This window comes from Hymenobacter antarcticus, assembly GCF_039539545.1.
Taxonomy (GTDB): Bacteria; Bacteroidota; Bacteroidia; order Cytophagales; family Hymenobacteraceae; genus Hymenobacter; species Hymenobacter antarcticus.
The window spans coordinates 1-57,553 of sequence record NZ_BAABDI010000029.1 but is presented as its reverse complement, the minus strand read 5'-3'; the positions used below and the strand labels follow the sequence as shown (position 1 = coordinate 57,553).

Here is a 57,553-nt window from a genome sequence, read left to right as displayed (position 1 = left end):
TTACATGAAAAAAATGTACACTTCAGCACTGACTGTCCTCGGTTGTGCCGCACCTTTTTTCGTTCAGGCCCAGGCCAGCCGTGCTCTGCCAAACCAATCGGAGGCGGCAACCATTACGCGCCGCGCCTGCGGTACCATGGAGGCCCTGCAGGCTCAGCTCAACGCCGACCCTATGCAGGCCAAGCGCATGGCGGCCATTGAAACCCAAACCCAACAGCTGCTGGCCAACCCCGCCCTGCAGCGGACTACGGCCGGCACGATTATCATTCCGGTAGTGGTGCACGTGCTCTACAACACGGCGGCCCAGAACATTTCCGACGCCCAGGTGCAGTCGCAGATTGACGTGCTGAACGAGGACTTCCGCAAGCTGAATGCTGATGCCGGGAACACGCCCGCCATCTACGCCGGCCTGGCAGCCGATGCGAATGTGCAGTTTGTGCTGGCCAAGCGCGACCCCAACGGGGCAGCCACCAACGGCATTATCCACAAGCTGACCAAAGTCACGTCGTGGAGCACCAACGATGCGATGAAAAACTCCAAGCGCGGCGGCGACAACCCCTGGGATGCCACCAAATACCTCAACATGTGGGCCTGCAACCTGGGCCAGGGCCTGCTGGGCTACGCCCAATTTCCGGGCGGCGCGGCTAGCACCGACGGCGTGGTGATGCTGTACTCGGCCTTTGGGAGCCGGGCCAAGTACGCCGCCGGCACCTACACCACCACCTACGACCTGGGCCGCACCGCCACCCACGAAGTAGGCCACTGGCTGAACCTGCGCCATATCTGGGGCGACGATAACGGGGCCTGCACCGGCTCGGACCAGGTAGCCGATACCCCCAACCAGGGGGCTGAAAACTACGGCTGCCCGGTATTTCCGAAAGTATCGTGCGCCAACTCCGGCGACATGAGCATGAATTACATGGACTACACCGACGACAAGTGCATGTACATGTTCTCGACCGGCCAGAGCACCCGCATGAACGCCCTGTTTGCCCCCGGCGGGGCCCGCGTGGGCATCACTACCTCGCTCGGCGGTACCGCCCTGCGCACGGCCCTGAGCTCGACCATGACGCTCTACCCCAACCCCGCCACCAGCACGGTGACCCTCACGCTACCCGCTGGCACCGATGCGGCCGCCTACGTGGTGCGTGTATATGACCTGCGTGGCCATGAAATGACCCAGGCCCGCTACGACGGCCGCGGCCAGCTTGACGTCAGCGAATTGCCGAAAGGCCTGTACTACATCGCCGCCGGCAATGGTGGCGAAACGTCGCGTCAGCGCTTCGAAAAAGAATAGCCTGCCCATTCCCAGGCAAATTGTAAGTTGACTCCACGCCCTGCCCTCACCGGCAGGGCGTTCTGGTTTCCTAGTAAGCTGGAAGCCCACTAGTTGGCAACAGTAGCGGCTGGAGAAAAAGATGACCTGCCTGGTTTTATGAAGATATGATGAACGGTATGACAATAATGCCAGATTTAGGGGTATATATTGCTGATATTGGAAGGTATCAGGGCATATGCCGAAATTTTATTGCCATTATGGCAAAATAAAGCAATAGATTGCACCTCTTTAACCATTCTCAGTCACAACAGTAGTTTACATGAAGAAAAATGTTTACTCCGTAGCGTTGGGCCTTGCTGGCCTGTTGCTTACATCTTTTTCGGGAAGCGCCCAAGAAGCCCAGGTACCTGGGGAGCGCAATTGCGCCAGCATGGAAGCGTTGGCCGCCCAAATGGCTGCCGACCCGACCTTGGCCCAGCGCATGCAGGCCATCGAAAATCAGGCCGCTAAGTTCGCTGCCCAGCCCGCTGGCTCCGCCCAGCGTAGTACCGCTGTCAATCTCACCATTCCGGTAGTGGTGCACGTGCTTTACAACACCTCCGCCCAGAACGTCTCCGACGCGCAGATTGCCTCCCAGATTGCGGTTCTCAATGAAGACTTCCAGAAGCTGAACGCCGACGTGAACCAAACCCCGGCGGCGTTTGCGCCCCTGGCTGCCAATGTCAACATTGCCTTCACCCTGGCCAAGCGCGACCCCAACGGGGCAGCCACCACGGGCATCATCCGCAAGCAGGTTACCCAAACCTCGTGGGGCACCGATGACAAGATGAAAAGCACCACCACCGGCGGCACTAACTCCTGGAATACTGGCCAGTACCTCAATATCTGGGTGTGCAATATGTCGGGTGGTATTCTGGGCTACGCCCAATTTCCGGGCGGTGCCGCCGCCACCGACGGCGTAGTGATTCTAACCACCGGCTTCGGCCGTAATGGGTCTGCCGCTGCGCCCTTCAACCTGGGCCGGACGGCCACCCACGAAGTGGGTCACTGGCTGAACCTGCGCCACATCTGGGGCGATGCCAGCTGTGGCAACGACCTGGTGAGCGACACCCCCACCCAGCAAACCAGCAACGGCGGCTGCCCTACTTTTCCGAAGCGCACCTGCGGCAACACCACCAACGGCGACATGTTCATGAACTACATGGACTACACCAACGATGCCTGCATGTACATGTTCAGCACCGGCCAGAGCACCCGTATGAACGCCCTGTTTGCCGCCGGCGGTGCCCGCGCCAGCCTGGTTACCTCGCAAGGCGGTGTGGCCCCCGGCAGCACGCCTCCCCCCACCGTTACGTATTGCGCCAGCAAGGGCACCAGCGTAGCCTATGAGTTCATCGACTACGTGAAGCTGGGCACCATCGCCCGCACTTCGGGGGCTGATGCCGGCTACTACAACGGCACGGCGCTGAGCACCAGCGTAGCCGCCGGCTCGGCCCAGACGGTGAGCTTCTCGACGGGTTTCGCGGGCACGGCCTACACCGAGTACGTGAAAGTATACATTGACTACAACCAGAACGGCGTATTCACCGATGCCGGCGAATTGGTGGTGAATGCCGCCGGCAGCACCAGCACGGCTATCCGCACGGGCAGCTTCACGGTGCCCGCCTCGGCCAAGACCGGTGCCACCCGCCTGCGCGTGGTGCTGAGCGACAACAGCGCCACCACCAGCTGCGGCAGCTACAGCTACGGCGAAACCGAAGACTACACCGTCAACATCACCGGCGGCACGGCCCTCACCAGCGGCGCTACCGCCCGCCTGGCCACGCCCGGCGGCTCGGCTGATAAGTACACCCTCTACCCCAACCCAGCCGCCAACGTGCTGAGCATTGCCCGCCCAATGAATGCCGACCTGGAGCAGGCATTCTCGGTGCGCGTATACGACCTGCGCGGCGCCGAAGTGCGCGGCCTGAGCTTCACCGACGGCCAGCTGGACGTATCGACGCTGCGCGCCGGCATTTACCTGCTGAGCGTGAGCGATGCCGCCGGCACTACCCACCAGCGCTTCGTGAAAGAGTAGCAGCAAGGCCGCGCTTTCCGCGCTGCCCTCCTCTATCAAAAGGTCCCGGCTCAGCAGCTGGGACCTTTTTTCGTTCGTGCCCGGCCTTGGCCCCCTCCCCACAACTGCCCCTCGCGCATCCAAAGGCAGGGGCGGAAGGGAGAGGCTACCGGAGAGGTTTAGCACTCCATAACTTTTTCCTAATACTCGAGGTAAGCAAAACCCCGTTAGCTTCGCCCCCATGAAAACCCTTTATCTCCTTCGTCACGCCAAATCCAGCTGGAGCTTCGATGAGCTCAGCGACCAGGAACGTCCCCTCAACGACCGTGGCCGCGACGACGCGCCCCTGATGGGCCAGGCCCTGGCCAAGCGCCGCATCTGCCCCGACGTCATTGTGAGCTCGCCCGCCGTGCGGGCCATGAGCACCGCCATGCTGGTGGCCCGCGAAATGAAGTTTCCGCACGAAAAAATCACGGTGGAGCCCGGTATCTACGGGGCCGAGGCTGATGACCTGCTGACCATCATTAAGAACCTGCCCGATGCGGCGGGCTCGGTGTTGCTGGTAGGCCACAACCCCACCATCACGGAAGTGGCCAATGCGCTGTCGCCCTCCTCGCTGAACGAGATGCCCACCGCCGCCGTAGTGTGCCTGCGCTTTTCCTGCGACCGTTGGGAGGAGGTAAGCAAGGTGAACGCCGAATTTTATTTTTACGACTACCCGCGGAATGTGGAGTAGAGCGCCCCGCATGTCATTGCGAGCAGCGCGAAGCAATCCGTCCTGTTCTCAGCGACTAGCCTTTCTGACGTGTCCATCTATTTTATTGGTTGAACCGTAAAGGGGGCGAATCATAAAATAAGCTGGTCGCTAAAGGAAGCCTCTGGCTTTGACAGGACGGATTGCTTCGCTTTGCTCGCAATGACAAAAATTTCCCCATGAAAACCCTCTCCCGCGACCTGAGCTGGCTGCGTTTCAACGCCCGCGTGCTGCAAGAAGCCCAGAGCCCCAGCGTGCCGCTGCTGGAGCGGCTGAAGTTTCTGGCCATTTTCAGCAGCAACCTCGATGAGTTTTTTAAGGTGCGGGTGGCCACGCTGCGGCGGCTCAGCAAGCTGAAGAAGAAAACCCGCGCCAAGCTGGGCGAAAGCCCTAAGCGGCAGCTGCGCGAGGTGCTGGCCGAGGTGTTTCGGCAGCAGCAGGAGTTCGGGGCCACGTTCCGGGAGCAGCTATTGCCCGCGCTCAATGACCAGCATATTCACCTGCTGAGCGCGGCCGAGCTGAGCGGAACTCAGTACGAATGGACGGCCCGCTACTTCGAGGATAACGTGCGCGACCTGCTCTCGCCCGTGGTGCTCGATGACACCCTGCATCACCTGTTCCTCAAGGACCAGACCGTGTACCTTACCTTTTTCCTGAGCCAGCCCCGGAGTAAAAGCAAGAAGGCCGAGGCCGAGCGCGTGCTGGTGATGGAGCTGCCCACCAAGCGCCACGGCGGCCGCTTCGTGCGCCTGCCCGACGAGGGCGAGGAGCGGTACGTGCTGTTTCTCGATGACGTGATTCGGGTGGGGGCGGCGGCTATGTTCCCGGCCTACGCGCGGGTAGAGGTCAATGCCATCAAGCTCTCGCGCGATGCCGAGCTGGATATTGAAGAAGAGGTGTCGGGCGATTTGATGGAGAAAATCCGCAGCAGCCTGGGCAAGCGCGAAACCGGTTTTCCGGCCCGTCTGCTCTTCGACCCCGCCATGCCCAAGGAAACCCTGCGGGCCATCAAGCAGAAAACCGGTATCGGCGACGAGGAGCTGGTGGAGGGCAGCCGCTACCACAATTTCCGCGACTTTTTCGGCTTCCCTACCTTCGATGAGGCCCGGTTTCAGTACCCGCCCCGGCCGGCACTGCCGCACCCCTCGCTGCCCCGCACGGGCAGCCTGCTCGATGCCATTGGCCAGCGCGACCACCTGCTGCACCCACCCTACCAGTCGTTCGACTACGTGACGCGGGTGCTGAGCGAGGCCGCCGCCGACCCGCGCGTATCGGCCATCAGCATCACGCTCTACCGCGTGGCCAGCAAAAGCGCCGTGGTGAAGGCCCTGCTCAAAGCCGCCAAGCACGGCAAGCAGGTGACGGTGGTGGTGGAGCTGAAAGCACGCTTCGATGAGGAGTCGAACCTGTTCTGGGCCGAGAAGCTGCAACGGGCGGGCGCGCAGGTCATCTTCACGCCGCCCGAGCTGAAGGTGCACAGCAAGCTGCTGCTCATCGCGCGCCGCGAATCCGACGAAACCACCCGCCGCTATGCCTACTTCAGCACCGGCAATTTCAACGAAAGCACCAGTGAGGTGTACACCGACCACGGCCTGTTTACGGCCGATGAGCGGCTGACCCGCGAGGCCGCCGGCGTATTCGACTACCTGATTGACCAAAGCGTGGTACCCGCGCTGGAGCATCTGCTGGTGGCTCCTTTCGGCCTGCGCCCCGGCCTCAACGCCCTGATTGACTACGAAATCAAGCAGGCTAAAAAAGGCCACGAAGCCTACATTCTGCTCAAGCTGAACGCCGTGCAGGACGAGGGCATGATTGCCAAGCTTTATGCTGCCAGCCAGGCCGGTGTGCGCGTCGAGCTCATTGTGCGGGGCATTGGCTGCCTGGTGCCGGGGCAGGCGGGCTTCAGCGAAAACATTCAGCAGCGCGGCCTCGTGGACCGCTACCTGGAGCACAGCCGGGTGTACGTATTTGCCCACGGCGGCACGGAAAAAGTCTACGTGGCCTCAGCCGACTGGATGACCCGCAACCTTGACCGGCGCGTAGAGGTGGCCTTCCCCATCTTCGACGAAGCCCTGCGGGCCGAAGTGCGGCATTTGCTCGATTTTCAGCGGAATGATAACGTGAAAGCTCGGGACTTCGAGAATAACTTCATTCAGCCCGAAGCCGAAGGCAAGCCCGTGCGGGCCCAGGAGGCCACGTATGCGTGGCTGAAAAGCCTCAAGAAGCGCCGGTAAGAACGTGTACCCCGAATTTTCAATTCGGCCGCGTGAACGGTTTGTTTGACCATCGTTCCGGCGGCCGAATTGGAAATTCGGGGTACACGTTCCGGCGGCCGAATTGGAAATTCGGGGTACACGTTCCAGCGGCCGAATTGGAAATTCGGGGTACACGTTCTAATTTGCCCTGTGGACCTGACTTATTATGAGCGTTATCTGCCGCACCGGCTACCTGCCGGGTACGTCTTCTTTATTACCTTCCGGCTAGCTGGCTCGTTGCCCAGGGAAGTTATTGAACACTTGCGGGAAGAGAAGCTACTGCTGGAACACGAGGCCGCTGTTTGCCGCGCCGCCGGCCACCCCGACGCGCAGTATACGCGGCAAAAACGATGGTTTGGTCGCTTCGACCAATGCCTGGACGAGGCCAGGTACGGGCCCGCCTTTCTGTGCCAGCCCGAAAGCGCCGCCATACTACAGCCGGCGCTGAAGTTTTACCACGACCGCAGCGAGTACGACCTGCTGGCGTATTGCCTGATGCCTAACCATGTGCATATAGTGGTAGCACTGCCAGAAAGCGGGCGGCCCCTGGCCCGCATCCTGCAAGGATTGAAGCGCTATACGGCGCTGGAAATTAATCGGCAGCGTAGCGAAACCGGGCAAGTATGGCAGCGTGAAAGCTACGACCATCGGGTGCGTAACGACCAGGAACTACGTAACATCATCGCCTACACGCTGAATAATCCCGTGAAAGCCGGCCTGGTAGCCGAATGGCAGCACTGGCCTTATTCTTATTGGAAAGAGGTATAAGCACGTGTAACCCGAATTTCCAATTCGGCCGCGGGAACGTGTACCCCGAATTTTCAATTCGGCCGTCAGAACGATGGTCCAACAATACGTTCCGGCGGCCGAATTGGAAATTCGGGGTACACGTTCTTACCGCCGCACGCCGGCCTTCTCCAGCAGCTTGCGGGGCGGCGTGATGAACAGCTCCAGGCTGGCATAAGGCGCGCCGTTGAGTTGCGAGTCGATGATTTTCTCGCGGTCGGCGTTGGTGCGGTCGAAGGCATCGAACGCGTAGTTGTAGCGGTAGCCGGCTTCGGCCCCCATCCAGAGGAAGCTGAAGATTTCGTGCTCCCAGCGCAGGCGGAATTTTACTTCGGTTTCGCGCAGCTCCAGGGTGCGGAGCGGGATAGTGTTGGCGTCGGGCGTGCCGTCCGGGTTTTTGCGCCCCAGCGGGCTGCGCAAATGCACGATGTAATTGTAGCCGTCGACGGTGTAGCCGGCGTAGAAAATCGAGTTGGGGTTGGCGTTGTAGCGCAGCGTGACGCGGGCCGGGGCCAGCGCCTCCACGCCCCAGCGGGGGTTGAAGGTGCGGTTGTAAATCAAGGCCGGGTAAAGGCTGAGCCGCCCGAACGTGTAGCCGTACTGAAAGCCTACGCCCCAGGAGAAATTCGGGCTGCGCTTCCAGCCGTAAATGGCCTCGGCTGAGAAGCGGGTGTAATCGGACTTGGTGAGTTCGCTGGACGTGTAGTCGCCGGCCAGCTCGCCCTTCACGCGGGCCAGGTACCAGTGCACATCATCCACGGGCCGGATAACGGCGATTTGGGCCGCCGTGCTTTTCAGGCCTTTGTTTTCGATGTTGTCGTAGAGCTCGTAGGTGGTGGGCAGCTTTTCGAACTGGAATTCTTCCCGCTCGTAGCTCAGCCCCACGATGACCTTGAGGTGCGGGTGGTTCCAGGCCGGAATGTAGCCTTTGATGGACAGCCGGGCATTTTTGGTGGCCTCGGTGGAGAAGTCGTTCAGTCCCGCCACCTGCGCCGACGATGCCACCCCGAACCGGGGCATGCGCTCGTAGCGCACAATCAGGCCCTTGCTCGGGCCCATGCCTAGCACCGAAGGGTTGGCAAACTGCTGCTTGTTGGCGGTCGTGTCGGCGGGGGTGAGGGGCGCGGCCGGCGGATAGGTGCGGGGCACATCCTGAGCCCGCGCTCCACCGGCCACACCAGTCACCACGGCTCCCAGCAGCCCAACCCGAATAATTGACGAATAACGCATAGTAAAAACGGCCCTGAATGGTCCAGTTTGCTCCCTTACGCGAAAAAGCCAGCGGCGGCTGGCTTTTTTTCAATGAGAGAATGGGCGAATGAGTGAATGAGTAAATGAGGCGATGTGGCAATGTGGAAATGGGAGGAACCACCGCGCTGGCGCGCTTCTGTGACGCGCGCCAGCCCCGCTGCGTAACAGCAGTTGCTTATTACTCCTCATCACCACATTCACTCATTCGCCCATTCTCTCATTGAAACCTGCGGCCTGATGTGGGTAGCGCTGCTGGTGCAGGGCTACCACGCGCTTGCTCAGCAGCTCGCGCAGCTCTTCCATATTGGTGCGGTCCTGGGCCGAGATGAAGACCACCGGGTCATGCATCTTGGCCATGTAGGTAGCTTGCAGCTGCGCCAGCGGCGGGCGCGGGGCGGTGCCATTGTCCTCAGCATCCAGCACTTCGCCAAAGGGGTCCAGCTCCGCGTCGTCCTGCTTGTACTGGTCTATTTTGTTGAACACCAGTAGCGTGGGCTTGTCGGCCGCGCCAATATCCACCAGCGTGTCGTTCACCACCTGAATCTGCTCCTCGAAGCCGGGGTGCGAGATGTCCACGACGTGCAGCAGCAGGTCGGCTTCGCGAATCTCATCGAGCGTGCTCTTGAAGCTCTCGATGAGCTTGGTGGGCAGCTTGCGGATAAACCCAACCGTATCGGAGAGCAAAAAGGGCGTGTTTTCGAGCACGATTTTGCGCGTGGTGGCATCTACGGTGGCGAAGAGCTTGTTTTCGGCAAACACGTCGGCCTTGCCCAGCACGTTCATCAGGGTGCTTTTGCCCACGTTGGTATAGCCCACCAGCGCCACCCGAATGCTGCCGCCGCGGGCCTTGCGCTGGGTGTGGCTCTGCTTGTCGAGGTCTTCGAGCTTCTCCTTGAGAAAGGCGATGCGGTCGCGCACGATGCGGCGGTCGGTTTCAATTTCGGTTTCGCCGGGGCCCTTCATGCCCACGCCGCCGCGCTGCTTGTCGAGGTGAGTCCAGAGGCCGGTGAGGCGGGGCAGCAGGTACTGGTACTGGGCCAGCTCCACCTGCGTGCGCGAAGTGGCCGACTTGGCCCGCAGGGCAAAAATATCGAGAATCAGCAGCGAGCGGTCCACGATTTTCACCAGCAGCTCAGCCTCCAGGTTGCGCAGCTGGGAAGGGGAGAGGTCGTCATCAAAAACCACCATGCTGCTGCCCTCATGCTCCACGTAAGCCTTGATTTCGGCCAGCTTGCCCTCGCCCACGTAGGTCCGGATGTCGGGCTTTTCGAGGCGCTGCACGAAGCGCTTGGTGGCCTTGGCCCCGGCCGTTTCGATGAGAAAGGCCAGCTCATCAAGGTATTCCGAGGTCTGGACTTCGGACTGCCGGCGCGGGGGCACCGATACCAGCACGGCGGTTTCCTGCTCCAGCGAGGTTTCGTAGGTGCCGCCTTTGCCGGTTTTGGCCAGCAGGCGGCCGGCCCGGCCCTTCACGTGGTCGGTGGTGCCGAAGTGGCGGGTGCTGTTGCCGGGCTTGCGGCCGCCGGATTGGGTGTTTGCCATGATTTGGTGCTTGGTGCTTAGTTGTTGGTGCTTGGTTGTCGGTGCTTGGTTGTTGGTGTTTGGGGGGCTCAAATCTCCGAAACCCGTCAAAGGACTACATCAAATACGAAAGACCAAGCACCAACAACCAACAATCAGGCACCAACAACCAAGCACCAGCTGTTTATTTCAAAGTGAGCGAATACGCCACCACCTGCTGCACCTGGGCCGCCGAGAGCTTCTTGCCGAAAGCCGGCATCTTGCCCATGCCGTTCATAACCAGATACGTGCGGCCAAAGCCGTTGAGGTTACTCTTGGTGAGGTCGTGGGCCCCGTTAGCGCCTTTGCGGCCGTTGGCTCCGTGGCAGCGCACGCAGTTTTGTTGAAAGAGCAGCTGGCCGGGCAGCGGCGGCGGCGCGGCCACAACGGGCGGCGGCAGCAGGGGCAAAAACAGCAAAAGCGCAGGTATTCGAAGGTTCATGGTAACGGTAACACACAATCGGGCCATAAAGTACCGAGACAATGAGTGAATGTGCGAATGAGCAACGAAGCCAGCAAATCGCCGTAGGCCCGACCTTTGCCCCTGCATTCACCCATTCACTCATTCACTACAAGTGCGCGTCGCCCTCGTCATCAACACCAGCTGGAATATCTGGAATTTCCGCGCCAGCCTCGTGCGCGCCCTGCAAAACGCTGGCCACGAGGTGCTGGCCATTGCCCCGCCCGATGATTACTCGGCGCGCCTCGAAACCGAGCTGGGCTGCCGCTTCGTGCCCATTCTGATGGAGAATAAGGGCACCAACCCCGTGAAGGATGCCGCCCTCACGCGGCGCTTCTACCAGATTTACAAGCGCGAGCGGCCCGACGTGGTGCTCCATTACACCATCAAACCCAACATCTACGGCAGCATCGCGGCCAGGCTGGCGGGCATCCCCAGCATCAACAACGTAAGCGGGCTGGGCACGGTGTTCATCATCAAAAACTTCGTGAGTAAGGTGGCGCTGGGCCTCTACCGCTTCGCGTTCCGCTTCCCGGCCAAGGTCTTTTTTCAAAATGGCGACGACCGGCAGCTCTTCCTCGATAATGGGCTGGTGCGCAAGGAAATAACCGGCCTGCTGCCCGGTTCCGGCGTGGACACCGACAAGTTCCGGCCCGCCGCGCAGTTCGTCCGCCAAACCCCGTTCGTGTTTCTGATGGTGGCGCGGGTGCTGTATGAAAAAGGCGTGTTGGAATATTTTGAAGCCGCCAAAATCATCCGTGCCGCCGTGCCGGGCACGCGTATTCAGCTGCTGGGCGGGCTGGATGAGGCCGGCGGCGTGGGCGTGCCCCGCGCCACGTTCGAAGAGTGGCTGCTGAGCGGCGACATTGAATACCTGGGCCGCTCCGACGACGTGGCCGCCCACCTGCACCGCGCCGACTGCGTGGTGCTGCCCAGCTACCGCGAAGGCACCCCCAAAACCCTGCTCGAAGCCGCCGCCGTGGGCAAACCCCTGGTAACAACCGACGTGCCCGGCTGCCGCGAAACCGTGGTCGACGGCCGCAACGGCTACCTCTGCCAGGTGCGCAGCGGGGCCGATTTGGCCGCCAAAATGCTCCAGGTACTGCGCCTGAGCGACGCCGACCTGCAGGGCATGGGCCAGAACAGCCGCTACCTCGCCGAAACCAAATTCGACGAAAAGCTGGTGCTGGACCAGTACCTGGCGGCCGTGGCCGCCGTGCAGCCGCAATAACCGGGAAAGCCCGTCATGCTGAGCGCAGCCGAAGCATCTCTACCGCGTAAGTGAATAGTTACTGCTGCGGTAGAGATGCTTCGACAAGCTCAGCATGACGGGCTTTTTTTAGCGTACCTACTTCACAAACCCACGAAACAGTCCTTTCCACCTTTCTACCTTTGCCCCAATGGAAGTAAAGCAGCACCCCCTGGCCGGCCTGGTCGAGTTCACCCCCCGCGTATTTGCCGACGACCGGGGCGTATTCTTTGAAACGTTCAGCGCCAAGCTCATGGCTCAGGCCGGGGCCGATGCCCAGTGGGTGCAGGACAACCAGTCGAGCTCCAAAAAAGGCGTATTGCGCGGCCTGCACTTCCAGCGCCCGCCCCACGCTCAGGCCAAATTGGTGCGCGTAGGTCAGGGCCGCGCCCTCGACGTGGCCGTGGATTTGCGCAAGGACTCGCCCACCTACGGCCAGCACCAGCTCGTGGAATTAAGCGCCGAGCGCGGCAACCTGCTCTACATCCCGGCCGGTTTCGCCCACGGCTTCATGGCGCTGGCAGACGATACCATCTTCCTCTACAAATGCTCGGACTACTACGCGCCCACCGCCGAAGGTGGCCTGCGCTGGGACGATGCCGATTTGAATATCAACTGGGGCACGGAGGTCCACCCGCTCGTGTCGGAAAAGGACAATGAGCTGCCGGCTTTTCGGGATTTCGTGAGCCCGTTTTAGTCATTTAACATTTATCATTTAACATTTAACAGCCGTTCGATGAGCTCCGAGAAGCCCAGTCGAACGGCTGTTAAATGTTAATTGATAGATGTTAAATGAAATCATAGCAGCTCCACCAGCGTCTCCAGGGCCATGCCGCGGCTGCCTTTCACCAGCACCTGCTGGCCGCGCACGGAGTGGGTTCGCAGCCACTCCGCCGCTTCGGCTTTGGTGGCGAAATGCTGGGCTGAAGGTGCCTCCGCTGCCGCCAAAGCCATTTCCGGGCCGATGAGCAGCACCTGGGGCAGCCGCAGTTCGGCGAGCAGCTGGCCCAGCTGGCGGTGTTCGGCGGCGCTCTCATCGCCCAGCTCAAACATGTCGCCGAGCAGCGCCAGCTTGGTTTGGCCGGCCGCTACCGGGCGGGCCGCGAAACTGCGCAGGGCCGCGGCCATGCTGCTGGGATTGGCGTTGTAGGCATCGAGCACCAGCTCGTTGCCGGCGGCGGTGCGCACCAGCTGCGAGCGGTTGTTCTGCGGGTTGTAGCGGGCCAGGGCAGTAGCGACTTTGTCGGTTGAAATACCAAAGTGCTGGCCCACGGCGGCGGCGGCGGCCAGATTCGGGAAATTGTAGTCGCCGGTGAGCTGGGCGGCTACGTCGGTACCATCGGCCAGGCGCAGGGCCACGGCGGGGTCGGCCGAGAGGAGGGTGGCCGGATAGTTGTCGGTAGGGCCGGGGTAGGTGAGGCGCGTGGGCACGGCGGCGGCCAGGCCCGGCAGGCGGGCATCCAGGGTATTCACGAAGGCCGTGAAACCGGCGCGAGCCAGGTAGTCGAACAGCTCGCCCTTGCCCAGGGCCACGCCCTCGGCCCCGCCAAAGCCTTCGAGGTGGGCCTTGCCAATGTTGGTGATGAGGCCGTGCGTAGGCGCGGCCCATTCGCAGTAGGCCGCGATTTCGCCCCGGTGGTTGGCGCCCATCTCAATCACGGCAAAGTCGTGCTCGCCGGGGCGCAGGCGCAGCAGCGTGAGCGGCACCCCAATGTGGTTGTTCAGGTTGCCGATGGTGGCCAGCACCCGAAATCGCTGGGCCAGCACGGCGGTGAGCAGCTCTTTGGTGGTGGTTTTGCCATTCGAGCCGGTGATGGCCAGCACCGGAATGTCGAACTGCTGGCGATGGTGCCGGGCCAGCTCCTGCAAGGCCAGCAGCGGGTCGGGGGCGTAGGTGTAGCGGGCCGGGTCGGTGGCGGCCAGGGCGGCATCGTCCACCACGGCGTGGCGCGCGCCGGCGGCCAGGGCCTGCGGGGCAAAGTCAGCCCCCCGGAAGCTGGGCCCATTGAGGGCGAAAAACAGGGTGCCGGGCTGGGGCTGACGCGAATCGGTGCTGACCTGGCCACCGGCGGCCAGGTACTGGGAATAGAGCGGCGTGGGCATGAACAAAAGTGACGAAGGGAATGTAACTTACTACAAAGGTGGGCGTGATTTTTGTAGCGAACGCGGCGCTCCTTTCCTCTTCCTTTCAAACCATCCGCTTTCCATGTTTCGTCTTTATCCCCTGCTGCTGGCCCTGCTGACTTTTGCTCTGACGGCCCGCGCCCAATCGGGCAGCCGGTTTGGCTTTGAGTACCAGCCGGTGGCCAAAGTGGTGCATGGCACCGATACGCTGCGCAACGCCTGGGCCGGCGGCCTCAACACGCCCCAGTTCAGCACCATCGACCTGAACAATGACGGCCAGCCCGACCTCTTTGCCTTCGACCACGAGAGCAGCCGCTGCCACACCTTTCTGAGCGTGGCCGCGCCGGGCACTCCGGCCGGCCGCCGCTGGCAGTACGCCCCGCAGTACGAAAGCCTGTTTCCGGCCGACCTGGAGGGCTGGGCCCTGCTGCGCGACTACGACTGCGACAACCGCCCCGACCTGTTCACCTACGCCGGCAACGGCGGCATCCGCATCTTCCGCAACGTGCTGGCGGGCGGCCAGCCCAGCTTCCAGCTCACGGCCAACGAAATCCGGTTTTCCGGCAACTTCGCCGGCACGGCCAACCTCACGGTGGGCGGCTACAACCTGCCCGCCATTCAGGACGTGAACGGCGACGGCAAGCTCGACATCATGACCTATGATTTCGCGGGCTCGTCGTTTATCGAGCAGTATATCAACACCAGCCCCGGCACCTGCGGCAGCGCCCTCACCTTCACTTTGGCTACCGATAACTGGGGCGGTATTCAGGCCTGCGGCGGCTGCTCCGAGTACATGTTCAACAGTCAGGCGTGCTTCACGGCCCGCCGGCCCAACCACACCGGCGGCCACAGCCTGCTGCTGGTCGACCTCGACGGCGACGGCGACCAGGACCTGCTCGACGGCCGCGACAACTGCCCCGAGCTCACCCGCCTGCTGAACACCGGCACCACCACGGCCCCCGTGGTCACGCAGGCCGGCATCAGCTCGCAGTTTCCCTCGGCGGCTACACCGGTGCGCGTGCCCGTATTCCCGGCCGGCTATTCGTTCGATGCCAACTTCGATGGCCGCCCCGACCTCGTGGTGGCTCCCAACATGGTCAGCAACCTCGCCGACCTCGTGAGCATGAAGAACTCCGTGCAGCTCTTCGAAAACGGCCCGAGCGGCCCGCCCACGTTCACCTACCGCCCCGCCGGCTTCCTGCAAAGTGACATGATTGACGTGAGCGAGGGAGCCGCGCCCACCTTCGGCGATATCGACGGCGACGGCCTGCCGGATATGCTCATCGGCAACCACGCCGACCGCGTGAGCAACGTGTACCGCGCCAGCCTGAGCTACTACCGCAACGTGGGTACTCGCACCCGGCCCGTGTTCCAGCTCGTGAGCAGCGACTACTTGGGCCTGGCCGCCCTGGGCATGCAGGGCCTCAAGCCCGCGCTGGTCGATTTGAACCGCGACGGGGCTCTGGACCTGGCCTACGCGTCGTTTTCCCAGGGAGTGAATCTGATTTATTTCGTGCTGAATACCGCCGCCGCCGGTCAGCCCGTGGCTTTCAATGTTAGCAACCGGGTGAGCTTTAAGCCCCAGGGCCCGGCTACTACGGGCGTGCTGCCCTACGCCAAAGGCGACATGCCCTGCTTCACCGATGTGGACGGCGATGGCTACGTCGACCTGCTCATTGGTACCAACGAGGTGCGCGAGCCGGGCATGGCGCTACGCTACTTCCGCAACCGGGGCCGCGGGCGCCTCGACAGCGCGTTTGTGCTGGTTAATAATGACTTTGGGCGCATTCGCGAAGCCACCGGGGCCCGGCCCATCAACCTGAGCGCCACCGTGGCCGACTTCGACGGCGACGGCCTGGCCGACCTCGTGACCGCCGATGCCACCGGCCTGCTGCGCCTGTTTTCGAACTACCGCGCCCAGAGCGGCATCTTCTCGGAGCGCACCGATGTGGTGTATAACCCCGCCAATGGCCAGTTCGAGCTGGCCCGCCTCGGCAAGGGCACGTACGCGCACTACGGCCTGGCCGCCGCCGACCTGAACGGCGACGGGGCCCCCGAGCTGCTGGTGGGTACCCAGGCCGGCGGCATCATCAGCTACGGCACCCGCAACCGGGTGGTCACGGCCACGCGCGCCGAAGCGGCCCGCGCCCTGGCCCTGAGCATTTTCCCCAACCCGGCCACCGCTACGGCCACCGTCGAAACCGCCACGCCCACGCGCTTCACCGTCCTCGACCTGGCCGGCCGCGTGGTGCAAACCGGTCGCGCCACCCAGCGCCGCCACGCCCTGAATCTGGCCGGCCTCGCCGCCGGTGTGTATCTGGTGCGGGTAGTGGGTGCCGATGGGGCCACCGCCGTGCAGCGCCTGGCCGTGCAGTAGCAGTAGCAGTAGCAGTAGCAGTAGCAGTAGCGCGAAGCGGTGCTTCGCGTCCCCGCGCCAGTGCAACGATTGGGAGCGGCGCGGGGACGCGAAGCACCGCTTCGCGCTACTGCTTAGTCGCGCAGCTCAAACGCGTCGCCGTCGTTCAGGGCCCCGAAACTGGCCCGGAAATTATCCAAATCTGCCCGTCTTAGCGTGTGGGTGAATGTTCCGGCCTGGTCTCCAGCCTCCAACAAATAGCTCCCTTTGGCATCGAGCAAAGCCGAGTCGCCGGCGTAGTCGTGGCCATTCGCATCTTGCCCGATGCGGTTCACGCCGAGGGCGCAGGCCACGTTTTCGATGGCGCGGGCGCGGAGCAGGGTCATCCAGGCGGCGCGGCGCACGGCGGGCCAGTTGGCCACGTACAGCAGCAGGTCGTAGGGCGCGGCGGGCTGGTTGCGGCTCCAAACGGGGAAGCGCAGGTCGTAGCACACCAGCGGGCAGATGCGCCAGCCGCGCCATTCTTCCACCAGCCGGGTAGTGCCGGGGGCGTAGGTGTGCTGCTCGCCGGCCAGCGTGAACAGGTGGCGCTTGTCGTAGGTGCTCAGGCTGCCATCGGGCCGCACCCAGAGCAGGCGGTTGAAGTACGCGCCGTTTTCTTCGATGATGACGCTGCCCGTGAGCACGGCGTTGTGGGCGCCGGCGTGGGTGCGTAGCCAGGCCACGGTGGGGCCGTCCATGGGCTCAGCCAGGGTTTCGGCTTCCATGCTGAAGCCGGTGGTGAACATCTCGGGCAGCACAATGAGGTCGGTGGGGGTGCTGAGGCTAGCCAGGGCCACATCGAGGGTGGCGCGGTTGGCGGCGGCATCCTGCCAGTGCAGCCTGGTCTGGACGAAGGAAACGGTGAGGTCGGCCATTATTTTAGTGGTTAATGATTAGTGGTTAATGATTAATTACTGAGGTCCTTTCCATTTATCGTCAACCGTTGAATATTAACCACTAATCATTAACCGCTAACCATTAATAAATCAGGCGTTTTGCCGCCGCTTGCAGCGTAGCTTCTTCCTTCGCGAAGCAAAACCGAATCAGCCCATCATCAAACCCATCGTGGTAGAAGGCCGATACCGGCACCACGGCCACGCCCTTCTCGCGGGCCAGGAACCCGGCAAAAGCCAGGTCGCCGGTCGAGGCGAACGCGCCGTAGCGGGCCAGCTGGAAGTAGCCGCCGGGCACGGGCAGCAGCTCCCAGCCGGCACCCGCCAGCAGGCTGCGGAACTGGTCGCGCTTGGCCTGGTAAAACGGGGCCAAGCCGCGGGCGTGGGCATCGGTCGTGTCGGCTTCCAGCACGTCGGCCAGGGCGTGCTGGGTGGGCGTGCTCACGGCAAAGGTGAGGAACTGGTGCACGCGCCGTACCTCAGCGGTGAGGGCGGGCGGGGCAATGCAGTAGCCCACTTTCCAGCCGGTGGCGTGGTAGGTTTTGCCGAAGGACGAAAGCACGAAGCTGCGCTCGCGCAGCTCGGGGTGCTGGCGGGCGCTCATGCGCGGGGCGCCGTCGAACACCAGGTGCTCGTACACCTCATCGCTGAGCACGAGGGCATCGGTGCCGGCCAGCAGGCGGGCCAGCTCGTGCCAGTCGTCGGCCGTGAAAATGGCCCCGCTGGGGTTGTGGGGCGTGTTTATCAGCACCAGCCGGGTGCGGGGCGATACCACCCGGCGCACGGCGTCCCAGTCGGGCCGGAAGTGCGGGGCGGGCAGGCGCACGTAGCGCGGCACGCCGCCCTGCAGCCGAATGGCCGGCCCGTACAAATCATAGGCCGGCTCAAATACGACTACCTCATCGCCGGGGCGCACCACGGCGGCCAGCACGGCATACAGCGCCTCGGTGGCCCCGGCCGCGACGGTGATTTCGGTGGCCGGGTCGGGGGCGGGGGCATCGGCGTGCAGGCGGGCTACCTGGGCGGCAATGGCGGCGCGCAGCCGCGGCAGGCCCGGCATGGGCGCGTATTGGTGGTGGCCGGGGGTGAGGGCGTGGCGGGCCAGGGCCTCCAGCAGCTCCTGCGGCGGGTCGTAGTCCGGAAAGCCCTGGGCCAGGTTAATGGCCCCGGTTTCCTGGGCCAGCAGGGTCATTTGGGTGAAGATGCTGACGCCGACGTCGGGGAGTTTGGATTGGAGCACGGGCGGATGGGGGAGGCTTGAGAAAGGCGTTGAGCATTCCACTGGCAAGAGTAAGTCAAAGAATAGTAATTCAGAAAAAGGGGTATCGTCAGCCGGAAAGTAAATAGTTTATGAATCAATGGTTTGATGACCCTGAAAGGTGAAAAAATAATTTGCTATTTCATTTTTTTCTCCCGAACTCTGTGGCCTTCCTTTTCACTATTCATTCACTTTTTACCCTTAATGTGATGACGCAACCTCATACCCTCTTTTCGATTCTCAGGGCGACCCGCGACCCGCGACCCGCGACCCGCGACCCGCGCCATCGCTGGTGCGATAGGTTTTGTGCTGGCTGCTTTCGTGAGTAGCCCCGCCCAGGCTCAGTACTCCGCACCACCCCTTGGCGTAGCGGCGGCCTACGGCCTTCTGGCGGGCGGGGATATTCAGGCGGCCAACAGCTTGCCGGTAGCTGGAAAAGTTGGCGCTGCCCAAGCCATTTCAGCCACGGTGGTGGCCTCCGACGGAGTATTTGGCAACGGTGCGGCCCCGACACCCCAAGCACTGGGCGCGGCACAGGAGGCCCGCGTCTGGTGTGCCAGCCAAAACGGCAAGGTGCTTCCCGACGGGCTGGCGGGGCAGGCCCTTCCTGCCGGAACCTACGTCCTGAATGGCAACACCACTTTGCCCGAAAGCCAGACTCTTACGCTTACCGGCGATACCAGCAGCATCTACGTTTTCAACATCACCGGCTCGTTGACCTTGCAGGCGAATTGCCGGTTGGAACTGGGCCAACTCGGAAATAGAATACGTGACCGATAACTACTTTGCCAAATGCACCCGGGCGGTGGTCATCACCGGGCAGCAATACGCGCCGTTCGCGCCGGCCATCAGCTGCAACACCATCGAAAGCTGCGACCAGGGCATTGCCGTTGAGAGCAGTGCCACGGTGGGGCAGCTTAGTGGCCCGCCCGGCGGGCCCGGGCCGTTCGGTGTGGAGCCAGTGGCCAATAAATATGCCGGGTTAAACGTGGACGTGCAAAACGACGGACAGTACTCACCACTTAGTTATATAGCGCTTAGTTCACCCAGTGAGTCACCTACCGTTTCCAGCAGTCTGGGAAGGCTTGTTACTATTAATTTTGCTCCTGGCACCCCCTGTAACCAGCGTCCATCTTATGGTCTTGGGGTGAATGGACTATACCGTCCATCGGCCAATAGCAACCCTAAGTGGCAGGATTGGGAAAATGCTATCCAGCAACCCAATGGGGGCGAGCGAGACCTCCATGAGCTAGAACTTAAACTAATTGACTACCGCGAACATGCTGGGCAACTAGCACAACTTGAAATCTATGCCAATACGCTGCCATTAATCAACGATGTGGCTTTTGAGCGGATGAGCATATACCTGATGGAAAAATACCGTCATCTAGGTAGGGAAACCGACGTGAATAGGGTGCGACAAAATTTATTGAGCCAGAGGAGCCAGAACGTAGAGGTACAGCGTCGGGTATCCTGCTTCGATGTAATGGGGCGCTCGGTGAGATTGGTGCCAGGCGCTACCCCCACTACAGCTGATAGTACTGCTTTGGTGGAAGTGGCGGGCTCATCCTCTGGTTTTGCACCTGTAGCCTGTGAAATATTGCGCTACTTCTACCCTCGCACGTTATGTGGAATTAGTGTTGTGTCTGGTAAACCAGTTCAGCGAGATGCCAGAACGCCAGAGGCTGGTGAAAGAGCTGTGTCGACACAGATACGAGCCTATCCAAACCCAGGCAGTGATAAGGTAACAATTCAGGTAACGGGCTCGCGCGACGGGACTAGCGTTTTTCAACTCGTTGAACTGAGAACCGGTCATATTGTGCTAACTCAAGCCTTAGTGGATGAGCGAATGCCCATCATATCGGTTGAAAAGATGGCACCTGGTGTTTATGTCGGTCGCCTTGTAGGTGAAGCAGGCCACTTGCTTTGTACCTGTAAAATAGTGGTTGTTCACTAATCCAGGTTTCTAATTACTTTATCAATTAGGACTAAGTAGCTCCTGCACTATGTTGTAAGAGCTACTTAGTCCACCACACCGGTCATATGCGCTTCAATACAGGTTTTATTGCGATGCTGTGGGGATTTACTATATTCTCCAGTAAGGCCCAACAGTTGATGTGGGAAAAAGGTGAAATGCGAAGCAACACAACAGGAATGAATTATCTAAGCCTATTACCAATAGTGGCACACCAGAGATTCGCCGTTTGTGGTACCTTCGCGCCAATTCAAGCAGGTGCTGGGTGCCGCATGGTTTCGCGCACATTTTGTCAGCTATACAATTTAAACGGCACTTTACAGCGTGAACAATTGGGACGAGGCTTGAGTAATGGCGAATACAGTATGGACCCAGCCATAGGTAGTGGTGGCTGGTGGACGGGGCGAGGATTTCAATGTCAGACAGGTAGTTCTATTACATTGCAAAGGCCATATATCCAGCGGTTCACATCACAGGGCGATACATTGTTAGGGTGGTGGCTAGCCCCTTCTTCGCCACGTAGTACAGTTACTGCTGCCTTGGCCACAGGAAAATACATACTCACTACAGGGATGGTAAATCCAATCAATCAGGTTGGACAAAATCAACAAGTAATATTGACCTGTTCCGATACGTTAGGTCGGGTGCGTTGGCAGCGTAATTATGCTCGCTTGCCTCAATCACAGGATTATTCCACGTCATTGGTGTCAACTCCGCGTGGTGGTTACCTGATTAATGGCGATGCTTACTCGTTTGTTAACTTCGGCTACGACCATTATTTAATTGAAACGGATAGCAGCGGAATACTCCGTCGCCAGCGCTTTATACAGCCACTGGGTTCATCTTTTCGTAGCGGCAGTCGTTATAATTTTGGTTGCAATATTGTGGCGCTACCCAATGCAGCCGGATACTTGATTTCCGGTACAGCTGATTCGCTTGTGGCTGGTACAGCGGGAGCTGCCAAAAGCATAGGGTATGTCATACGACTCGATACGGCTCTGAATGTAGTATGGACCTACCGCCACCCGCCTGCGCTCGCGGGGACGGGAGTCGTGAGTAATTATGCTTATCGGATTCGGTTGCTGCCCAATAATACGATGGGCGTACTACTAACCGATGTGCGGCAGGCAGGTACACCGACTGTATACTTGGCTCAGCTTGATGTGGTTACAGGCCAGCGCGTAGCCTTTTATGCACTATCTAGCAATACACAGACTGCAGTAGTTCCTTATGACTGGCAGTGGGTAGGCGATGGCACCCTGCTTGTCTGCGGCAAGTCGACTCAACTGGGCTTGGCGGGGCAGCAAGGCTACCTGGCCCGGCACGACTTCCGGGGCACCCCGCTGGCCGCGTCCCGCCCCCGGGCGGGCCTGGCCAGTGGCATCGGCCTGTGGGCCTACCCCAACCCGGCTCAGGGCGCAACCACGCTGCAAGTGAGCGGGCTGGGCCGGGGCCCGGCCACGGTGCGGGTGCTGGACCTGGCCGGGCGCGTGGTGCGCACCCGCCCCATAGCCGGCAACGGCGACTACCCCCTGGACCTGGCCGGCCTGCCGCCGGGACTGTATGTGGCCCAGCTGTACGCTACCGTAACCGATGGTCAACTGTTGGGTACCTGCAAGCTGCTGCTAGTGCCCTGAAATTTGGGGTTTCAAATCAGCAAAAAGAGCCCGCTGGATTTGACCGGCGGGCTCTTTTTGCTGATTTGCGACTCACAGGTGAATCCGGAATGTGGTGCCCTCGTCCACCGCGCTGCTGACTTCCAGCCGGCCGCCGTGGTTTTGCACGATGCGGTTGATGAGGTAGAGGCCCATGCCCGTGCCCTCGACGTGGGAGTGGAAGCGGCGGAACAGCTGAAACAGCTGCGGCCCGAACCGCTCCAGGTCGATGCCCAGGCCATTGTCCTGCACCGTGATGATGGGACGGCCGGTGAGCAGGTCGGGGGCGCTGCTGAGGCGGATGCTGGGTGGCCGGCCGGGGGCGGCGTATTTCAGCGAGTTGCTGATGAGGTTGAAGAACACGCTTTGCAGGTGCGGGCGCACGAAATCGACCGCCGGGCAGGTGGTAAAGTCCAGCTCGAACGTGGCCCCGAGCTGCCGCACCTGGTCCTGCAGGCTGCTGAGTACTTCGTCGGCCAGCGGGGCCAGGGCCACGGCTTCGGCGGGCAGCTCCTGCTGCTGGCGCTGCACCTGCACAATGGCGCTGAGGTCGTCGATGGTTCCATAAATCCGGGCCAGGGCGCGCTCAAAGTAGGTGATGAGCTTGATGGCATCCGGGTCGCGGAAGTAGGCCGTGCGGGTCAGCTCCTCAAAAATGCCCGCCATGTTGGTGATGGGCTGCTTGAGGTCGTGCGAGGCCGTGTAGATGAAGTTGTCGAGGTCCTCGTTGGTGCGCGTGAGGCGGGCATTCTGAGCTTCGAGCTGCTGCTGAATCTGCTTGAACTCGTGGATATCGGTGTGGGCACCCACCCACACCGATATCGCCCCGCTTTTGTCTCGAATGGGTTCTCCACGCACCAGAAACCAGCGGTAGTCGCCGTGCTGGTCGCGCCAGCGGGTTTCATCTTCAAAGGCCTCGCCCGTAGCCAGGCTGTGGCCCCACTTGCTCAGGGTGGCCAACAGGTCGTCGGGGTGCACGAGCTGTTCCCAGCCCCAGTTCCGGAGCTGTTCAAACGTGGCCCCGGTAAACGCGTACCAGCGCTGGCTGTAGTAGGTGGCGTTGCCGTCGGGGTTGGTCGTCCAGGCCATTTGGGGCAGGGTTTCGAGCAGCTGCTGAAAGCGGGACTGGCTGGCCAGCACCTGCTCCTGCAGCTGGCGCTGCTGGTCTACGTCGGTGTTGGTACCGTACCATTTCAGCACTTGTCCGCCGGGGTCGCGGCGGGCCTGGGCCTGCCCCAGAAACCAGCGGTACTGCCCATCGTAGCGCCGCAGGCGGAACTCGGCCTCGTAGTAGCGCTGGCTGGCAATGGCGGCCTGCCAGCGCTCCTGCATCCGGGGGAGGTCGTCGGGGTGCACGAAGCTGAGCCAGTGGGCGGCCCCGTTTTTTTCCATCGACTCGCCCACGTAGGCCGCCGTGCGGTGGTTATAAAAGTCCACGGTGCCATCGGGGCGGGCCGTCCACACCTGCTGCGGCAGGCTCTCGGCCTGAATGCGCAGCTCCTCTTCGCTCCGGGTCAGTCGCTGCTGCAGCTCGCGCAGCTCGGTCACGTCGGTGTTGGTGCCAAACCAGCGCACCACCGCGCCGCTGGCGTCCCGAATGGGCCGGGCCCGGCTCAAGAACCAGCGAAACTGTCCATCGTGCCGCCGCAGCGGGAACGTGTCCTCCCAAGGCTGCCCGGCCTGAATGGCGGCCAGGTAGCGCGCATTCACGTCCGTCACCAGGGTGGGGTCGTGCACCTGTATCCAGCCCCAGTCCTGCATGGCTTCCAGGGTCGAGCCCGTGAAATCGTACCACTGCTGGTTGTACCAGAAGATATGGCCGGTGGCGTCGGCCATCCAGGCCAGCTGCGCGATGTTATCGGCCAGGGCGGCAAAATCGGCGCGGCTGCGGGCCAGCTCCCTGGTGCGCTCGTGCAGCTCGTGCACGTCGAGAAGGTAGCCGTGGCGGCGCACCAGCTGGCCACTGGCGTCCAGCTCGGGCACGGCCACGGTCATGAACCAGCGGTACTGGCCATCGTGGCGGCGCAGGCGCAGCTCCACCTTGCCCACCTGGGCCGTGGCAATGCTCTCCTGGATGAGACGGGCGGACCCGGCCTGGTCGTCGGGGTGCACCGTATCCGGCCACAGGGTGTCTACCTCGGCCCACGGCCCGCCTGCTGCCTGGCCCGTGTAGGCATACCACTGGGGGCTGATGTACATGGTACGGCCCGCCCCATCGGTGATAAAGGTGACGATGGGCAGCACGGCGGCCAGGTGGCGCAGGCGGGCATCGGCGGCCCGCACCTCGGCCTGCAAGGTATCGGCTTCGTGCCGGGCCAGCACCTGCTCGGTCACGTCGAGGCTGTAGGCGAGTACGCCGGGGGCCGTGCGCTCGTCGCCGGCCAGTGGCAGGTAGCCAAAATTATGGTAGTGCTCCCGCAGCGTGCCGGTGGCCGGGTCGACCAGGGCACTGCGCTCTTCGTGGCCCAGCAGGGGCTGGCCGGTGTCCAGCACCTGTTGCAGCAGGCGCAGGTAGCCCTGGCGTGCAATTTCGGGCAGGCTCTCGGCCACGGTGCGGCCCACCGCCGCCCGTGGGCCCATGGCTTGCCGGGCCTGCCCCGACAGAAAGGTAAACGTCAGGTCCGGCCCGGCCATCGTGCTGATGGTGAGCGGCAGCTGGTCGAGAATGCGTTGCATGAGACGCTGCTGGGTATCAATCCGCAACTGGTCGCGGTGCCGGGCATCCACGTCGGTGCACAGCCCAAACCAGCGCCGCACCTGGCCATCGGCCCCGCGCTGGGCCGCCACGTGCGAGCGGAACCAGCGGTATTCGCCATCCACGCCCCGCATCCGGAATTCCAGCTCGAAGGCCTGCTCCGAAACCAGCGCCTCCGCCCAGCGGGCGTGCATGCCCGCCAGGTCGTCGGGATGCATAATGTGCTGCCACAGGTCCTGCTTAGCCGCCGGGGGCATGCGCAGCACATCGTGCCCGGTGTAGTCGATGAAGCGCTGATTGGTGTAGTTGAACTCCCCGTGGGCGTTGGTCGACCAGATGAGCTGGGGCAGGCTTTCGGCCAGGAAGCGAAATTGCTCCAGCTCGTGCGCCGCCTGCACGGCAACCTGCTGAGCCAGCAGCTGTTCGCTCACATCCAGCAGGCGCACCACCACGTAGCGGGGCTGCACCAGTGGCACCGGCTGCAGCGTGGCCTGCCAGTAGCAGCCGGTTTCGGCCGGGGCCGGGCGCAGGGTTGGCAGTAGCTCCCGCACCTCCCCGGCCCAGGCGGCCGCCAGGCCGGCTTCCCAGGCGGCGGCATCGGCCAGCACCAGGCCGGCACTCTCGGTGGTGGCCCGCAGGGCGGCCAGGGGCTGGCCGGGCAGCGCGGCGGCGCTGCCGGCTGGCAGCAGCCGCGCCAGCGCGTCGTTCAGGCCCAGCAGGGTGCCATCGGGGGCTAGTACGCCGTGCGGGGCCGGCAGCAGCGCAAACAACAGCTCAAAGTCCAGCGCGGGCACGGCAGAAAGCAGCATAAGTAGAGAAGACTTGCAACGGAAGAACCAGCAGAGGGCGGCTTCCTTTTTCAAAGATAAGCCGTTGCCGGGGCGCGTAAAAATCCAGCCGCCCGGTGCCCACCAAAAAGCCCCGGCCGTTGCGGGCCGGGGCTGGTTGGGCGTGTGCCGCCCGGTCTTTTTACAGCGGGCTTTTCAGGTCTTTGGGAAACAGTTTCTGCACGTGCTCCACCTTGGCGGCCGAAACGTGGGCGAGGTAGGGGTTTTCGGGGTGCAGGCGGTAGTAGCCCTGGTGGTAGTCCTCGCCGGGCCAGAACTTCTGGAATGGCACCACCTGGGTCACGATTTTGCCGCCATACTGCTTCGACGCGTTGACTTTGGCAATGGTGGCCTCCAGCATTTTCTTCTCCTCCGGCGTGCGGTAGAAGGCGGCCGAGCGGTACTCGGGGCCGGCATCGGGCCCCTGGCGGTTGAGCTGGGTGGGGTCGTGTGCGGCGGTGAAAAAGATATCGGCCAGCTTCTGGTAGCTCACCACGTTGGGGTCGTAGTAAATCTGCACCGTTTCGGTGTGGCCGGTGGTTTGCTCGGCCACCTGCTCGTAGGTGGGGTTGGCTTTGGTGCCGCCGGCGTAGCCGCTCACCACCTGCTTCACGCCTTTTATTTGCTCAAAGGCTTCTTCCTGGGCCCAAAAGCAGCCCCCGGCGAAAGTAGCCAGGGCCAGCCCGGTTAGGTTGGCCGGGGCCAGGCCGGCCGTGGAGCGCGGCGGATTCTGGGCCTCGGCCGGCTGCTGCGAGCCGCAGGCAAACGTGAGGGCCAGAATACTCAGGCTGGCAAAAGATTTCAAACGGTTTTTCATGGATTAGGAATGAACGTGAATGGGCCACAGCCGGCCGGTGCCCGGCGGGTAGACGCGTAATTGCCGCCACCCTTACAGCCCTTGCCGAACAGCAGAAAGACCATACGAATTCCGGCTTCACCTGGCTTGGCAGCGGGCTCGGGCATTAGCATAACCGTGCGCGCACATCACCTGTTCGGGCCCTGCCGGTTTGGGCAAAACAGAGGTGCGTATTGTTGGATACGTATTTAACGCAGATTGATAACCCTGGCCAACCGTGTTAAACTGATAATCGCAGAAATGAGAACCGGGCACGAATCTTTTTCTACGTATTGACCGTAGCGAGGAATCGTTTCGTTTTGAATGACCCATGGCCCTGCAAATCCTACTTGAAGAACCTAGCATTACCATTGCCTACGACCATCTGAACGATTGGCTTTACGCCGACTGGCACGGCGAGCATGATTTGGCCAGCGTGCAGCACGGCGGGCTGGAGATACTGCGCCTGATGCGCCAGCAGCGCTGCCACAAGGTGCTCAACGACAACACCCGCGTAACCGGCATGTGGAGCGAGGCCGCCGAATGGGCCGGCAAAGAGCTTTTTCCGGAGTTGACGGCCGCGGGCCTGCAGTATTTTGCCTGGGTGTATTCGCCCAATCTGTACAGCCGTTTATCCACGGACCTGACCCTGCAATTCACGGCGGGCAGCCCGGTGGTAGCCACCTTCGACGACCTGGCCACCGCCAAGGCCTGGCTGGCGCAGATGTAGCATCGGCCCGGCTTACAAGCTGAGCCTAATTGCCGTATTTTTGTCTGAAAGCCCCGGCGCGCTTCCGGTTGTCGTGCCTGCTTTTCGCTACTTATGGCCTCCGCTCCTACTGCTTTCACCGTGGCCACGGCCACCGAGCCGCACCGCGTGCGCACCCGCCAAATCATCAAGGCCCACCCCGAGGTGAAGCAGCTGATGACGCGCAACCCCACGACCTTCCTCATTGGGGCGGGCTGCGTGGCGGCCCAGGTGGCGCTGGCCTACCTGCTGCGCAACCAGGCCTGGTACTGGACCATTCCGGTGGCCTACCTGGTGGGCGCGTTTTTCTCACACACGCTGTTTGTGGTCATTCACGAGGCGGCCCACAACCTGGTGTTCCGCAAGCTGTGGCAGAACGTGGCCACGGGCATTCTGGCCAACTTTCCGTCGGTGTTTCCCACGGCCATCAGCTTCAAGAATTTCCACATCAAGCACCACGTTTTTCAGGGCGTGCACGAGCTGGATGCCGACCTGCCCGACTGGTACGAGGCCAGGCTGATTCAGAACTACAGCATTGGCAAGGCCGTCTGGCTGTTTTTCTTTCCGGTGTTTCAGCTTATTCGCACGGTGCGCTGCCGCGAAGTGGCGACCGTGGACCGCTACGTATTCGCCAACATCGTGGCCCAGGTGGCGTTCGATGCAGCTATCGTCTATTTCTTTGGCTGGACGGCCCTGCTCTACCTCTTTCTCAGCTTCTGGTTTTCGGTGGGCCTGCACCCGCTTGGGGCCCGCTGGATTCAGGAGCACTACCTCACCCTCAGCCCCGAGCAGGAAACCTATTCCTACTACGGCCGGCTCAATGGCATCAACCTCAACGTGGGTTTCCACAACGAGCACCACGACATGCCCAGCATTCCGTGGAACAACCTTCCCAAGCTCAAAACCGTGGCTCCCGAGTTCTACGAGCCGCTGCTGGCCCACACCAGCTACACCAAGCTGTTTTTCCAGTTCTTGTTCGACCAGGAAATCAGCCTCTACTCGCGCATCACGCGCAAGGAGCGCGGCACCGCCACCCTCAAAGACCAGAGCGTGCCGGATAAGGAGCTGCTGTCGGCCTAAACAGCCAGGTTGGTAATCCAAAAACAGGCCCCCAAATTCAGTTTCGGGGGCCTGTCTTTCTTCTTTGCAGTGGGAGGTGTGCGACTAGCGCGGCCCGGGGCCGCAGGCCGTGGTGCCCACGTTGCTGAGCACCAGGCGCGGCACGGGGCCTTTCACCCCGTCGGCGGCGAGGCAAGTGAAGCCGCTGTGCTGGCGGTTGGGGTCGTTCACGGCGGTGAAGTGCAGGGTGAGGCCCACGGAGTTCATCCGGCCGTAATCCGAGGTATTCACCACGGCGATGAGGTTGCGGCCCAGTAGCGAGTCGCCGCTGGCGCCGCGAATCGTGGCCGGTGCACCGATGGGAAACGCGGAGGTTACTTCAATGAGCATGCCGTCCATGCAGGTGTAGGCTACTACCCGGCCCGAGTAGCAGACGGCCGGGGAAACGTCCGCGTCTTTTTTGCAGCTGAGCAGGGAGCCGGCCACAACGGCCAGCAAGCCCAGGGAAAGGAGTTTGTGCGACATGATAATGAGGTAAGGGAATTGAAGGGAAGAACCCAATTATTCTCTTGACCGGTGAGTTGCGCGCAGCGTTGCACGGGGGCATAAAAAAGCGGTGGCCTTCCCGAAAGCTGCCGCTTTCTTACAGCGGTTTCCAAGTCCATGTACAGCGTTAAAAGTTGAGAGTTAAAAGTTAAAAATCAGACGTAGTGGGTTTTAACTTTTAACTCTCAACTTTTAACTGTTTTCAAAAATGTACACTGACTCGGAAACTGCTCTAAAGGGCTGGTTGCGTCAGCCGCACACAACGTATCAGCCGTTGCCAAACCGCTTCAGTGCCTCAGAATCGCACCGTCGTATTTCTGCCAAGCCACGAGTACCGTTCTTTAAGGCCCATTTCAGAAATACCTGCTTTTATGCGTCGTTTGTTGTTGCCGGGACTGCTCGGGCTGCTGATTGGCGGGTCGGCCCACGCCCAAAGCCTGCCCGTGCTGAGCCAGAATCCGCCCGCGCTGCGTTGGCAGGAGGTGCGTACCCCGCATTTCCGGGTGTTGTATACCGGCGGGCTCGACTCGGCGGCGCAGCGCACGGCGGCGCGGCTTGAGCAGCTGCACCAGCCCAACGGCGCTACGCTGGGCGTGAGCCCCCGGCCCATTTCGGTGGTGATGCAGAACCAAACCACGGTCAGCAATGGCTTCGTGACGTTTTTGCCCCGGCACGCCGAGTTTTTCACCACGCCGCAGCAGGGCTTCGGGCTGGGCACCGTGGACTGGCTCGATGGTCTGGCCGTGCACGAGCTACGCCACGTGGGGCAGTTCGACAAGGCCCGGCAGGGCGTGGGCCGGGTGCTGCGGCCGCTGCTGGGCGATGGCGCGCTGGGCGTGGCCGCCGTGGGCGTGCCGCAGTGGTTTTTCGAGGGCGATGCCGTGGGCACCGAAACGGCCCTCACCCGCAGCGGGCGCGGGCGCATCCCCAGCTTTGGCGTGGGCCTGCGGGCCAACCTGCTGGCCGGCCGGCGCTACTCCTACCAAAAGGCCGTGAGCGGCTCCCTGCGCGACCAGGTGCCCGATTGGTACGTGCTGGGCTACTTCATGACGTCGTACCTGAAAGCCCACCACGGGCCCGATATATGGGCCAAGGTGCTGGATAGGTATTACCAATTTCCCTTCTATCCGTTCTCGTTTTCCCACGGCATCCGGCGCACGACCGGCCTCACGGCGGAGCAGCTGTATGGCCGAACCATGACGGAAATCGACTCGACGTGGCGGGCACAGCAGGCGGCGCAGCCTCCTGCTACGCCGGTGCGCGAGCTGCGCACCTCGGCCTCGGAGCGGGTATTTACCCAGTACCAGTACCCGCAGTACGTGACCGACAGCACGGTGCTGGCCCTGAAAACCGGCCTCGACCAAATCCCGCAGCTCGTGCTGCTGAGCCGCCACGGAGCCGAGCGCAAAATCTTCGTGCCCGGCCAGCTCAACATCCCCGAAATGCTCTCGGTGAACGGCGGCAAAGCCGTGTGGCCCGAGTTCCAGCAGCACGCCCGCTGGGGCCAGCGCATCGCCTCCGAGCTGAAGGTGCTGGACTTGAAAACCGGCCGGCTGACTCGCATCGGGCGCGGGGCGCGCTACGCGGCGGCGGCCCTCTCGCCCGACGGCCGCCGCCTGGTGGCCGTGCGCACCGATGAGGCCTACCACCACGCCCTGGTTATGCTGGATGCCGAAACCGGGGCCGAAATCCAGACCCTGCCCAACCCCGCCAACGACTTCTACCAGCAGCCCCGCTGGCACCCCGACGGCCGCCGCGTGGTAGCCGTGGCCCTGAGCGCGGCCGGCAAAACCATTGCCGTATTCGACCCTGCTACCGGCACCGCCAAAGTCCTGCTGCCGGTAGCCAACGTGAATCTGGCCAACCCCCAGCCCTGGGGCGACTACGTGCTCTATAACTCGTCGCAGTCGGGCGTGGATAATATTTATGCCGTGGACCTCACCGGCCGGACCTTCCGCTTGACCAGCCGGCCGCTGGGCGCCTACCACGCCGCCGTGGCCCCGGATGGCCGCAGGCTGGCCTTCTATGACTTCCGCGCCACCGGGGCCCGCATCGTGGAAATGCCGCTGGACCCCGCCGCCTGGGTGCCGCTGGCGACGGCCGCCAAGACCGAGGCCCCGGCCATTTACGTGGCGCAGCTGGCGGCGGGGGAGCCCGGCGGGCAGGCGGTGCCGCGCCTGCTGGCCCGGCCCGATTCGGCCCGGCCGCGCTACGGGGTGCGGCGGTACTCGCCGCTGCGGCACGCCTTCAACCTGTTCAGCTACGGGGTGGTGCAGAGCCCGGCCGGCAACGCCGTGCGCCTGGGCCTGCGCTCCCAGGATTTGTTGAATACGACCCAGGTATTTGCCGGCGTGGGTTACGACCAGGTGGAGCGCACCTTCAGCGCCACCGGGGCGCTCAGCTATCAGGGCCGCTTCCCGGTGCTGGACGTGGACGTGACCTACGGCGGGCGCGATGCGGCCGTGCTCTTCCAGGGCCGCACCATCCGCGACCAGTGGCAGTACACCCGCCTCACGGCCGGCCTGCGGCTGCCGCTCAACCTCACCCATTCCAAATACTTCCAGGGGCTGTCGGTGGGCGCTTATTTCCTGCACGAGCGGGTGTACGACTACAACCTGCCCGTGCGCAAGCTCTCCGAAACCGGCCCCAATACGCCGCTCAATGCCCTGCAAACCACCGTGAGCTACGCCACCCAGCTCAGGCGGAGCGCCCGCGACGTGGCCCCGCGCGGGGGCGGTACGCTGCTGGGCACCGGGCGCACCACGCCGTTTGGCACCGGGCTGCGGGCGCGGCAGTGGGCCGCGCAGGGCAGCGTGTTTCTGCCCGGTCTGCGCCGTCACGATGCCATCCGGCTGCGGGCCGGCTACCAGTGGCAGGACCAGCTGCAGTATCAGTTTGCGCCGGCCGTATCGTTTCCGCGCGGCGAGGGCTACACCAGTTTCGACCGCCTCGCCGCCGTCAGCTTCGATTACAGCCTGCCGCTGGCCTTCACGCACTGGGAGCTGGGCCGGCTGCTCTACGTGCAGCGCCTGCGGGCCACCGTGTTTGGCGACGTGGCCCGGGGCAACGATTTCCGGGGGCGGGCCGCACAGCTGCGCTACCGCAACGTGGGCCTCGATGCGCTGGTGCTCTTCAACGTGCTGCGGCTGCGCACGCCCATCGAGGCGGGCGTGCGGGTGGTGTATCGCGCTGAAGTAGGCACCTGGGTAGTGGAACCGCTGGCGTTTGATATCCGGCTGTAGGGAGGTGGGGCTAGAAGAAGCAGGTGGAAAGAAGAGACGAAGCTAAAAAGAACGTCATGCTGAGCGAAGCCGAAGCATCTCGCTCGCATCGTTCAACGATTGGATTACTACTCCACGCGAGATGCTTCGACTTCGCTCAGCATGACGTTCTTTTTGTTCCCTTTTTACCCTTCCTTCCCTCGCTACTCCCGCGTCAGGAAAGAATCCAGGGCCGAGAGGGTTTCCTGGGGGGCGCTGAGGTGGGGGCAGTGGCCGTTGGTTTCCATCACTACGAGGCGGCTATCGGCCAGCTGCTCGTTGATGTAGTGGCCCACGGCGAGGGGCGCGATAACGTCGTGTGCCGACTGCACAATCAGGGTGGGAATGGTGAGGAAGCCCAGCTCCGTGCGCGTGTCGGAGCAGAAGGTGACGCGGGCGAAGTGCCGGGCGATTTCGGGGTTGGTGCGCAGGAAGCTGTTGGTGAGCTCCAGCACCAGCTCGGGGCGGTCCTGCTGGCCCATCATCACGGGAGCGAAGCCCTGCGACCAGCCGTAGTAGTCGCTCTCCATGGCCGCCAGCAGCTCGTTGATGTCCTTTTGCTCGAAGCCGCCGACGTAGCCTGCCTCGTTGATAAAGCGTGGGGAGGGCGAAATGAGCACCATTTTGGCGAAGCGCTGGGGCTCGCGCACCGCCGCCAGCACCCCAATCATGGCCCCCACGGAGTGACCCACAAATACGACTTCATGCAAAGCCAGCGCCCTGAGCACGCCCAGCAGGTCGGTGGCGTGGCCGGCCAGGGTGCTGTGGGTGGTGGCGGGACGGTAGGCGGCCTGGTCCGACTGGCCGGCCCCAACCAGGTCGATGAGGACCACCCGGTACCGGTCTTCAAAGGCGGGGGCCACCAGGTGCCAGTCGTGCTGGTTGCCGCCCAGGCCGTGCAGGAAAACAATGGTTTGCGCGTGGGCACCGGTGGCCCCCGAAACGGTGACATTGCTCCGTTCCAGGATGGAGGTAAGGGGAGGGTGCATAGAATGCTTGGGAGAAAAAGGGAATGGGTGCGGCGGCTAATGGCAGTGCTTGCCAGCTATGATGCAATCAGTCAGGTTGGATTTTTTGCCGGCCGGGGCATCTGCCCTGATTCAAACCCCGTTGGTGGGTCGGCTCAAAATACGTGTACCCCGAATCTTCATTCCGGGCCGGCAGAACGAGCTGTTTGGGCGGGCCGAAACAAAACTTCGGGGTACACGGGCCGGGGCTTGTTTTAGGCGGGCCGGGTGGTGCGGGTGGCGTTGGCGTTGGGCTTGCGGGCCGACTGGTAGGCGGCGAAGAAGTTGCCATGTCGTCATGTCATGCTGCCGGGTTGGTTAGCCTCGCCGCCGGGCTGGCAAGCACGGTAGCGGGGCCGGGGAGCACGGCGGCCGGGGAATGGAGCATCCCGGCGGCAGTTGGTAGAATGGGGGTTAGGGGTGGGAGTGTGGTGGAAAGGAGTGCGGGAAGGTAGGCAGGAATGGGGAGAATGAAAGCGGTGAAAGGAACAAGGTTGTTAAACCGCTTTACTTTGCACAAAACCCTATTGCATATGCCCACCAGTGCCCAGGCTCCGGCCGTGCCCCGCCTCACGTATCTGCGCATCAAAAACTACCGTGCCCTACGCGACGTGGAGTTTCGCGACCTCACGCCGCTCACGATGCTGATTGGGCCGAACGGCAGCGGAAAATCCACGGTGCTGGATGCGCTGGATTTTTTGGCGGAGGCAGTGCGGGGGAATCTGGTGGGAGCGTGGGAGAAGCGGAACCGGTTTGCGGGGATGCGGACGCGGGGGAATGAGGGCGGTATTTTATTCGAAATGAAAATTCAATTATCTAATCACGGTTCTGATTTTCATTACCTCTTAGAAGTTGATAATGAACAAGAAAATGTTGTTGTCAAAAAAGAATGGTTGAAAGCTGTCGATAAAAAGGGTAAAAACGGTGTCATTGAAACTGACTTGTTTTCAGTATTAGGCCCATACAATAAGAGCCATAATGCTGTCCGCATGAGGCACCAGAATCAGTATATCGAAAAAAGCGGTAATGAGTACTGGGAAACTAAAGATGAATCAGGTATTGCGGTTTTGAAGTACGAAACGCTGCTCTCTGTGACAGGAATCCTTAAAGTGCCTTTTACAACTCAGATAGCTACTCTAAAAAAACTTTTATCTGCTTACCGCTACATCCACCTCACCGATGACCATCTGAAAGGCTACTCCGACGCGGGCCCGCGCGAAAAGCTTTCGCCCAACGGCGACAACCTGCCCAACGTCCTCTATTACCTGCACACCAGGCACCCGGAAACGCTCGCCAAAATCACGGCGCAGATGCGGCGCTGGGTGCCGGGGCTGGCCGATATCGTGACGGAAATAACCTCGGATGAGCGGCTGCTGCTGCGCTTCAAGGATGCGCCGTTTGAGAAGCCCTTGCCGGCGCAGTACATGTCGGACGGCACCATGCGGCTGGCGGCCCTGCTCACGCTGCTCTATGAGCCCGACGCGGCCGGGCTGCTGGGCCTGGAAGAGCCCGAGAATGAGCTGCACCCGCAGCTGCTGGCCGGGCTGGCCGAGGAGCTGCTGACGGCGGCCGAGCAGCGGCAGCTGCTGGTGGCCACGCACTCGCCGGCGCTGCTCAATGCCCTGGCCCCGGAGCAGGTGTGGATACTGCACCGCGGAGCGGATGGCTACACCCAGGCCACGCGGGTGGCCGACCTGCCGGGCATTCCGGCCATGGTGGAGGAAGGCTCGCCGCTGGGCTACCTGTGGGCGCGCAACTTCTTCGACGTGGGCAACCCGTTGGCTCCTGCCGCCCCGCCCGCCGGTACTCATGCAGATTGAGTTTCTGGTAGAAGAGCCGTCGGCCAGGGCCGCGCTGGAAGTGCTGCTGCCCCGCCTGCTGCCGGGCCAAACGTGTCGCATCCGGGATTTTGACGGCTGGCAGGACTTGCTGGGCAGCCTGCCCGCCTTGCTGCGCGGCTACCACAAGCGCATCGCCCAACACGGCCAGGCCGACCTGCGCGTGGTGGTGCTGCTGGATGGCGATGGCATCGGCCCGCGCCGCAAGGCCGATTTGGAAGCCCACGCCGCCCGGGCGGGGCTGCTCACCAAAAGCACGGCGGGGCCGGGCCAGGTTTTTCAGGTGCTGAACCGGGTGGCGGTGCAGGAGCTGGAAGCGTGGTGGCTGGGCGACCGCGCCGCCATTATGGCCGCCTATCCCGGCGTGCGGCCGCATCACTTCAAAGGCACTCCCCCCAACCCCGACCAGCCGCCCAAGCCCAACGACGTGCTGTGGACCGTGCTGAAACAGGGCCGCCACTTCCTGGCCGGCAAACGGAAAACCCAATGGGCCACGGATATCAGCCAGCACCTGGACCCGGCGCGGAATACGTCGGCCAGCTTTCGGTGCTTTTGCCAAGGGCTGGCGGCGCTACGCTAGGAATGTTTACCGCCCGGCCCGCCGAAACACCAGGCGCGGCGCGGCGGCGCTGGCATCATATAGGCGCAGCTCGGAGCCGCTGATTTCGTAGCGGGCGGTGAGGGCCAGGTTGTCGAGGTACTGGGTTTCGAGGGCCTGCACGGGGCAGGTGGCCCGGGTCGGAATCTGGGGCGCGATGCGAAGCTGCTGCCCGCCGCTGCCGAGGCTGAAGCGGCCGCTGAAGTTGTTGCACGGCCCCAGCCCCACGGTGCACTTGCCGAGGCCCACGAACTCGATGTAGGCCCGACTGGTACCGGAGTAGCTGGAGGCGGCCACCGGGGCATTGTCGACGCTGGCCAGCAGCCAGCGGGTTTCGAGCAGGGCCGATTGCGTGGGGGAGGCCCCGTTGTCTTTTTCACAGCTGGCCAGGGCGAAAGTGGCCAGAAAGGCCAGCGGCAAAAGGGGCCGAATAGTCATGAAAGCAGCAAGTGAGCGTGAGACTGTAATGATAACAGGAAACGGGAAGAAAAGGCTGGCGCGGGGTATTCGCCGGTGCTGAGGTTAGCTCGGAATTCGGCCCGCTGGCGGGCGGGCGAGCCAGCCCAAAACCAGCCCCCGCCGAACTCTTTGCGTAAGCCCCGGCGTTGGGGCCATACTTTCCACCCTCCCTCACCTCAGTCAATTCCGCTTATGAACGTGTTGTCGCTTTGCTCGTTGTTGATTGGTGCTAATTTGTTGGGAGCCGCCATGCCGGCTGCTGCCCCAGCCGCCGAAACTGCCTCCGTGACGGTGAAAGTATCGGCCCTGGCGTCTACTTCTTCCACCGTGAAGCTGTATTTCTACAACACCCGGGCGGGCTTTCTGAAGAGCGGCAAGTGGGCGTTTTCGAAGTCGGTGAAGCCCGAAGGCAAGCGCGAAATCACGCTGCCCGTTGAGTTGCCCAAGGGCGAGTGGGCCGTGGCCATCACCCAGGACATGAATAACAACGACAAAGTCGATAAGAATTTCCTCGGGATTCCGACCGAGCCCTATGCCTTCTCAAACAACATTCGCCCCACGGTGGCCGCGCCCGATTTCAACGAGTGCAAGTTTATGGTCGACGGGCCAGGGCGGGTGGTGAGCATCGTGCTGAAGGATTAGCTGTAGCCAGCTAAATAGTCATCGAAACGGAACGTCATGCTGAGCGAAGTCGAAGCATCTCTACCTCAATACTAATCCATTGATTGGGTTTAGTATTGAGGTAGAGATGCTTCGACTTCGCTCAGCATGACGTGCCTTTTTGCCCTTGCTACCCGCTCACTCGCTCCGAAACGGGTGCAGGCCGCGCCCCAGCCGCTCTACCAGGGCTACGGCGCGGCGGATGCGGGTTTCGGGCTGCCTGGCCTCGGCTACCCGGTAGGCCATGGCCCGGCGATGCGCGCCGCTGTAGCTGTTGAAAGCGGTTTCGGCCTCGGGCCACGCGGCGAAGGCTTCGGCCAGCTCGTCGGGCAGGTCGACGTGGTCGGGATTGGGGTCGAGGGCGAGCTCTACGTCCAGCTCCTGGCCCAGCTCGATGCCCACGGCCCGGCACAGGTCCTTGTTCAGCATGAGGTAGCGGCCGCCGCCTTCCAGTGGCAGCAGGCCCAGCCGCAGCGCCTGCCCCCGAATGGTGGCCACGACGCGCTTCAGGCCCTTGCCGCCCAGCGCCAGCCACACCTCGGCGGGCACCACGATAATCTGGGTGGGCATGAAGCTGGGGCCACCGGGCTCCAGCGTGGCACGGAAAGAAAGGGTGGAAGACGACATGCCGGCAAATGTAGGAACCCGCCGTGTCGCGCCCCGGCCCGCGCTCAGGCCGTGGCCGACTGCAACCCGGCCAGCTGCTTCCTGATGAAGTCAAGCTCCTCAAACGTCAGCTTCAACTCCATAGCTCTTGCATTCTGCACGGACTGCTCGGGGTTGCGGGCCCCCACCAGCGCCACCGAAATACCAGGCTGCGCCAGCGTCCAGCGCAGCACGAGCTGGCCGACGGTGGCGTTTTTGGTTTCGGCCAACGGGCGGATTTTGTTCAGCATCGCATTCACGCGGGTAATGCTTTCGGGCGTGAACAGGCGGTGGCCGTTGCGCAGGTCGCCTGCGTCGAACTGCTGGCCGGGCTTCATCTTGCCCGTGAGCAGGCCCAGCTGCAACGGGCTGTACACCAGAATAGCCTTGTTGTTTTCGAGGCAGTACGGCACCACATCGGCTTCAATGTCGCGGCGCAGCATGCTGTAGGGCACTTGGTTCGAGACGATGTTCAGCGTCTTTTCGGCTTCCCGCATCTGGGCCACCGAGTAGTTGCTCACGCCGGCGGCGCGCACTTTGCCCTGCTCGATGAGGCGGGTCACGGCCTCCATCGTTTCGTCAATCGGCGTGGTCACGTCGGGCCAGTGCTGCTGGTAGAGGTCGATGTAGTCGGTGCCGAGGCGGCGCAGGCTGTCCTCACATTCCTTGATAATGCTGGCGCGGCCCGCGTACTTATACACGTCGAGGTCGTGGCCGTCGTTGTCCTTGGTTTTCATGGCGAAGTCGCCCCTGGCCAGGTCCCAGCGCATGCCGAATTTGGTGAGGATTTGGACCTTGTCGCGGGGCACGGTTTTGATGGCTTCACCCACGATTTCCTCGCTCAGGCCCTGCCCGTAGATGGGCGCGGTGTCGATGCTGGTCACGCCCAAATCATAGCTGGCGTGGATGGCTCCCACGGCGTCATTCTGCTCGGTGCCGCCCCACAGCCAGCCCCCGGCCGCCCAGCTGCCAAAGGTGATGCGCGAAACGGTGACACCGGAGTTGCCTAATTTTTGGTATTCCATGAGAATGCGTAGTCAATTGAAAAGAGTGGGCTCACTGAAGCCGGGCTTGTTAACCGGGCTTTTAGGACGAAGGTTGTGAACGGGCAAATAAGAAATAATGAGGCCGTCATGCTGAGCGGAGCCGAAGCATCTTGCTCGCACCGTTCGACGATTAAGTTACTACTGCAAGCAAGATGCTTCGGCTCCGCTCAGCATGACGTGCTGTTTTACCCAATCTTCCCGCCGAAACTTTTCCTCGTCTCCATCTCTTCTAACTCCTTCCATAGCTCCAAAAATCCACCGATATGAAAGTTGAAATCTGGTCTGATGTAGTGTGCCCGTTCTGCTACATCGGCAAGCGTAAGTTTGAAAATGCCCTCAAGGAATTCGCGCACCGCGACGAAGTGGAAGTCGTGTGGCACAGCTTCGAGCTGACGCCCGACTTCCAGCCTATTCCCGGCGAGAGCATCCACGAATCACTAGCCAAGAAAAAAGGCGTTTCGGCCGAAGAAGGCCGGAAGATGAACGACTACATGACCGGCGTCGCCAAAGAAGTGGGTCTGGCCTACGACTTCGACCGCGCCATTCCGGCCAATACCTTTCTGGCGCACCAGCTCATCCACCTCGGGGCCCACCACGGCCGCCAGGATGCCACCAAGGAGCGCCTGATGGCCGCTTACTACCTCGAAGGCCAGAACATCGGCGACCTCGAAACCCTGGTAAAACTCGGTGCCGAGCTGGCCTTCGACTCCACCGAAACCCGCGCCGCCCTCACGGCCGGCACCTACGCCGAAGCCGTGCGCCAGGACGAGTACCACGCCCAGCAAATCAACGTGCGCGGCGTGCCCTTCTTCGTGTTTGAGGACAAATACGCCGTGTCCGGCGCGCAGCCCACCGAGCTATTCGCGGAGGTGCTGGAAAAGGTCTGGGACGAGTTCAAGCCCGCCAAGCCGGCCCTGACCATGGTGGCCGATGGCCCCGCCTGTGGGCCGGAAGGGTGCGACTAACTGGGATGTTATCCTGAAACCAGAACGGTCATGCTTCGGCTCCGCTCAGCATGACGTTTTTATTTGCACATTATCAGGGATTTACGCTCGCCGCATCGGGATGTGCGGAATGCCGTCCTCCACGTACATCGGCCCGCACTGCTCGTAGCCAAACTCGTTATAAAACCCTTCCAGGTGCTGCTGCGCGCCAATTTTGTTGGCCTGCTGGCCAAACAGCGCATCGGAATGTGCCAGGGCCTGCCGCATCAGCTCGCGGCCCAGGCTGTAGCGCCGGAACGGCTGCGCCACGATAACGCGCCCGATGCTGGCTTCGGTGTAGCACTTGCCGGCATCGAAAAGCCGGGCATAGGCCACCAGCTCGCCGGCTTCGTTGTAGCCCAGCAGGTGGTAGGCGTCGATATCCTGGCGGTCAATGTCCTGGAACACGCAATTTTGCTCCACCACAAACACTTCGGAGCGCAGGCGCAGCACGTCGTAGAGAATCAGGGGCGGGAAAGATTCGAAGGGGAGGCAGTGCCAGCGGATGGTCATAAGGGTTAGTTTTTGGGCATTTTCTCAACTTCTTTCAGCGTCACCACGCGATAGGGGATGCCCAGCACGGCGGCATTCTGCTCCACGGTGGTGCTGAAGCCGGCCTGCCTGCGCCGGGCATTCACCGCGTCCGCATCCTTGATGGGCCACACGAAGGGCCGCTGCGCCTCGCGCCGGCCGGTGGCGGGATTGGTGATGTTGTAGCCCATGGCCTGCGTGCCATACAGCTGCTCTTTGCCGGTGCGCATCAGCTGGCGGTCCAGCATCTGGGCATAAAGGTAAAAGGGTAATTCGCCTTTGCCAGCGGCCTTTTTGATGAGGGGCAGGTACTGGTCAATGGCATCGGAGTGCTGGATAACCAGCCACGCGGTTTCGTTCGCGGGCTCGCCCACCAGCGACTTGCCGGGGTAGCCATACTGCTTCAAAATGGCTTTGATACGAGTCAGATTAGTCGAATCCGTCTGCAACAGCTGGAGTGGAACGTAGTCGCCGAGACTTTCGCGCGTCACGCCCAGGGCGCGGGCCAACGAATCGGGCCGCCGCGCAATGCGCTGGTCAAAGAGCATCATCCGCCACCGCTGGTCCACAGTGTGAATGCTGTCCAGCTCACGCTTTAGGAGCGGATTAAGCGGACTTTGGGCCGCTACTTGCTGAGCGAGTAGCCCCAGCAGCAAGCCAAAAACCAAAAGTTTCATAAGCAAAAGTTAGACGGTTACCGCTTCCTCGCTGCCCAACTCGCTCAGCACGCGCTTGGCCTGTTGAATGGAGCGCACCTCTTCAAACGTCACAATCAGCTGGTCTTTCTTCTCCTTCAGGCTGGCCGTGCGGGCGTGCGTCTGCACGTAGTTGAGAATGGTGCCGAACTGCTCCCCCTGAAAGTAAGCTTTGTGGTCGTCATCGGCGGGTAAAAAGCCCTTCAGCGTGTCGCGCTTGAGCGTGATTTTAGTGAAGCCCACGGCGCAGGCCTGCCAGCGCAGCCGCACGATGTCGGCCAGCTGCTCCACCTCGGGCGGCAGCGGGCCAAACCGGTCCACCATGCTGGCCAGCAGCTTGCGCAGCTCCTCGGGCTTTTGGGCGCGGTCGAGCTTGGCGTAGAGCTGCAGCCGTTCCGAGACGTTGCTCACGTACTTCTCGGGGATGAGCACCTGCTGGTCGGTTTCTACATTGCACTCCTGGCTGCGGCCCGCGCCGGCCGCCAACTGCAGCCGCTGCTGGCTGTTGGCATCGCCCATAAACAGGTCGCGGAATTCGGTTTCCTTCAATTCCGTCACCGCCTCGTCCAGAATCTGGTGGTAGGTTTCGTAGCCCAGGTCGTTGATAAAGCCGCTTTGCTCGCCGCCCAGCAAATTGCCCGCGCCGCGAATATCCAAATCGCGCATGGCCACGTTGAAGCCCGCCCCCAGGTCCGAAAATTCCTCCAGCGTACTCAGGCGCTTGCGGGCATCGGCGGGCAATTGCGCCACCGGCGGCGTGAGTAAGTAGCAGTACGCCTTGCGGTTGGAGCGGCCCACGCGGCCCCGCATCTGGTGCAAATCCGAAAGCCCGGCTAAGTGGGCGCGGTTGATAATGATGGTGTTGGCGTTGGGAATATCCAGGCCGCTTTCGATGATGTTGGTCGAAACCAGCACGTCGTATTCGCCCTCCACAAACTTCATCATGCGCTTTTCCAGCATCTCGCCGTCCATCTGCCCGTGGGCGTAGGTGATTTTCGCATCCGGCACGAGGCGCAGAATCGTGCTCGCCATTTCCTCGATGTCCTTCACGCGGTTGTGCACGAAAAACACCTGCCCGCCGCGCTTCAACTCCCGCGCCACCGCGTCCCGAATCAGGATTTCATCATACACGTGCAGCTCCGTGCTCACCGGCTGGCGGTTGGGCGGCGGCGTGGCAATCACGCTCAAATCGCGGGCCCCCATCAGCGAGAAGTGCAGCGTGCGCGGAATGGGCGTGGCCGAGAGCGTGAGCGTGTCCACGTTTACCTTCAGCTCTTTCAATTTATCCTTGGTCTTGACCCCGAATTTCTGCTCTTCGTCAATAATCAGGATGCCCAAGTCCTTGAATTTGATATCCTTATTGGTCAGCCGGTGCGTGCCAATCAGAATGTCGGTTTTGCCCTCGGCCACGCGCTGCAGGGTTTCCTTAATCTGCTTGGTCGACTTGAATCGGTTGATGTATTCCACCGTCACCGGCAGCGTAGCCAGCCGGTCGCGGAAGGTCTTGTAGTGCTGCATCGCCAGAATGGTGGTGGGCACCAGCACGGCCGCCTGCTTGCCATCGACCACCGCCTTAAATGCCGCCCGAATGGCAATTTCCGTCTTGCCGAAGCCCACGTCGCCGCAAATCAGCCGGTCCATCGGGTGGGGCTGCTGCATGTCGTTTTTCACGTCCTCGGTAGCCTTGGCCTGGTCGGGCGTGTCCTCGTAGATAAAGCTCGATTCCAACTCCGCCTGCAAAAATCCATCAATGGAAAACGCGAAGCCCGGCGCGGTTTTGCGCTTGGCATACAGCCGAATCAGGTCGGCCGCAATGTCCTTCACCTTCTTCTTAACCGACTTTTTCTTGTTCTCCCACTCCGGCGAGCCCAGCTTGCTCATCGTGGGCGGCGAGCCTTCCGCGCCGCTGTACTTGGCAATCTTGTGCAGCGAGTGAATGCTGACCGTCAGCAAGTCATCATCCCGATAAACCAGCCGAATAGCCTCCTGAATCTGCCCGTTTATGTCTACCTGTGTCAGCCCCGCAAACCGTGCAATGCCGTAGTCTTGGTGCGTGACATAATCACCGGGTTGCAGCGTTTTTAATTCGCGCAAAGTCAGCGCTTTTTTCTTCGAGAATTTCCGCGCCTCCTGCGCCCGGTAATACCGCTCAAATAATTGGTGGTCGGTGTAAACGGCCAGCTCAAGCTGCTCATCAATAAAGCCTTCGCGCAGCGCCAGCAGCAAATGCTGGAATTGCACGTTGTTATCTAATTCATCAAATATCGTCCGCAACCGGTCGGCCTGGCGCACGGTGTCAGCCGTAATTATCGTGGTGAAATTGCGCAGCTGATTCTCCTTCAAATTCTTCACCATTCGCTCGAATTCCTTGTTGAAACTCGGCTGCGGCTTGGCGGTAAATTGAAAGGTGTCGGCGGTTTTGAAATGAAACCGCTTGCCGAATTCCACCACCGCGAATTCATCGAGCAGCTTCTTGAAACTCTTGCCCGATTCGAACAAATCACCCGGCTTGCTCACGATTTGCATGCCGCCGGCCTCGCTCAGCATCTGCTGGAAGTTGGCTTCCGCTTTCTCGTATAATTCCGTCACCACGTCCAGCGTCTGGCGCACGTCCTTGGCCCAGATACAGGCCGTGCGGGGCAGAAAATCGAAGAAAGCTTCCCGCGTTTCCGTCAGCATCTTGGTCTGCACATTGGGAATAATGCTGATGCTGGGCCGGGCTTCCACCGACAGTTGCGTCTCCGGATTAAACGTCCGAATGCTCTCTATTTCATCCCCAAATAACTCCAAACGAAACGGCAATTCATTGGCGTAGCTGAACACGTCCACAATGCCGCCGCGCACCGCGTACTGGCCGGCCTCGTACACAAAATCCGTTTTTTCAAAATCGTATTCACCCAGCAATTCGCCCAGGAAATTCACGTCTAATTTGTCGCCGACTTTCGCATTAAAGGTATTCTTCACCAGGCTCTGCCGGTTGATTACCTTTTCCGTGAGTGCCTCCGGATACGTCACGATAAACACGCTGCTGGCGGTGCTACTGGCGGCCCGCGTCGTGTTGATGCGGTTCAGCGCCTCGGCGCGCATCAGCACGTTGGCGTTTTCCGTCTCATCAAACTGGTAAGGCCGCTTGTAGGAGCTGGGGAACAGCAGCACCTCCGGCCCCTCCGGCAGCAGGTGCTGCAAATCGGACAGGAAGTACGAAGCCTCTTCCTTGTCGTGCATAATAAACACGTGCGGGTATTGGGCATTCGCCGCGGCCGCGGCCACTACGGCATCCTGGCTGCCCACCAGGCCGCGCAGGTGCAGCCGCAGGCCGCTGGGAATGGGCTTGCTGGCTTCGCGCAGGCGCGAGGCCAGCACCTGCAGCTCAGGAGAAAGGCGATAAAGGCGAAGGAAATCAGCTACTTGCACGAATAAATCAGGCTAGGACGGGGCAAATGAAGTAGCCCGGCCGGATGATTCTCCGGTCGGGCAGCGGGGTAAATACACCGCAATGGTAACGAAGGTTTCCGGGGTGGCCGTAGCTTCGCGGGCCAATTAGCTGTCAGTTGTTCGTTGTCAGTTGTTGGGTCTCTACCGGCCAGCAGAATGAACTGACAACTGATAACGAACAACTGACAACTACTAACACGCATGCGCGGCTCTTCTCACCTGGCCATTGGCCTCATTACCGGCGTGGCCGTGGCCGGACTGGTGCCGGGCATCCCGTTTTCACTGGCGGGCATTGCCCTGGCCGGTTTTTCCAGCCTCGCGCCCGACCTTGACCACCCCGACAGCCGCCTGAGCAAGCGCCTGGGCTTCACCCAAAACTACGTGCGCTGGGCCTTCGCCGCCGGGGCCCTGGCCCTGGCCGCCTACGCCTACCTGCAGCTGGGGCCCGGCTCCGAGCAGCGGCTGTACTACACCGGCGCGCTGGCGTTTGGGCTCATTGGCGTGAGCATGCAGGGCGGCTCGGCGCGCAAGCTGGCGCTGCTCTTCACGGGGCTGGGCACGGTGGTGGCGGGGCTCTACACCGAGCAGCTGTGGTTGAGCCTGCTGGGCACGTTCGTGGCCATGGCCCCCTTCACCACCCACCGCTCCCTCACGCACACCATCTGGGCCACGGTGCTGTGGACCTACATCGGCTACCTGGCCGACCAGCACCTGGGCTGGCGCGGCGTAGCCCTGTACGCCGGCGCGGGCTACGTGTCGCACCTCGTGGCCGATACCCTTACCAAGTCCGGCGTGAGGTGGTTCCTGCCGCTGCCTTTCAGCTTTAAAATCCCGCTTATCAGCACTGGCTCAGCTACCGGCAACCTGCTCGAAGTCGGGATTTGTATCGGCTACGGGCTGCTGGTGTTGGGCCTGGTGGTCGGCAATATGAGGTTTTAAACAACCTGCCGGGGAAGTTGCGCCAGCAGGCGGGCCTGGCGTGGGGATTACTGTTGCATAAGTCAGCTAAGACCACTAGCTTCGCAGCAGATATGCCGGTTTATTAGGCAAGTGTTGGTATTGATTCGTGCTATTATTCTGCGTTGTCAACCGACCCACCCGTCTGGTATTCGATAAATCTTAATTAACTGACTCCTAAGCCGGATTTGCTACGCACCTAGCGCAGCCTCCGCTTACCGATAATCTCCGGTCTGTTTCCGTTTGCGCGGCTTGCGGCAAGAATACTTGCGCCGCCGGCTTTGTGCTGTTTCTACCCATTTTTACCATAAACTTTCCCACCCGAAACACTTTTCTAATCTTTACTTAACTCGATTACCATGAACCAGATGAACAGCCCCTTAATTCGGGTTGGTGTCTTTTATGACGGCAACTATTTTTTAAAAATTAGCGACTATTATTATTTCCAGCACGAGCGCAAGGCCCGCATCAGCCTGGAGGGACTGCATGAGTACATTCGCCACCAAGTGGCTGAAGAAGAGGATGTAGATGTGCGCCTGGCGCAAATCACCGATGCGCATTTTTTCCGGGGCCGTCTTTCGGCCACCGAAGCCCGCGACAAGGACCGCCTGTTCCATGACCGCCTGCTCGACGATATTCTGATGAACCTGGGCGTGCAAACCCATTACATGGCCCTGAAAACCCGCGACGGCCGCCTGCAGGAAAAAGGCATCGACGTGTGGCTCTCCCTCGAAGCCCTGGAGCTGGCCCTGCACAAAACCCTCGACGTGGTGGTGCTCATCGCCGGCGACTCCGACTATGTGCCCCTCATCCGCAAGCTCAACACGGTGGGCACCCGCGTGATGCTGCTGAACTGGGATTTCAAATACGAAGATTTCAAGGGCGAAACCCGCGTTACGCGCGCCTCGCAGCAGCTGCTGGAGCAAGTGACCTACCCGGTGGCCATGCACGACGTGATTGACCGCGGCCTGCAGGCCCAGGACGAAGTAGTGGAAGCCCTGTTTGTGAACCAGATGGAGCCCGCTGCGTTTGCGCCCAGCTCGGCCGCCGCGCCCAAGCTGGCCCGCCCCACCGGCCCCACCGCCGCCGGCCCCGTGGGCACATTGGGCATGAGCACCATCAAAAACTTGAAAAACGGCTTTGGCTTCGTGGTAATGCCGCCCAACAACCTGTTCTTCAGCTATGCCGACCTCACCGAAGGCGACTTTAACGACCTGCGCGAAGGCGACTGGGTGGAGTTCACGGTGGGCCGCAACCACCGCGACGAAGACTGCGCCCGCAACGTGCGCAAAGTAGCCGCTCCCCAGCTAGGCGAAGGCGAGGACGAGTACGAAACCGTGAGCGCGCTTTCAGCCACGGCGGAATTGTAGAGAGTTAAGAGTTAAAAGTTAGGAGTTAAGAGTTGAAAGGGCTGCCTGCTGAGTAGGGCGGTTTTCTCAACTCTTAACTCCTAACTTTTAACTCTTTTTCACTGTATCATCAGCTTCGCAAAGTCGCGCTTGTTGGCCGGGTAGCGGTTGAAGGTGCCCAGGCCGCGGGCCACGGCAACATCGGGCTGGCCCTCGGCCACGCGGTAGACTACGCAGCTGCTCACCACCAGCGTGTTGCCGGTGTGGTCCACTATGCCTTTCGCCACCAGCGCATCGTGCAGGTGCACGGCGTGGAGGAAATTCATCTTGAACTCGACGGTGGACACGAATTCCTGGTGCACGAAGGCCAGCGACAGGGCGGCGGCCCCTAGGGTGGCGTCCATCAGGCCGGCCAGCACGCCGCCGTGGCAGGTATTGGGGGAGGAGAGGTGCTCTTCGCGGATGCTCATGCGGTACTCGGCCTCGCCGGGCATGGGCACCGTGAGAGTCATGCCGTTGGTGCGGCCGTAGTGGTTCATCGTATTGTAGGCGGCCACCATGGTGGCGAATCCGGCCTCAGCGGCGGCGGTAGGGGGAGAAGTTTTGGACACGGGTGGAAAGAAGCTGAAGCTGGAAAACGAGATTTGCGGCGGCAAGTTTGAGGAAAATTCTGTTTCATTTGCCAAAGCAGGGTGGGCGGCTGGGCTGTACTGCCCGGTCGTTCCGCCTTTTTCGTCGCTGCCATGTCTGCTTTGCCGCTCACCTTCGCCGAATTTTACCCCCGCTACCTGCGCGAGCACAGCCGGCGCGGCACCCGAATCCTGCATTTTGTGGGCACTACGCTGTTTTTGGTGAGTGTGGTGCTGGTGGCTAGCACCGGACATTGGGGCTGGCTGGCGGCGGGCGTGGTAGCGGCCTACGGCTTTGCCTGGGTAGGCCACTTTTTTATGGAGCACAACCGCCCGGCCACGTTCCAGCACCCGTGGTTTTCGCTGCTCGGCGATTTTCGGCTGTACACCGACCTGTGGCGGGGCCGCGAAAAATTCTAAAGCGCCTTCCGCATCAGAAAGTGCGGCAGCACGCCAAACAGCGTGTGCGACGGCTCCACTACCGCGTAGCCGTGCCGCTCATAAAATGCTACGGCCGTTTCGCGGGCGTGCAGCACGATTTCGGCCAGGCCCACTGTCCGGGCCTGCGCTTCGAGATACTTCAGTACCTGGCTGCCCAGCCCTCGCCCGGCCGCTGCCGGTGCCACTGCCATGAAGCGCACCTGGCCCTGCCGGCCCGTCAGCCGCTGGAGCATGCCCACGGCCAGCGCGGCGGGCGCGGCCGGGCCGGTAGCCAGCAGTAGGGCATGAACGGTGTCGGGCTCGTCATCGGCCGGGGTGCGCTCCGAGCCGACGGGTTGCTGCCAGGGCTGGCGCAGCACGGCGTAGCGCAAGGCGTAGTAGGCGGCCCATTCGGCGGGCGTGCGGGGCGGGACGATGGAAGCAGGCGCGAGCATGGGCAGGAACAAAGCGGGAGGATGAAGCAATTGCGGCCGGTTCGGGTTGTTACCTTTACACTCCGGCTCCGGCCGAATCTTTCTTCTCAAAATTACGCCCCATCCGCCATGGCATCCTTCGACATCGTGAGCAAAGTAGACCCGCAAACCCTGGAAAACGCGGTGAATACGGCCCAAAAAGAACTTCAAACCCGCTACGACCTGCGCGACACCAAAGGCGGCATTGAACTCAATAAAAAGGAAAATACCATCCTGCTCTCGTCCGAAAACTCGATGCGCGTGAAGGCGCTCGAAGATATTCTGCTCGGCCGCGTGGTGAAGCAGGGCATCGACGGCACCAGCCTGGATTTCTCGGCCGACGAGCAGCCCAGTGGCAACCTGATAAAGAAAACCATCAAGGTGCGCGCCGGGGTAGACAAGGAGTTCGGTCGCAAAATCATCAAGGCCATCAAAGATGCCAAGGTGAAGGTGGAGGCCCAGATGCAGGACGACCAGGTGCGCGTGACGGCCAAGAAAATCGATGATTTGCAGGCCGCCATCGCCGTGCTGCGCCAGTCCGATATCGGCCTGCCCCTACAGTTCGTAAACATGAAAAGCTAGAAAATGTGAAAATGTGATGATGTGATGATGTGAAAATTAATCAACTCACTTGATTTTTCACATCACTCACATTTCCACATCTCTCACATCTCCACATTTAATAATTTATGTACGATTTTTCGGCCTTTACCCATCCGGCTACCTGGATAAGCCTGCTGACCCTCACGTTTATGGAAATCGTGCTGGGTATTGACAACATCATCTTCATTTCCATCATCGTCAACCGGCTGGCCAAGGAGCGGCAGGCGCGCGGCCGCACCATCGGGCTGCTGCTGGCCCTGCTGTTTCGCATCGGCCTGCTGCTAAGTATTTCCTGGATTGTGAGCCTGCGCACGCCGCTGTTCACTATCAATATCCCTTCCTTTGTAAGCAATTTCGGCGTGACCGGGCGCGACCTGATTCTGCTGGCGGGCGGCTTGTTCCTGATGTACAAGAGCACCACCGAAATTCATACCAAGCTGCAGGGCGACGAAGAGGAAGAAGGCGGCAGCGGTGCCGGTGCCTCCATGATGAGCGTGATTCTGCAAATCATCGTCATCGACATCGTCTTCAGCTTCGACTCCATTCTGACCGCCGTGGGCCTCGTCGACAACGTGCTGGTGATGATTGCGGCCGTGATTTTTGCCATGGGCATCATGCTGGCTTTCAGTGGGATAATAGCTAATTTTGTGAACAACAACCCCACCATCAAGATGCTGGCCCTGTCCTTCCTCATCATGATTGGCTTTATGCTGGTGATGGAGGCCGCCCACAAGGAAGTGGAAAAAGGCTACCTCTACTTTGCCATGGCCTTCTCGCTGACGGTGGAAGTTCTGAACCTGCGCCTGCGCAAGAAGTCCAAGAGCAAGCCGGTGCATTTGCGCGACTCGCAGTACGACTAAACTACAGTGTAAGGTGATTCCGGAAAAGCTCTCCCCACAGCCGATGGAATCAACAGAATGACAAAGCCCCACCGGACACACCCATTATAACGGGCGTGCGCGGTGGGGCTTTGTGGTTATTTGCACTGGCCTGACTACCGATATGTCGCCCTACCGGGTACGACCCCGCTGGGGCTAAAACTCGGTAGTCCGCAACTTGAGTTAACAGCTTGATAGCTCCACCACCCAACCGGTTTGGTCGAGCACGCGGCGCTGGGCCAGCTCCAGGATGCGGCGGTTTAGCTCGGGGCGGTGCTGGCGGTAGAAGGCGTGTTCTTCGGAAGTGAACAGGCCGGCTATCAGGCCCAGCAACGTGTAGCGCAGCTTGGTATTGCGGGCCAGTAGCTCGGCCAGCTGCCGCTGCTGGTCAACGGGGCTGGCTTTGGCCAGGGCGATGTGGTGGTCGAGTACGAAATCGGCCACGGTGGTCAGTAGCAGGGTATTTTGCAGCTTCAGCACCGGGCGCAGCGTGGTGTGCAGGAAGCCGCCCACGGTGGCCGGCACGTCGGCGGGCTCGGGCTCCGTCTCGATGTGAGGACGCAGAGCCAGCAAGGCGGGGTCGGGGCGGGAATCAGAAACGGAAGGCATTGGCATAATAGAAGGAACGGAGAAACAGCAGCCGGTATCGCCGGCCCGTTAGCAACAAAAAAAGGGTGCCCGACGATTGGTCGGACACCCTTTTTTATTGGTCGCACCGTGGCTCAGGGCCACGGCTCGGCCGGTTAGTGCTTCACCTGCACTTTGGTGGTGAAGGTGCCTTCGCTGGTGTTCACCCGCACAACGTAGAGGCCTTCGGCCAGGTTGCTGGTGTTCACCGTGAGGCCGCGCTGCAGGTCGCCTACGGGGGCGGTGGTAGTCGTCACGACCTGACCAATCAGGTTTACGAGGCTCACGCGCACCGCTGATTTGCTGGGCAATTGAGCCTGAATGGTCAGCACGTTCTGCGTGGGGTTGGGATAGGCATCCACCAGGCTGCCATTGATGGCGCTGGCGCTCTGCGTGCCGAGCGGGGTTACGCGCGGGTCGAGGACGGGCGTGGGCAGCGTGCCGGGGGGCATATTGAAGGCCGCCACAATACCGTCGGTAGTAGGCAAGCCATTGGTGCGGATACCTCCTACTGCGCTGAAGCCCATGCCCCGACGGGCAAACATCGTCCAGAGGACCGCGGAGTTGGCCGCGCCGTTGAGCAGCGAGTCAGCCCGCAGAATGGCATCGCGACCGTCGAGGAAGCTGGGGTTGCACACCTGCAGCTTGCAGCCTTCCAGCACCAGTCTCAGGAAGCGGTTGTTGCCACCGGTGCGGCCCAGCAGGTCGGTGTTGTAGCCGTAGCGGTAGATGAACTGCCAGTTCAAATCCCAGAGGGTGGCGGCCCATACTTCCCCAATGGCGTGGGTCTGGCGATAGTTGGTAGTGCCGATTACGCTGTAGCTGTGGTTGTTAACCGCCATGTCATCGGTGTATTGCTTGATGCGGATGCCACGGCCGGCAGTGGGTTGCCCCGAGGCATAGGTGCCAATGCCACGCGGAGCACGGCCCACGTCGCTGGGGCGGGTAGTCATCCACAGACCAAAAAAGTCGCCCCAGCCTTCGCCCATGCTTTGCGTGGCGGTGGTGCCATCGGAGGCAACGTTGCAGCTCGAGTTGCCAGGGCCGCCGCTGAGGCGGGTATGGATGCCGTGCCCGAATTCGTGCGCGATGATGCCGTTGTCAACCGAGCCGTCGAAGTCCTCACCGACCGGGGCCGTGGCGCAGCCTACTACCGGCGTGCCGGCCTGCAGAGCCTGGCGGATGCGGGCTCCATCTACGCCGGAGATGAAGATGGAAGGGATGCGGATGCCCACGGTATCGGTACCCCCAATGTTGAGGACGGCGGTGCCGGTGGCCAGCGAGTCGACGATGATGGCCATGATGGCCCCGTTTTGCTGGGCCCGGCGGATTTTGCCGGCAAACGAGCTGTTGGTCTGCTGGCCCACGGGAAGCTGAGCGCAGCCGCCGCGCATAATCAGCGCGATTTTACCGCTCACGGCCGCCGCGTTCACGTACGGAGTGGCGCAGCCGTGCACGCCGCCGTTGCCCGATACGCCGTCGTTCACGGCGACCACGGTGCCGCACAGGCCCTGTGGAAACCTCGTCAGGCTGCGGCCAAAGCCAGCAGTGCCAATGGTGTACACCCCTGCCAAACCTGCCGGCGACGAAATGGTGAAGGTGGGCCGGACGGGGTTATCAAACAGATACATCTGCATGCGGCCGGACTGGCCGTCGACCGGGGTCGACATGTTGGCGTTGTTGCGGCCGCTGCCGTCCTGAGATTCGGCGCGCACGAAGTCGCCGCCCAGGCCCTGCGTGCCCGTGTTGCGGTACTGGAAGTTGCCCGATGCCTCGTCGAACCCCTTGCTCATCATCACGTCATGGAGCATGTTGTTCCAGTAGAACAGGTTGGTGATGGCGGCCGATGAGCTGGCTTTGGGGCCTGCCGGCTGGCTGAAGGGAAAGTCGAAATCGAGCGCGGCAGTACCGTCGGGCGAGTTGGTGTTGGACAAAAGGTTGCCGTTGCCGCTCGCGGTGCTGGGGCTGTCGTCGTAGGCGGCCACGTTGTTGCCGCGGGTCAGGAACACGCCCGAGCCAATACGGCTGTAGCTGGTCGGGAACGTGCCGGCGGGGGCGCGGGCATCGCTCACCTGCCAGCCGTAGGGCGAATAAGCGGTGCTGATGCTGCTGAAAGGCACCGCGGTACGGTTGCCGAAGGTTGGGGCCTCAACGGGCACTGGAAATACCGTCAGGCTGTTGGGCGTGGCCAGTGTGCCGCGGTTGGCCGCAGTGGGATTGGGAGCAGTGGCGGCAGTAACGGCCGTACGATTACCCAGGGCGCGGGCCGTGAGCTGCTGGAAGCTGATTTCCTCGCTTATGACGTAGTCCGACTTATCGAGTAGCAGGCCGGTGTGGGCATCCACGCGGGCTGCCCAATGGTGCTGCTCGTCGAGCTGGGCAATGGTTACGTCCCACACCAGCTTCAGCCGGCCGTTCACGGGCAGATACATCAGGCGCACGGGAATGTCATATTCCGAAATGCCAGCATTGTTGAACAGCAGGCCATCGCCGGGGCGCGCATCGCGCACCAGGGTGATGCCCACCGGGCGGGGCAGCTTCAGGCCGATAGCAGCGGCCGCAATAGCCTGCTCGGCCGTGAGGGTGGGAGCAGCCGAGGGAGCCAGCCGGGCGGCATCAGCCACGAAGCCCTGGTGCATAAGCACGGGCTTGCCGGTGCGGTCGGTGTGCACGTCGCCCACGGCACCGTACACGTCCAGGCCATTCACGCGCTGGCGCAGGTAGCTGTGGGTCAGGCCGGTAGCCTGGTCGAGGTACGAGCTGGTGACCGACAGATTGGCCGCGTCGCTCTCGCGCAGGCCCTGCCGCTGGCTCTGGGTAGCGAAGTAGGTGAGGGCCTGCGTTGAAGGCGTCCCCGACTGGGCCAATGCGCCGAGCGGGCCTGCCAGAGCCAGGACCAGCAATGCACCAGCTCGCGGTTGGGTAAAGGAAAATTTCATTCAGCGATGTAAAAATGGTTGATAAAAAAGTCGTGGGAATAGGCGCTATTGGAAGCCAATAGCTTGCACCACCAAATTTAATATAATCTTTTGGCTCCCACATCCCGAAGACCCTTTTTAGTGCAAAAAAATTTCACAATCGATTGTTATTCTACACCACCTCCAGCTTCACCAGCGCATCCCAGAGCACCACGCCGGCCGCCACGCCCACATTCAGCGAGTGCTTGGTGCCGAATTGCGGGATTTCCACGGCCAGGTCGCACAGCGCCAGCACGGCATCGTCCACGCCGAATACTTCGTTGCCGAGCACCAGCGCCAGCGGCCGGCCGGGCGCGGGCCGGAACTGCGGCAGCGGTACGCTGCCCGTGGTTTGCTCCACTGCTACCACTTGGTAGCCAGCGGCCTTGAGGGCAGCCACGGCGGCCACGGTTTCGGCGGCGTATTCCCAGGCCATGGATTCCTCGCTGCCGAGGGCGGTTTTGGTGATTTCGCGGTGCGGCGGGCGCGGCGTGATGCCGCAGAGCCAGATTTTTTCCAGCGCGAAAGCATCGGCCGTGCGGAAGATGGCGCCCACGTTGTGCATGCTGCGCACGTTGTCGAGCACCAAAACCACGGGGCTTTTGGGCGTACTTTTGAAGTCGTCTACCGAGGCCCGATTCAGCTCGGCCATTGTGAGTTTTCGCATCGGGCAAAGGTACCCGTAGGAACGCGCCACGGCGCGTTCGGCGTTTACACGATGCTCGGGCTACGCTTAAAAAAACCCGGCGGCGGCCCTGATTATTTCAACGATTGAACGCGCCGTGGCGCGTTCCTACCACCTTTTGCTTTGGCTGCACCCAAAAAAGAATTCGTCATCAAATCCGTTGGCCCCGACCACTTCACCGTGCCTATCCCGGCCGTGACCGAAACGCCGCTGATGAAGCAGTACTACCAGCTCAAGCAGCAGCATCCGGGCGCGGTGCTGCTGTTCCGGGTGGGCGATTTTTACGAGACCTTTGGCGAGGATGCCGTCACGGCCAGCCGCATTCTCGACATCACGCTCACCAAGCGCGGGGCGGGCAGCAGCAGCGAAGTGGCCCTGGCCGGCTTCCCGCACCACTCGCTCGATAACTACCTGCCCAAGCTGGTGCGCGCCGGCCAGCGCGTGGCCATCTGCGACCAGCTCGAAAACCCCAAGGAGGCCAAGGGTCTGGTCAAGCGCGGCATCACCGAGCTCATCACGCCCGGCGTGAGCATGCACGACAACGTGCTCGAACGCCGCTCGAACAACTACCTCGCCGCCATTCACTTTGGCAAAACCGAAGCCGGGATTTCCTTCCTCGATATCAGCACCGGCGAGTTTCTGGCCGCCCAGGGCACGCTCGATTACCTGGGTAAGCTGCTCCAGAATTTCAGTCCCGCCGAAATCCTGTTCTGCAAGAAAAGCCGGGGCGAGTTCGAGCAGACTTTCGGCCCGGACTATTGCACCTACGCGCTCGATGAGTGGGTTTTCGGGGCCGACTACGCCCATGACATCCTCACCCGCCACTTCCGCACCACCTCGCTCAAGGGTTTTGGGGTCGATAACCTCAAGGAAGGCGTGATTGCGGCCGGGTGCATCATGCACTACCTGGCCGAAACCAAGCACACCGATATCCAGCACATTGCCAGCCTCGGCCGCCTGGAGGAGGATAAGTACGTGTGGCTCGACCGCTTCACCGTACGCAACCTGGAGCTGGTGCACGCCCAGCACCCCGGCGGCGTGCCCCTCATCGACGTGCTCGACCAGACCCTCACGCCCATGGGGGCCCGCCTGCTGCGCAAGTGGATAGTGCTGCCCCTGAAGGAAGTAAGCCAGATTCAGCGCCGCCTGGATACGGTGGCTGCTTTGGTTGCCGATGAGGAATTACTGGCCGACCTCACCCAGCACCTGCGCCAGATTAATGACCTGGAGCGCCTGATTTCCAAAGTAGCCGTGCGCCGTGTGAATCCGCGTGAGCTGCTGCAGCTGGCCCGCGCCCTGGAGGCCGTGGCGCCCATGCGCGAGCGGCTGGCCGCGTCCGGCGTGAAAGCGCTGGTGAAACTGGCCGACCAGCTCAACCCCTGCGCCACCCTGCGCCAGGAAATCTTCGCCAAAATAAAGCCCGACGCGCCCATCCTCACCAACCAGGGCGGCGTGCTGCACGGCGGCATCGACACCGAACTCGACGAGTTGCGCGCCCTGGCCTTTTCGGGCAAAGACTACCTCTTGCAGCTGCAAATGCGCGAGCAGCGCAATACCGGTATTTCGTCGCTGAAAGTGGCTTACAACCGGGTATTTGGTTACTATCTGGAAGTCACCAACTCCCACAAAGACAAAGTGCCCGCCGAATGGATTCGCAAGCAAACGCTGGTGAACGCCGAGCGCTACGTGACCGAGGAGCTGAAAACCTACGAGGAGAAAATCCTAAATGCCGAGGAAAAGCTCTTTGTGATTGAGCAGCGCATCTACAACGACCTGGTGCTGGCCGCGCTCGATTTCGTGCCCCAGATTCAGCAGAATGCCCGCGCCATTGGCGTGATGGACTGTCTGGCCAGCTTTGCCCTCACCGCCCGGCAGCAGCGCTACGTGCAGCCCGTGGTGAACGACGGCACGGTGCTCGACATCCGCGCCGGCCGCCACCCGGTTATCGAACGCCAGCTGCCGCCCGGCGAAAGCTACATTCCCAACGACATCTGCCTCGACCAGAACGACCAGCAGATTGTGGTGATAACCGGCCCCAACATGGCCGGTAAATCGGCCCTGCTGCGCCAGACGGCCCTCATCGTGCTGCTGGCTCAGATTGGCTCGTTCGTGCCCGCCGACGCGGCCACCGTGGGCATCATCGACAAGATTTTTACCCGCGTGGGTGCTTCCGACAACCTGAGCAAGGGCGAAAGCACCTTCATGGTGGAGATGACTGAAACCGCCTCCATTCTGAACAATCTCTCGGACAGGAGCCTGGTGCTGATGGACGAAATTGGGCGCGGCACCAGCACGTATGATGGCATCAGTATCGCCTGGGCCATCGTGGAGCACCTGCACAATAACCCCAAAGCCAAGGCCAAAACCCTGTTTGCCACGCACTACCACGAGCTGAACCAGCTGGCCGACGACTGCCCCCGCGTCCGCAACTACAACGTAGCCGTGAAGGAGGCCGATGGCCGCATCCTCTTCCTGCGCAAGCTGCAGCCCGGCGGCTCCGAGCACAGCTTTGGCATCCACGTGGCGCGGCTGGCCGGCATGCCTACCAGCGTGGTGCTCCGCGCCAACGAAATCATGCACCACCTCGAAGTAGAGCGCGCCAGCGCCGGGGCCGAAGACAGCGTGCCGACGGAATTCGACGACGTGCTGGCCGGCCTGCCCGCCGAAAAAGCACCCACGCCTACTCCCAATTCACTCACTCACTCAGTTACTCATTCGCCCAAGCCCCGCGCCACCGCCGCCGTGGCCACGGCCCCGCGCGCCCAGCTTAGCATCTTCGAGCCCAGCGACCCGGCCCTGGAGCGCATCCGTGAGCTGCTCCAGCACCTCGACGTGAACACGCTCACGCCCATCGAAGCGCTGATGAAGCTGAACGAATTGAAGCTGACATTAGGGAAAGATTAACTTTTTGGGCCTGAAAATGAAGCAGAAAGGCCTCTGGAATCAAAATTTCCACACCTGCTACTTGCTTCCCCAAAAAATCACCTTACCTTTGTCGCACCATTCAGCACAACGAAAATTGTTCTGAACCTCCTGCGAGAGTAGCTCAGTTGGTAGAGCGCGACCTTGCCAAGGTCGAGGTCGCGAGTTCGAACCTCGTCTCCCGCTCCAAAATAAAAAAAACGCTGTCTTCGGGCAGCGTTTTTTGTTTACCCTCTTTCCTGATGGCGGCCAAGCGAAAGTGTCTGAGCACCGATGACGAATTTCGGGCCGCGGTGGCCGGGAGCCTGTCGGTCCGGCAGGTGCTGGGCCGCATCGGGCTGGTGCCGGCTGGGGGCAACTACAAAACGGTGCATAGCCGCATTGCCCGGCTGGGCTTGGATACGAGCCATTTCACGGGGGCGGCCTGGAACGTGGGACCGCGCTTCCGCATGTTAGGTCAGCCATTTTCCTGGGAGGGAATTTTAATCGAGAATTCGCTTTACACGTCTTCCAGCCGGTTGCGTAACCGGCTGATTGAATATGGACTTAAAGCGGGTAAGTGCGAGCGTTGTGGGTTGGCTGAATGGCAAGATGAGCCTATTCCATTAGAGCTTCACCACACCAACGGCATCAATAATGACCATCGACTTGCTAACTTGCAGTTACTTTGCCCCAACTGCCATGCACTAACCGATAATTACCGGGGCAAGAATCAAAGCCGCGCCAGAGTGGTGTAACCGGTAGCCACGCAGCACTTAAAATGCTGTTTCCTAAGGAAGTACGGGTTCGAGTCCCGTCTCTGGTACAAAAGAGCCTCATTTGCAGTATGCAAATGAGGCTCTTTATTTGTAGGGTACCGCATCGAGGATGAGGGCGTACAAGTTGACGGCCCGCGAGCTGCTAGTCGACAGGAGCCGGAGGTGTGCTTTGTGGATGTATGCATCAGGCATTTAGAGCGGTTCCCAGGTCCAGGTATGGGGAGCAGAAGCCTTTAGCTTGGTGTCGCAGGGCAGCGCTTTTTTGGCAACCGAGGGAGAAAAATCAGAAATTTCCGGCATCTGTAGAAGGCGATAGGGTGCAGGACTACCAGGCTTGTTTGCCGAGTTTGTCGGGGCCGGAAATAGGTTGACAGCTTTCCCAAAAGATGTCATGAAAACTGAGTTTGAGCCGCGTGTGCGGCGTAGTCAGCGCGACTACAGTTTGCCCTTTAAATTGGCCGTGGTGGGTGAAGTC

General features: G+C 61.5%; 46 protein-coding genes, 2 tRNA genes and 1 pseudogene. 28 read left to right on the top strand and 21 right to left on the bottom strand.

Annotated elements, in window-relative coordinates; translation table 11 throughout:
* The first annotated feature begins 4 nt into the window (after positions 1-4).
* From ABD819_RS17230 to ABD819_RS17210, 5 genes are all read left to right on the top strand, one after another.
* Entirely contained in the window at positions 5-1,297 is a 1,293-nt protein-coding gene (locus ABD819_RS17230; protein WP_345126276.1) for a M43 family zinc metalloprotease, read from the top strand.
* Between the two features lie 412 nt (positions 1,298-1,709).
* Complete coding sequence (locus ABD819_RS17225) at positions 1,710-3,356, top strand: GEVED domain-containing protein (RefSeq protein ID WP_345126273.1); 1,647 nt, start codon at positions 1,710-1,712, stop codon at positions 3,354-3,356.
* A gap of 220 nt (positions 3,357-3,576) precedes the next feature.
* Positions 3,577-4,071: a SixA phosphatase family protein gene (locus ABD819_RS17220; RefSeq protein ID WP_345126272.1), complete on the top strand. Its 495-nt coding sequence runs from the start codon at positions 3,577-3,579 to the stop codon at positions 4,069-4,071.
* 197 nt (positions 4,072-4,268) lie between these two features.
* Entirely contained in the window at positions 4,269-6,323 is a 2,055-nt protein-coding gene (gene ppk1, locus ABD819_RS17215; RefSeq protein ID WP_345126270.1) for a polyphosphate kinase 1, read from the top strand.
* Between the two features lie 171 nt (positions 6,324-6,494).
* Positions 6,495-7,112, top strand: coding sequence for an REP-associated tyrosine transposase (locus ABD819_RS17210; RefSeq protein ID WP_345126268.1), 618 nt, complete (start codon positions 6,495-6,497; stop codon positions 7,110-7,112).
* A 126-nt stretch (positions 7,113-7,238) separates the two neighbouring features.
* Here the strand turns inward: ABD819_RS17210 and ABD819_RS17205 are convergent, their stop codons facing one another.
* The 3 genes from ABD819_RS17205 to ABD819_RS17195 all read right to left on the bottom strand — a co-directional run bounded on the left by ABD819_RS17205 (position 7,239) and on the right by ABD819_RS17195 (position 10,359).
* Complete coding sequence (locus ABD819_RS17205) at positions 7,239-8,360, bottom strand: DUF6268 family outer membrane beta-barrel protein (protein ID WP_345126266.1); 1,122 nt, start codon at positions 8,358-8,360, stop codon at positions 7,239-7,241.
* A gap of 222 nt (positions 8,361-8,582) precedes the next feature.
* Positions 8,583-9,923 carry a GTPase HflX gene (gene hflX, locus ABD819_RS17200; protein ID WP_345126264.1) on the bottom strand — a complete coding sequence of 447 codons (1,341 nt, stop codon included), beginning with the start codon at positions 9,921-9,923 and terminating at the stop codon, positions 8,583-8,585.
* Between the two features lie 163 nt (positions 9,924-10,086).
* Entirely contained in the window at positions 10,087-10,359 is a 273-nt protein-coding gene (locus ABD819_RS17195) for a c-type cytochrome (RefSeq protein WP_345126261.1), read from the bottom strand.
* A gap of 157 nt (positions 10,360-10,516) precedes the next feature.
* Between ABD819_RS17195 and ABD819_RS17190 the strand changes: the two genes are divergently transcribed.
* Both ABD819_RS17190 and rfbC read left to right on the top strand, forming a co-directional pair.
* Complete coding sequence (locus ABD819_RS17190) at positions 10,517-11,632, top strand: glycosyltransferase family 4 protein (RefSeq protein WP_345126260.1); 1,116 nt, start codon at positions 10,517-10,519, stop codon at positions 11,630-11,632.
* A 169-nt stretch (positions 11,633-11,801) separates the two neighbouring features.
* Positions 11,802-12,347: a dTDP-4-dehydrorhamnose 3,5-epimerase gene (gene rfbC / locus ABD819_RS17185; protein WP_345126257.1), complete on the top strand. Its 546-nt coding sequence runs from the start codon at positions 11,802-11,804 to the stop codon at positions 12,345-12,347.
* Positions 12,348-12,448: 101 nt separating this feature from the next.
* Here rfbC and ABD819_RS17180 read toward each other — a convergent pair whose 3' ends face one another.
* Complete coding sequence (locus tag ABD819_RS17180; RefSeq protein ID WP_345126256.1) at positions 12,449-13,753, bottom strand: UDP-N-acetylmuramoyl-tripeptide--D-alanyl-D-alanine ligase; 1,305 nt, start codon at positions 13,751-13,753, stop codon at positions 12,449-12,451.
* A 103-nt stretch (positions 13,754-13,856) separates the two neighbouring features.
* Between ABD819_RS17180 and ABD819_RS17175 the strand changes: the two genes are divergently transcribed.
* Positions 13,857-16,151 (top strand): T9SS type A sorting domain-containing protein, encoded by a 2,295-nt coding sequence (locus tag ABD819_RS17175; protein WP_345126255.1) that lies wholly within the window; start codon positions 13,857-13,859, stop codon positions 16,149-16,151.
* 113 nt (positions 16,152-16,264) lie between these two features.
* On the opposite strand, the gene ABD819_RS17170 is transcribed toward ABD819_RS17175, so the two are convergent.
* Together ABD819_RS17170 and ABD819_RS17165 are read right to left on the bottom strand one after the other, a co-directional pair.
* Positions 16,265-17,047 carry an amidohydrolase gene (locus ABD819_RS17170; protein ID WP_345126254.1) on the bottom strand — a complete coding sequence of 261 codons (783 nt, stop codon included), beginning with the start codon at positions 17,045-17,047 and terminating at the stop codon, positions 16,265-16,267.
* 103 nt (positions 17,048-17,150) lie between these two features.
* Entirely contained in the window at positions 17,151-18,305 is a 1,155-nt protein-coding gene (locus tag ABD819_RS17165) for a methionine aminotransferase (protein ID WP_345126252.1), read from the bottom strand.
* A 339-nt stretch (positions 18,306-18,644) separates the two neighbouring features.
* On the opposite strand from ABD819_RS17165, the gene ABD819_RS17160 reads away from it, so the two are divergent.
* The 3 genes from ABD819_RS17160 (at position 18,645) to ABD819_RS17150 (ending at position 21,935) form a co-directional block, all read left to right on the top strand.
* Positions 18,645-19,103 (top strand): ice-binding family protein, encoded by a 459-nt coding sequence (locus ABD819_RS17160; RefSeq protein WP_345126250.1) that lies wholly within the window; start codon positions 18,645-18,647, stop codon positions 19,101-19,103.
* Positions 19,093-20,280, top strand: a complete 1,188-nt coding sequence (locus ABD819_RS17155) for a hypothetical protein (RefSeq protein WP_345126249.1) — start codon at positions 19,093-19,095, stop codon at positions 20,278-20,280. Before ABD819_RS17160 ends, ABD819_RS17155 begins: the two co-directional genes overlap by 11 nt.
* Before the next feature lie 1,115 nt (positions 20,281-21,395).
* Positions 21,396-21,935, top strand: coding sequence for a T9SS type A sorting domain-containing protein (locus ABD819_RS17150; protein WP_345126247.1), 540 nt, complete (start codon positions 21,396-21,398; stop codon positions 21,933-21,935).
* Positions 21,936-22,007: 72 nt separating this feature from the next.
* Here ABD819_RS17150 and ABD819_RS17145 read toward each other — a convergent pair whose 3' ends face one another.
* Positions 22,008-25,457, bottom strand: a complete 3,450-nt coding sequence (locus tag ABD819_RS17145; protein WP_345126246.1) for a PAS domain-containing sensor histidine kinase — start codon at positions 25,455-25,457, stop codon at positions 22,008-22,010.
* Between the two features lie 160 nt (positions 25,458-25,617).
* Complete coding sequence (msrA, locus tag ABD819_RS17140; RefSeq protein WP_345126244.1) at positions 25,618-26,292, bottom strand: peptide-methionine (S)-S-oxide reductase MsrA; 675 nt, start codon at positions 26,290-26,292, stop codon at positions 25,618-25,620.
* Positions 26,293-26,641: 349 nt separating this feature from the next.
* Here msrA and ABD819_RS17135 point away from each other — a divergent pair, with 349 nt between their 5' ends.
* Both ABD819_RS17135 and ABD819_RS17130 read left to right on the top strand, forming a co-directional pair.
* Positions 26,642-27,040 (top strand): hypothetical protein, encoded by a 399-nt coding sequence (locus ABD819_RS17135; protein ID WP_345126242.1) that lies wholly within the window; start codon positions 26,642-26,644, stop codon positions 27,038-27,040.
* A gap of 93 nt (positions 27,041-27,133) precedes the next feature.
* Positions 27,134-28,138, top strand: a complete 1,005-nt coding sequence (locus ABD819_RS17130) for a fatty acid desaturase (protein ID WP_345126241.1) — start codon at positions 27,134-27,136, stop codon at positions 28,136-28,138.
* 84 nt (positions 28,139-28,222) lie between these two features.
* On the opposite strand, the gene ABD819_RS17125 is transcribed toward ABD819_RS17130, so the two are convergent.
* Positions 28,223-28,642, bottom strand: coding sequence for a hypothetical protein (locus ABD819_RS17125; RefSeq protein WP_345126239.1), 420 nt, complete (start codon positions 28,640-28,642; stop codon positions 28,223-28,225).
* Between the two features lie 392 nt (positions 28,643-29,034).
* On the opposite strand from ABD819_RS17125, the gene ABD819_RS17120 reads away from it, so the two are divergent.
* On the top strand, positions 29,035-31,905 hold the full coding sequence (locus tag ABD819_RS17120) for a TolB family protein (protein WP_345126238.1): 2,871 nt from the start codon (positions 29,035-29,037) through the stop codon (positions 31,903-31,905).
* Between the two features lie 182 nt (positions 31,906-32,087).
* On the opposite strand, the gene ABD819_RS17115 is transcribed toward ABD819_RS17120, so the two are convergent.
* Positions 32,088-32,912, bottom strand: a complete 825-nt coding sequence (locus tag ABD819_RS17115; RefSeq protein WP_345126236.1) for an alpha/beta fold hydrolase — start codon at positions 32,910-32,912, stop codon at positions 32,088-32,090.
* A 479-nt stretch (positions 32,913-33,391) separates the two neighbouring features.
* Between ABD819_RS17115 and ABD819_RS21590 the strand changes: the two are divergent.
* The 3 genes and pseudogenes from ABD819_RS21590 to ABD819_RS17105 form a co-directional block, all read left to right on the top strand.
* Positions 33,392-33,841: pseudogene (locus tag ABD819_RS21590) on the top strand (AAA family ATPase); the annotation flags it as partial.
* A gap of 198 nt (positions 33,842-34,039) precedes the next feature.
* Positions 34,040-34,750: an AAA family ATPase gene (locus ABD819_RS17110; protein ID WP_345126235.1), complete on the top strand. Its 711-nt coding sequence runs from the start codon at positions 34,040-34,042 to the stop codon at positions 34,748-34,750.
* Positions 34,740-35,348: a DUF4276 family protein gene (locus tag ABD819_RS17105; protein ID WP_345126234.1), complete on the top strand. Its 609-nt coding sequence runs from the start codon at positions 34,740-34,742 to the stop codon at positions 35,346-35,348. The genes ABD819_RS17110 and ABD819_RS17105 overlap by 11 nt, the downstream gene beginning before the upstream one ends.
* Before the next feature lie 6 nt (positions 35,349-35,354).
* Here ABD819_RS17105 and ABD819_RS17100 read toward each other — a convergent pair whose 3' ends face one another.
* Positions 35,355-35,804, bottom strand: a complete 450-nt coding sequence (locus tag ABD819_RS17100) for an META domain-containing protein (protein WP_345126232.1) — start codon at positions 35,802-35,804, stop codon at positions 35,355-35,357.
* A 213-nt stretch (positions 35,805-36,017) separates the two neighbouring features.
* Here ABD819_RS17100 and ABD819_RS17095 point away from each other — a divergent pair, with 213 nt between their 5' ends.
* Positions 36,018-36,467 carry a DUF2141 domain-containing protein gene (locus ABD819_RS17095; protein ID WP_345126231.1) on the top strand — a complete coding sequence of 150 codons (450 nt, stop codon included), beginning with the start codon at positions 36,018-36,020 and terminating at the stop codon, positions 36,465-36,467.
* 156 nt (positions 36,468-36,623) lie between these two features.
* Here the strand turns inward: ABD819_RS17095 and ABD819_RS17090 are convergent, their stop codons facing one another.
* Positions 36,624-37,112 (bottom strand): YdeI/OmpD-associated family protein, encoded by a 489-nt coding sequence (locus ABD819_RS17090; RefSeq protein ID WP_345126228.1) that lies wholly within the window; start codon positions 37,110-37,112, stop codon positions 36,624-36,626.
* A 44-nt stretch (positions 37,113-37,156) separates the two neighbouring features.
* A complete protein-coding gene (locus ABD819_RS17085) occupies positions 37,157-38,155 on the bottom strand; it encodes an aldo/keto reductase (protein ID WP_345126227.1) in 999 nt (332 codons plus the stop codon).
* 284 nt (positions 38,156-38,439) lie between these two features.
* Between ABD819_RS17085 and ABD819_RS17080 the strand changes: the two genes are divergently transcribed.
* Positions 38,440-39,141 carry a DsbA family oxidoreductase gene (locus ABD819_RS17080; RefSeq protein WP_345126225.1) on the top strand — a complete coding sequence of 234 codons (702 nt, stop codon included), beginning with the start codon at positions 38,440-38,442 and terminating at the stop codon, positions 39,139-39,141.
* Positions 39,142-39,222: 81 nt separating this feature from the next.
* Here the strand turns inward: ABD819_RS17080 and ABD819_RS17075 are convergent, their stop codons facing one another.
* The 3 genes from ABD819_RS17075 to mfd are packed head-to-tail and all read right to left on the bottom strand — an operon-like array spanning position 39,223 to position 43,799.
* Complete coding sequence (locus ABD819_RS17075) at positions 39,223-39,672, bottom strand: GNAT family N-acetyltransferase (RefSeq protein ID WP_345126224.1); 450 nt, start codon at positions 39,670-39,672, stop codon at positions 39,223-39,225.
* A 5-nt stretch (positions 39,673-39,677) separates the two neighbouring features.
* Positions 39,678-40,367: a DUF6624 domain-containing protein gene (locus ABD819_RS17070; RefSeq protein WP_345126222.1), complete on the bottom strand. Its 690-nt coding sequence runs from the start codon at positions 40,365-40,367 to the stop codon at positions 39,678-39,680.
* Positions 40,368-40,376: 9 nt separating this feature from the next.
* Positions 40,377-43,799: a transcription-repair coupling factor gene (gene mfd, locus ABD819_RS17065; RefSeq protein ID WP_345126221.1), complete on the bottom strand. Its 3,423-nt coding sequence runs from the start codon at positions 43,797-43,799 to the stop codon at positions 40,377-40,379.
* A gap of 222 nt (positions 43,800-44,021) precedes the next feature.
* Here mfd and ABD819_RS17060 point away from each other — a divergent pair, with 222 nt between their 5' ends.
* On the top strand, positions 44,022-44,759 hold the full coding sequence (locus ABD819_RS17060) for a metal-dependent hydrolase (RefSeq protein WP_345126218.1): 738 nt from the start codon (positions 44,022-44,024) through the stop codon (positions 44,757-44,759).
* 386 nt (positions 44,760-45,145) lie between these two features.
* Positions 45,146-46,147, top strand: coding sequence for an NYN domain-containing protein (locus ABD819_RS17055; protein ID WP_345126215.1), 1,002 nt, complete (start codon positions 45,146-45,148; stop codon positions 46,145-46,147).
* Positions 46,148-46,245: 98 nt separating this feature from the next.
* Here ABD819_RS17055 and ABD819_RS17050 read toward each other — a convergent pair whose 3' ends face one another.
* Entirely contained in the window at positions 46,246-46,737 is a 492-nt protein-coding gene (locus ABD819_RS17050) for a PaaI family thioesterase (RefSeq protein ID WP_345126213.1), read from the bottom strand.
* 132 nt (positions 46,738-46,869) lie between these two features.
* Here ABD819_RS17050 and ABD819_RS17045 point away from each other — a divergent pair, with 132 nt between their 5' ends.
* Positions 46,870-47,175 (top strand): Mpo1-like protein, encoded by a 306-nt coding sequence (locus ABD819_RS17045; RefSeq protein ID WP_345126212.1) that lies wholly within the window; start codon positions 46,870-46,872, stop codon positions 47,173-47,175.
* Here ABD819_RS17045 and ABD819_RS17040 read toward each other — a convergent pair.
* Entirely contained in the window at positions 47,172-47,630 is a 459-nt protein-coding gene (locus tag ABD819_RS17040; RefSeq protein ID WP_345126210.1) for a GNAT family N-acetyltransferase, read from the bottom strand. The genes ABD819_RS17045 and ABD819_RS17040 overlap by 4 nt on opposite strands.
* Before the next feature lie 108 nt (positions 47,631-47,738).
* On the opposite strand from ABD819_RS17040, the gene ABD819_RS17035 reads away from it, so the two are divergent.
* Together ABD819_RS17035 and ABD819_RS17030 are read left to right on the top strand one after the other, a co-directional pair.
* Positions 47,739-48,230, top strand: coding sequence for a YajQ family cyclic di-GMP-binding protein (locus ABD819_RS17035; RefSeq protein WP_345126207.1), 492 nt, complete (start codon positions 47,739-47,741; stop codon positions 48,228-48,230).
* A 107-nt stretch (positions 48,231-48,337) separates the two neighbouring features.
* Positions 48,338-49,111: a TerC family protein gene (locus ABD819_RS17030; protein ID WP_345126206.1), complete on the top strand. Its 774-nt coding sequence runs from the start codon at positions 48,338-48,340 to the stop codon at positions 49,109-49,111.
* A gap of 201 nt (positions 49,112-49,312) precedes the next feature.
* Here the strand turns inward: ABD819_RS17030 and ABD819_RS17025 are convergent, their stop codons facing one another.
* From ABD819_RS17025 to ABD819_RS17015, 3 genes are all read right to left on the bottom strand, one after another.
* Positions 49,313-49,738 (bottom strand): hypothetical protein, encoded by a 426-nt coding sequence (locus ABD819_RS17025; protein WP_345126204.1) that lies wholly within the window; start codon positions 49,736-49,738, stop codon positions 49,313-49,315.
* Between the two features lie 134 nt (positions 49,739-49,872).
* A complete protein-coding gene (locus ABD819_RS17020; protein WP_345126203.1) occupies positions 49,873-52,695 on the bottom strand; it encodes a M36 family metallopeptidase in 2,823 nt (940 codons plus the stop codon).
* A 151-nt stretch (positions 52,696-52,846) separates the two neighbouring features.
* The gene (locus ABD819_RS17015; RefSeq protein ID WP_345126201.1) at positions 52,847-53,380 is read right to left on the bottom strand and encodes an RNA methyltransferase; all 534 of its coding nucleotides are present in this window, start codon (positions 53,378-53,380) and stop codon (positions 52,847-52,849) included.
* Positions 53,381-53,611: 231 nt separating this feature from the next.
* Here ABD819_RS17015 and mutS point away from each other — a divergent pair, with 231 nt between their 5' ends.
* The 4 genes from mutS (at position 53,612) to ABD819_RS16995 (ending at position 57,125) form a co-directional block, all read left to right on the top strand.
* On the top strand, positions 53,612-56,302 hold the full coding sequence (gene mutS, locus ABD819_RS17010; protein ID WP_345126284.1) for a DNA mismatch repair protein MutS: 2,691 nt from the start codon (positions 53,612-53,614) through the stop codon (positions 56,300-56,302).
* A gap of 131 nt (positions 56,303-56,433) precedes the next feature.
* Positions 56,434-56,509, top strand: a tRNA-Gly gene (locus ABD819_RS17005).
* 53 nt (positions 56,510-56,562) lie between these two features.
* Positions 56,563-57,057 (top strand): HNH endonuclease signature motif containing protein, encoded by a 495-nt coding sequence (locus ABD819_RS17000; protein WP_345126200.1) that lies wholly within the window; start codon positions 56,563-56,565, stop codon positions 57,055-57,057.
* Positions 57,043-57,125: transfer RNA gene (locus ABD819_RS16995), tRNA-Leu, on the top strand. The genes ABD819_RS17000 and ABD819_RS16995 overlap by 15 nt, the downstream gene beginning before the upstream one ends.
* Positions 57,126-57,553: the final 428 nt, after the last annotated feature.

Bases quoted from the DNA above. Each gene is read 5' to 3' on its own strand.
- ABD819_RS17230 (WP_345126276.1), top strand. From the start codon at position 5: ATGAAAAAAATGTACACTTCAGCACTGACTGTCCTCGGTTGTGCCGCA.
- ABD819_RS17225 (WP_345126273.1), top strand. From the start codon at position 1,710: ATGGAAGCGTTGGCCGCCCAAATGGCTGCCGACCCGACCTTGGCCCAG.
- ABD819_RS17220 (WP_345126272.1), top strand. From the start codon at position 3,577: ATGAAAACCCTTTATCTCCTTCGTCACGCCAAATCCAGCTGGAGCTTC.
- ppk1 (WP_345126270.1), top strand. From the start codon at position 4,269: ATGAAAACCCTCTCCCGCGACCTGAGCTGGCTGCGTTTCAACGCCCGC.
- ABD819_RS17205 (WP_345126266.1), bottom strand. From the start codon at position 8,360: ATGCGTTATTCGTCAATTATTCGGGTTGGGCTGCTGGGAGCCGTGGTG.
- hflX (WP_345126264.1), bottom strand. From the start codon at position 9,923: ATGGCAAACACCCAATCCGGCGGCCGCAAGCCCGGCAACAGCACCCGC.
- rfbC (WP_345126257.1), top strand. From the start codon at position 11,802: ATGGAAGTAAAGCAGCACCCCCTGGCCGGCCTGGTCGAGTTCACCCCC.
- ABD819_RS17180 (WP_345126256.1), bottom strand. From the start codon at position 13,753: ATGCCCACGCCGCTCTATTCCCAGTACCTGGCCGCCGGTGGCCAGGTC.
- ABD819_RS17175 (WP_345126255.1), top strand. From the start codon at position 13,857: ATGTTTCGTCTTTATCCCCTGCTGCTGGCCCTGCTGACTTTTGCTCTG.
- ABD819_RS17170 (WP_345126254.1), bottom strand. From the start codon at position 17,047: ATGGCCGACCTCACCGTTTCCTTCGTCCAGACCAGGCTGCACTGGCAG.
- ABD819_RS17150 (WP_345126247.1), top strand. From the start codon at position 21,396: ATGGGCGTACTACTAACCGATGTGCGGCAGGCAGGTACACCGACTGTA.
- ABD819_RS17145 (WP_345126246.1), bottom strand. From the start codon at position 25,457: ATGCTGCTTTCTGCCGTGCCCGCGCTGGACTTTGAGCTGTTGTTTGCG.
- msrA (WP_345126244.1), bottom strand. From the start codon at position 26,292: ATGAAAAACCGTTTGAAATCTTTTGCCAGCCTGAGTATTCTGGCCCTC.
- ABD819_RS17135 (WP_345126242.1), top strand. From the start codon at position 26,642: ATGGCCCTGCAAATCCTACTTGAAGAACCTAGCATTACCATTGCCTAC.
- ABD819_RS17130 (WP_345126241.1), top strand. From the start codon at position 27,134: ATGGCCTCCGCTCCTACTGCTTTCACCGTGGCCACGGCCACCGAGCCG.
- ABD819_RS17125 (WP_345126239.1), bottom strand. From the start codon at position 28,642: ATGTCGCACAAACTCCTTTCCCTGGGCTTGCTGGCCGTTGTGGCCGGC.
- ABD819_RS17120 (WP_345126238.1), top strand. From the start codon at position 29,035: ATGCGTCGTTTGTTGTTGCCGGGACTGCTCGGGCTGCTGATTGGCGGG.
- ABD819_RS17115 (WP_345126236.1), bottom strand. From the start codon at position 32,912: ATGCACCCTCCCCTTACCTCCATCCTGGAACGGAGCAATGTCACCGTT.
- ABD819_RS17105 (WP_345126234.1), top strand. From the start codon at position 34,740: ATGCAGATTGAGTTTCTGGTAGAAGAGCCGTCGGCCAGGGCCGCGCTG.
- ABD819_RS17100 (WP_345126232.1), bottom strand. From the start codon at position 35,804: ATGACTATTCGGCCCCTTTTGCCGCTGGCCTTTCTGGCCACTTTCGCC.
- ABD819_RS17095 (WP_345126231.1), top strand. From the start codon at position 36,018: ATGAACGTGTTGTCGCTTTGCTCGTTGTTGATTGGTGCTAATTTGTTG.
- ABD819_RS17090 (WP_345126228.1), bottom strand. From the start codon at position 37,112: ATGTCGTCTTCCACCCTTTCTTTCCGTGCCACGCTGGAGCCCGGTGGC.
- ABD819_RS17085 (WP_345126227.1), bottom strand. From the start codon at position 38,155: ATGGAATACCAAAAATTAGGCAACTCCGGTGTCACCGTTTCGCGCATC.
- ABD819_RS17080 (WP_345126225.1), top strand. From the start codon at position 38,440: ATGAAAGTTGAAATCTGGTCTGATGTAGTGTGCCCGTTCTGCTACATC.
- ABD819_RS17075 (WP_345126224.1), bottom strand. From the start codon at position 39,672: ATGACCATCCGCTGGCACTGCCTCCCCTTCGAATCTTTCCCGCCCCTG.
- ABD819_RS17070 (WP_345126222.1), bottom strand. From the start codon at position 40,367: ATGAAACTTTTGGTTTTTGGCTTGCTGCTGGGGCTACTCGCTCAGCAA.
- ABD819_RS17060 (WP_345126218.1), top strand. From the start codon at position 44,022: ATGCGCGGCTCTTCTCACCTGGCCATTGGCCTCATTACCGGCGTGGCC.
- ABD819_RS17055 (WP_345126215.1), top strand. From the start codon at position 45,146: ATGAACAGCCCCTTAATTCGGGTTGGTGTCTTTTATGACGGCAACTAT.
- ABD819_RS17045 (WP_345126212.1), top strand. From the start codon at position 46,870: ATGTCTGCTTTGCCGCTCACCTTCGCCGAATTTTACCCCCGCTACCTG.
- ABD819_RS17040 (WP_345126210.1), bottom strand. From the start codon at position 47,630: ATGCTCGCGCCTGCTTCCATCGTCCCGCCCCGCACGCCCGCCGAATGG.
- ABD819_RS17035 (WP_345126207.1), top strand. From the start codon at position 47,739: ATGGCATCCTTCGACATCGTGAGCAAAGTAGACCCGCAAACCCTGGAA.
- ABD819_RS17030 (WP_345126206.1), top strand. From the start codon at position 48,338: ATGTACGATTTTTCGGCCTTTACCCATCCGGCTACCTGGATAAGCCTG.
- ABD819_RS17025 (WP_345126204.1), bottom strand. From the start codon at position 49,738: ATGCCTTCCGTTTCTGATTCCCGCCCCGACCCCGCCTTGCTGGCTCTG.
- ABD819_RS17020 (WP_345126203.1), bottom strand. From the start codon at position 52,695: ATGAAATTTTCCTTTACCCAACCGCGAGCTGGTGCATTGCTGGTCCTG.
- ABD819_RS17015 (WP_345126201.1), bottom strand. From the start codon at position 53,380: ATGCGAAAACTCACAATGGCCGAGCTGAATCGGGCCTCGGTAGACGAC.
- mutS (WP_345126284.1), top strand. From the start codon at position 53,612: ATGAAGCAGTACTACCAGCTCAAGCAGCAGCATCCGGGCGCGGTGCTG.
- ABD819_RS17000 (WP_345126200.1), top strand. From the start codon at position 56,563: ATGGCGGCCAAGCGAAAGTGTCTGAGCACCGATGACGAATTTCGGGCC.